The organism is Aestuariibaculum marinum (assembly GCF_014596975.1).
In the GTDB taxonomy this organism is placed as follows: domain Bacteria; phylum Bacteroidota; class Bacteroidia; order Flavobacteriales; family Flavobacteriaceae; genus Aestuariibaculum; species Aestuariibaculum marinum.
On the sequence record NZ_JACVXD010000008.1, the window covers coordinates 1 to 57671 of the forward strand.

A 57671-nucleotide genomic window follows, 5' to 3' on the forward strand; every position below is an offset into this window, starting at 1 on the left:
AAACCTCGTATCGCTATCTTTTTATGAACTTACCCTAGCAGCTTCGCCGCTAACGGGCTGCAAATATACCACCCTTTCTCTCTAACTAACAAACTTTTTTAAACCTTTTTTTTGAAGTTTTATTCCATAAGCTTATTTTCAATGAGTTACACTTATTTTATTTTTATCTCGAATGAACAAATGACATCAATTAAGCTTATATAGTATCACTTTTAAAAAACAAAACCACTGGTTAAAATAACTTAACCAACGGTTGTTTTATCTGTATTAAGGATTGAGCGATTTGTTTGAACTCTTTTTAGCAAACACCTTTGCTAAAAAAGTGAGTAGCGAAAGCCTGGTGGTTTATTACAATAAACCAAATACCACTACAAAAAGAAATTCCATACCACTCCAAAACGAATTGTAAAATCTCTATAAGGATTGTTTGGCGCCGAATAATAGTTGTAACCTGTGAACGCAGAATTGAAATGTTCCGCCTTCGCAAATATTCTGGTTTGACGAATTTTTAAATTGATAAAGAAATCCAGCATCGGAAAATCACCATACTCCGTATCGTTTTGAACATAAAATTCTGCCAATAACGGATTATACGCATTCATATAATACTTGGTAAAGTACTTTAAAGTTACCCCGGTCTGTAAAAAAAGTGCCTTGTCGAACATATGCGATGAAAAGTACAAGGTGTTTCGCGTTGTTAAATCCGGCACATTCATCACACCATCGGCATTTTCATTTTGATATAATATGGTATTGTTTAAAGCGAATTTCCCTAATCGGAATTCATTTTCAAACTTTACCCGTAAATAATTAATGGTTCCGCCATACTGAAACGGACGCACCTGAAGGGTAGCATCGTCCTGCGCAAAATACACATAATCTGTAATCGTAGAATAATCAACAGTCACATTAGCCAATTCTTTATACTTTAGCTGAAATGCCAATTGTTGCGTTTCTGTGTTACTAAAACTGTTTTGCCAGTTATAGTTTATATAATCACTTTGAAATAACAAGGTGTTAAAGTTAGGCGCCTTCGAACTATGATTAAGACTTGCTCTTACAAACACATCGTCGTTTAATTTAAATGATGCTTCTCCTTTAACATAGTTTCCATCGAAATCTCCAGAAACATTTAATCCTAACTCTCCCGATAAATCGAAACCTCTATATTGCTTGTGGTATTTACCTCCTGCAGCAAACACATCTCCTTTTAATCTATTTGTAATGGTCTGACCATTTAACACCACTAATTTATCGTAACCATAATTATAACTGGTATTACTAATATTAAATTGTAAATCTCCTATTATATTATTACTATAGTTTAAATGTAACTGATTATAAAAATTCTCCAGTGTATTTCGGTCTTTTAACCCACTGGCCACGAAAGCATCTCCAAAATAATCACTATTTGCCGATTGACTGTATTCATTATATTTATCTTCGAATGAAATGATATGCCCTAAGCTCAAATGGTTTTTATCTAAGGAATCATTTTTTTGAACAATATTGTATGCATGATCTAAATAAAAACGCTTTCCTTTTAACATGGTTTCAGCATTTTCAAAATTCACTTCGAAAATAGAACGATCTAAATGATCCTCTTCTCCTGTTTCAAAATACTCTACATTATCATCTCGAATTCCAGCATTTTCCTGATTGTAAATATCCTGCATTACAATATGAGCCTTAGCCACGTAACGTCCGTTCTTTGTTTGGTAATTAGTCGAAAATCTAAAGTTTCCTGTACTCGCCAAAATATGCTGATACTTCCCTAACGACCTTAATCCTTTGTAAGCAATAGACACATTGAGTTGTGGTGAGGTGTTAATCGAGAAAAACGAATCGGCTAACTGCCCTTGTTCGAAAGCAGTTTTAAAAAACAATTCGGTTAACGGAGTTGGCACTCGATAATAATAAATATCTTCAACCTCCATATAATTGAAGTGCTTACCCAACGCACCAAAACTTGGCATTAGCTTTGTATTCTGAAAATTATAAGTCAAACTATTATAGGTTTGCCCTAAATTTGAAAATGACATAACCTCAAAATCATCCTTACGCAAATAGTTAAATTTGTACTCCTTTCTTATACTTAGAGTAGTATCCACATAAGTTGTATCGTTATCATGTGAAATGATTAAATAATCGGTAATTTTAGCTAAATCCTTTAGAGATTGTTTTGTAGAATCTTTAACCTCAGCGATTCCAAGTTCTCGACTTAATCTACTCGGTTTTTTCTGAGCGAAAACCGCCTGAAACTGGAATAACAAAAAGCAAACAGAAGCTACTTTAATTGAATATATATGTTTACGTGTTTCTATACTATAAGATGTTTTTCGCATACGCAACGCTTTTTTTACTAACGCTGTTTTTGTTATACTCATTATTTTCATTCAATTTTTCGGAACAAAAGTAATTATTTGAACGTTAAGAGCAGGTAAATATTTTAAATAAACAAAGCCAACATAAATATGCCGGCTTTTGTTTTAAAATATTAATCACCTTAACTAATATAAGATGAAATAAAAATATTTATTTGAGTTAGTCTACAGCAAACATCATAATATTATCTTAAATAAACAAACAAACCCTTTAAAAATTTTCAAATAAATTAACAAAAATCACTGCTTTATTTTATTTATTTTTAAGAAACAAGACCATATCTTGCGATATTCTTAGAGCCAGCATCCATAAAACACATATTTTTAAATCCAAAAATCTCAGTCATTATACAAACAAATAGATTGAAAACACTCTAAATCTACCGATTATGTTTTAGCTTTGAACAGATTTTATTACCAGTATGCTATTATTAAACCATTCCGATTTTAATTTAGAATGTGGCACCGACGAGGCCGGTCGTGGCTGCCTTGCCGGGCCGGTTACGGCGGCGGCAGTAATTCTTCCTAAGCATTTTAAAAATACCATTCTTACCGATTCGAAACAGCTGAGTGAAAGTAAAAGAGATAAACTTAGACCTATAGTTGAAACCGAAGCCCTAAGCTTTGGGGTTTCTCATATTTTTCAAGAAGAAATTGACGAGATTAACATTCTTAATGCTTCTATTTTAGCTATGCATAAATCGATTGAACAACTCTCTCCTAACCCAGAATTTATAATTGTTGATGGCAATAAATTCAAACCTTTTAATGAAATTCCTTATGAAACCATTATTAAAGGTGACGGTAAGTATTTAAGCATTGCAGCTGCTTCTATCTTAGCAAAAACCTATCGCGATGAATACATGAATATCATTCATGAAGAGTACCCGATGTACAACTGGAAAAAAAACAAAGGCTACCCTACAAAAGAACATCGTGAAGCCATAAAGAAATACGGTATAACAAAGTACCATCGAAAATCGTTTAAATTGTTACCCGATCAATTAAAATTAGATCTTTAGCACATTATAATACACCCTTTTTACGCCTTATAAAATGAAAAATATGTAGGTTTGTATAAATTAATTCATCTATGAGATTTTTTTGTTTTTCCCTTCTACTGTTACTTACTTTTAGCTGTACAAACACCAAAACAAATCGCTTTCAGCCTATTGATTACATCCCCGAAAACACATCGGTTGTTTTAAAAACTTCCAATCTGGAAAGTTTAAAAAGCAGTATCAATAACAGCGATTTGCTTAAAAAATTCTCAAAAACAAAATCTTATACCAACCTAGAAAGTCAACTAGAACCTATTACGCTTTTAAAACCGAAAGGAGACCTACTGATATGTTTCTCTAAACCAGAAACAGACAGTCTGGAATATACTGTAATCACAAAATATGATAAACAACTGGTAAAAACCGATTCGCTCCCAAACTACCATGCAGAACAAGTAGTGAACAGCAAACAAAGCATTACAAAATCGACCTATAATAAAAGTACATTTTATAGTACAGTTATTGACAGTATGTTTATCGCTTCTTCATCTTTAAACATTATTGAAGCGGCTTTCAATAACAACATTACACAAAATGAAGAATTAGAAAAAATATACAACACCACTAGTAACGACCGTACGCTATCTGCATTATTAAAAGCTGACAACCCGGTTTTAAAGTCCTTTTTTATAGAAGATACTCTAGCTCTGAGTTCTTTTACCAATTATCTAGCGGTTGATATAGACGTAAGCCAAAATGAAATCTATATTAATGGTATCACCAAAGCCAATGATTCTACTAAAAGTTTAATCAATATTTTTAAAAATACCGTTGCACAGGAAAATCAAATTCAGAATATCACACCTTCCAATACCGACGGTTTTTTAAGTTTTACTTTTAGAAATTTCGAAAACCTAAAAACCAGTTTAAAGGCTTATAAGAAACAAGATTCTATCCCCACAAACACAGAGCTATTTAACAACACTGTTGAAGTTGGTGTGATTTATCAAGATAACGACCGTGCCATTGTTTTAAATTCTATCGATGTCATCGCTACTGAAGACGTCTTGATTAGTGAACAAAATATTATAGACACCTTTAGAGAAACTGAAATCTACAGTTTTTCTAAATCAGATATATTCAGTAATACATTTTCACCGTTAATTACATTTAACAACGCTACAAAATATTGCATTCTGGATAACTTTTTTGTGTTTGCCGATAGTATGGATTTTATACAAAGTATTATTACCAATTACCAGAACAAAACCACTTTAAACGAAAAAGATGTTTTTATACAGGCGAAAGAACAACTCGTTGATGCCTCGTCATTAATGTTGGTTGCAAACCCTGCCACTTTAAAACAAGTGGTTTCTAAAAATTTCAATGAAGACCTAAACATCAATGTAGACGACTATAACATTTCGGCGCTTCAATTTATTTACGACAATGACTTTTCACATGTAAATGGTATCATTAAAAAAGGAAAAGCACGCGCAGAAGAAAATGCAGTATCAGAAGAATTAAATATTAAGTTGGATAACGACATTTTAAATAGTCCGCAATTCGTTAAAAATCATATTACCGGAGAAAAAGAAATTGTTGTTCAAGACATTAAAAACAACTTATACCTAATTTCAAATAAGGGAAAAATCCTTTGGAAAAAACAACTTCAAGGTGCCGTTCTTGGCCATATTGAACAAATAGACATTTATAAAAACGGGAGACTTCAATTAACATTCGCTACGCCAAATCGTGTTTACATTATCGACCGAAATGGAAAAGATGTAAGTCCGTTCCCAATGAAATTCAAAGATAAAATCACCCAGCCATTAGCTGTTTTTGATTACGACAAAAACAAAAACTACAGGCTACTGGTTACACAAGGGAAACATGTTTTAATGTATAATGATGATGCCAAACTGGTTAAAGGGTTCACATTTAAGTCGGCTGACGATGCCATTATTACGACTCCAAAACATTTTAGAATAGGCACAAAAGATTATATCGTTCTGAAAACAACCGACAAACTATATATTCTGGATCGTACAGGTAAAACCAGAGTAAAACCCAAAACAAGTTATGCCTACTCTACCGAACCGGTGTTTGTTTACAATAACACGTTTACAACTACCGGCGTTAATGGCCATTTAATTTCAGTTGACACTAAAGGCAATGTAGCTTCCAAAAATTTAAACTTATCAGAAAAGCACACGTTAACCACATCGACCAAATCTTTAGTGGCGCAAAGTGAAAATAAGCTAACCATTAAAAGCAAAACCATAGAGTTAGATTACGGTAATTATACTGCTCCGGGGTTCTTTTATTTAAATGATAAAATCTACATTTCTATAACCGAGTTACAAACACATAAAATTTACCTTTTCGATAGTCAGGCGAAGTTATTACCTAACTTCCCGGTTTACGGAAATTCACCAATTGAGTTAGACAATATTAATAAAGACAGAAATTTAGAATTTGTAACCAAAGGAGAAAGCAACTCTATACTACTGTATCAATTAAATTAAGCTCTTTGCCAACAAAAAATTCAGCAAAAAACTATTTCAAGTTAAGGAAGTTTCAATAGTATTGCATCATTAATTCATAGCATCATGATTACACGAAAAAACGCTTCAATATCTAAATTCATTATTCATAAAGTTGGAAATAAGTTCAACAGCACAAAAAATGCTTTTTCAGAAAAATTAGTAGAATTTGATGAAGCCAGCTACGAATTAATGCTCCCTTTTTTGTTAAGACCTTTCGCAAGCGTGGTTCAAAGTTATCGTTTTAATCATCATGCTAATATTAGTCTTAATGAGATTAATTCATATTCAGCCCAAATATTCAGTGATGAAGACAACTTTATTGAAGTCTCAAAACACATTGTCACCCACTTATTTGAACAGTCGACTTCAGCAAATATTAAAACCGGGGACGTTTTGGTAGCCATGTTTGAAGGTATTGAATATAACGACATGACTACAAATGCGCTTGGTATTTTTAAAATTGAAAGCAAAGTAAATTTCTTCCAGACGTATTTAGAAAATAATAGTTATGATGTGTTGGTACAAAAAGGAATAAGTAGCAAAAAGGTTGATAAAGGTTGTTTGATTTTAAACCAAGGCGATGCCGAAGGCAATATTATATTAACGGTAGACAACAACAACTACGATGCGCAATACTGGATCAATCAGTTTTTAAATATAAAATATGCTGATGATGCCAACAACCACACCCAACAGTATATCGATTTATGTAAAGACTTTTCTGAAGAAATCTTAAAATCGACTTATGGTGCCCAGGAAAAAAACAACTTTTTAGCAAAAACAATCGACTTCTTTAAAGAAAATGAAGTGGTGAACGTCGAGCGTTTTAAAGATGAACTTTTTGAAGAAGACAAACACAAAAGCATGTTCGACGACTATAAAAAGACCTTTGAAACCGAACAAAACCTGGTACTTAGAAACCAGTTTGATGTTGCCGAGCGCGTAGTTACCAAGGAAAAGAAAAAAATTAAAACCGATATTAAACTCGATACCCACTTCTCTATTAAAGTAGATATTGATGCGCCTGATGCTTCAGAAGATTTTTTAGAACGCGGTTACGACGAAGAGAAAAAAATGCATTATTACAAAGTATTTTTTAACGAAGAGAGTTAATACAAAGTACTTTATGAATTTTAAAATACTTTCATTTTTTTATTAACTTGGAAGAATGAAAGATTCCGATAAGCAAAACGCCAAAAAAAAGAAATTTAATTACGAGCTAGAGCTCGCTAAACTCCACACCGAGCTGGTACACCTTCAGGAATGGGTGAAAAAACAAGGCTTAAAAGTCGTTATTGTTTTTGAAGGTCGTGATGCTTCGGGAAAAGGGGGTACCATAAAACGCTTTACCGAGCCTTTAAATCCGCGTGTTTGTAAAGTCGTTGCCTTAGGTGTTCCTACCGAAAAAGAAAAAACGCAGTGGTATTTTCAGCGTTATGTACAATATCTCCCTGCTGCAGGTGAAATTGTACTCTTCGATAGAAGTTGGTATAATCGTGCCGGAGTTGAAAAAGTTATGGGATTTTGTACCGAGGACGAATACAACGAATTTTTACGATCCTGCCCTGAATTTGAACGTATGCTGGTGCGTAGCGGAATCATACTTTTAAAATACTGGTTTTCGGTGAGCGATGCCGAACAGGAACGTCGTTTTAAAAACCGAATTTCAAACCCTTTAAAACACTGGAAATTTAGCCCGATGGATTTAGAATCCCGATCGCGCTGGTTAGAATATTCAAAAGCTAAAGATGTTATGTTTGCCCATACCGACACCAAACAAGTGCCTTGGTTTGTGGTTAATTCAGATAACAAAAAGAAAGCGCGACTTAATTGCATTAGTCATGTGTTAAGCCAGATTCCTTATAAACGTATGGAAATAGATCCTATCGAGTTACCAGAACTACCAGATTACAAAAGTTATGTGCGCCCACCAATGGATTACCAAACCTTTATTCCGGAGAAATACTAAACTGAAGGACACAAAACCCAATAAAAAAGCACCCAGTAGACACTGAGTGCTTTATATTATGTATCAAAACTGCTTTAAACCCCTCCTTTTAAAACATCTTGCCATTTTTTAAGTTCGTCCCACTCGCCTAGCTCGGCTAATTTCGCTTGTGCAGGCCAAGTACCTGTCATTCCTCGATGAGTTATAAATGCAGGACCGGCCTCAACCAACATATCTTCAAGAAAGCTTTTAGAAGTGCCAGATAATTGTCTGTAACTAATAATTCCCTTTTTATTCAATAAACCTTCAATTTTGGGACCAATACCCTCTACTTTAGTTAAATCCTGTTTTACACCAGATTCTGATGATGTACCTCCAAAAATTTGTTTGAGAAGCCAACCTATAATTAAACCTAAAACAAAGGCCGCTAGTAGCCATAAAAACCAAGACCAAAACACATCTGATCCATCACAAGCTGTAGTATTTATTTGTAATAATTTCATGATTCGTTATAATTGTTATGTTATTTTTCTATTCTGTTATATGTATTGCTACCCTTCTATTCATTTGTTTATTTTCGGGCGTATCATTAGGACGAAGTGGTTCTGATTCTCCCTTACTTTCAACGGTAATTTTACTTTCGTCTACTCCTAAACTGATTAAATGTGCTTTGTATTCATTAGCTCTTTTAAGTCCTAAATCTTCATTATACAATGAAGGTCCATCGCTATCGGTATGACCAATAATTAATATATTATCTCCCGATTCCTTTAAGAAAGAAGACAACTCATCAAAATACGCTAAAACAGTTTCATTAGTAACCTCTTTATCTGAATCATACTTGTAAAACACAAATGTTTTATCAAAATGCTCAATAATATCGTCGTTACGTATTACCCATTTATATTTTAACTCGTGCAACATATTAACTTTTGTTGCTTCACAATCACCTGCAAACCGCGCATCGGTAATGATATTTTCATCAGCCAATTCGGAAAACAACAGTTTTACTTTCTCGGCTCTATTGACACCTTCCTGTTCGGTTTCTGAATTAAAATAAGGACCAACCAATAACAGTTTCCTGTCTTTGGCTCCCTGAGTTAAAATTTCCTGTTTTTTCTCAGGCCATAAATCATTTGTGATGACCTCACCCGAGTTACAATCAAAAATTAAAGGGCCGTAACTAATTTCAGTTACAGGCTCCGGACAACATACTACAGTATCTTTATACCATCCCCAACTAAACCAAGCCAAAAGAAGGAAAAGAATAAAGAGTATGAACACTAATAGTTTTTTCATACTTATTAAGTTTTAAATACCTCAATGTATGAAAAAAAATCATAAAAATCTGATTTTCAAAGAAGTGAATTCTTAATAATATATAAGATTTAACACTCACATTACATTTCTATAATTACTGAATATCACTTTTATATTATTACTTTTAGCTTTTAAAACAGAATAATAAAAACGAAGATTTATTTAAATGAAAATTGACCGTTTTGTCCTGGCTATTATAGCAACTATAATCTTAGCCTATTTTTTTCCAGAATTAGGAAGTAAAGACAGTAACATTCCCTTAGATCTAATTGGAAGTATTGGAATTGCTTTCATTTTCTTTTTCTACGGATTAAAGCTAAGCCCTGAAAAAATAAAACACGGACTTAAAAACTGGAAACTACATGTTCTTATTCAACTAACCACTTTTTTACTTTTCCCTGTTTTAATTATTTTATTTAAAGGGTTTATTAAAGGAGAAGAAGGACAAATGCTTTGGTTATCGTTTTTGTTTTTGGCAGCTCTACCATCTACCGTATCGTCATCAGTCGTTATGGTTTCTATGGCAAAGGGTAATATTCCGGCAGCTATATTCAATGCAAGTATTTCAGGTTTAATTGGTATTGTAATTACACCATTATGGATGGGATTATTTTCAAAATTTGCAGCAACAGATTTTAACCTAGGTGAGATTTACATCAAACTTTTACTTGAAATTTTAGCGCCGGTTATCTTAGGAATTGTGCTTCAGAAATATGGTAAACGTTTTGTTCAAAAATACCAACACCAACTCCCTTTGTTTGACAAATCTGTTATCTTACTAATTATTTACAAAAGTTACGCACATTCCTTTGAGGACGGCGTTTTCAATTCACTTAATCTTTTAGATTTGTCGATGGTATTTACCGCAATACTTATTCTGTTTTTTGCGGTTTATTTTATAACCGGGTTTCTATCTGAAAAATTAGGCTTTAATAGCGAAGATAAAATTACAGCGCAATTTTGTGGCACGAAAAAATCATTAGTACACGGTACGGTATTTTCTAAAATATTATTCCCCAGCACTATGCCATTAGGATTAATACTATTACCTCTAATGCTATTTCATGCCTTACAGATATTTATCATTAGCATCATTGCTTCAAAATTAAGCAGACGCGCAGCCACTGTTTCAACTTAGATAAATTCCGCTTCAAAAAGCGATTTAAAATGTTTCAGAAGTTTTTCTTTTACTTCAGATTCATCAACATGATTAACTCCAAGTTCTACATTTAATGAGGTCACTGCTTTTCCGCGAATCCCACAAGGAATGATGTTATCGAAATACCCTAAATCGGCATTTACATTTAAAGCAAATCCGTGCATGGTAACCCAGCGACTGGCACGCACCCCCATAGCACATATTTTTCGCGCAAATGGTGTTCCTACATCCAACCATACTCCGGTTTCTCCTTCGCTTCGTTCGGCTTTTAAACCATACTCCTGCAGCGTTAGAATAATCATTTCTTCAAGAAACCGAAGGTATTTATGAATATCGGTAAAAAAGTTGTCTAAATCCAGAATGGGGTACCCTACAATTTGTCCCGGGCCATGATAGGTAATATCGCCACCTCGGTTAATTTTATAAAATGTAGCCCCTCTTTTAGATAATTCATCTTCACCTAATAACAGGTTTGAAAAATCACCACTTTTACCCAATGTATACACATGCGGATGCTCTACAAACAGAAAATAGTTATTCGTATCTTCATCGGTCTCCTCTCGTCTGTTCCTGATTTTGGAGTCTACAATACCTTTAAATAATTCCTCCTGGTAATCCCAGGTTTCTTTATAATCTTTTAATCCTAAATCCTGAAGTTGTATGCACTTATTCATAGACCACAAAATTAAGACAAATCGAAGAACAAAAGCACTTTATTATATGGTTTAACTAGTTTTTAGGATTATTCAAAATCACCAGTGCTGCAATAACTCCGGGAACCCACCCAAAAAAAGTTAGAATCAGAACAATTAAAATAGATCCGCAGCCTTTATCTAAAACAGCTAAGGGCGGACAAATGATAGACAGTAGTACTCTCCAGAAACTCATAGTTTTGATTTTTTTGTTTTTGATTGATGACTCTTATTTGACGCAAAAATATACCATTTGTTACACCCCTTGTTCGTGAATGCAATAAACTCCTTTGTTACATGGAAAACATCCCCTATGAGAACACCAAAAATTCACATATTATTACGTATGCTACCTTAAGGATTATGTTTATCTTTGTGCCTTTAAAAAATTATACTCAGCATTTTAGAATATGTCGCAATTATCAGAGCAAGAACTTGTACGTAGAGAAAAATTAGTAAAATTACGCGAATTAGGCGTTAATCCGTACCCAGCAGATTTATATCCTGTAACGCATACATCGAAACAGATTAAAGACCATTTTGAAGCTGACAAAAAGGTGGTTATTGCAGGTCGTTTAATGATGATTAAAGTACAGGGAAAAGCCAGTTTTGCCGAATTACAAGATGCCGAAGGAAAAATACAAGTGTATTTTAACCGTGATGAAATTTGCCCGGGCGAAGACAAAGAAAAATACAACGAGCTATTTAAAAAGCTTATCGACTTTGGAGACTTTGTTGGTATTGAAGGTGAATTATTCACAACCAAAGTAGGAGAAAAAACGGTTAAAGTAAAAGACTTCACCTTATTAAGTAAGGCCTTAAAACCACTACCATTACCAAAAGAAAAAGACGGTAAAGTATACGATGCATTTACAGATCCGGAACAACGTTACAGGCAACGTTATGCCGATTTAGTGGTTAATCCGAAGGTAAAAGACATCTTTATTAAACGTACCAAATTATTTAATGCCATGCGTTCGTTCTTTAACGACGCTGGTTATTTTGAAGTAGAAACGCCAGTATTGCAATCTATTCCCGGAGGTGCTGCTGCAAGACCCTTTGTAACGCACCATAACGCTTTAGATATTCCGTTATACATGCGTATTGCCAACGAGCTTTACTTAAAGCGTTTAATTGTTGGTGGTTTTGATGGCGTATATGAATTCTCGAAAAACTTCCGTAACGAAGGTATGGACCGCACCCACAACCCTGAGTTTACTGCTATGGAAATCTATGTATCTTACAAAGATTACAACTGGATGATGGATTTCTGTGAGCGTTTATTAGAGCATTGTGCTATGGCCGTTAACGGTTCTACCAAAGCTAAATTTGGAGAACACGAAATCGACTTTAAAGCACCATACGCCAGAGTCACTATGGCAGATTCTATCAAACATTTTACAGGCTTTGATATTACCGGAAAAACAGAAGCTGAAATTAGAGCAGCTGCTGAAGGTATGGGGATTGAAGTTGATGACACGATGGGTAAAGGAAAACTAATTGATGAAATCTTTGGTGAAAAATGTGAAGGCAACTACATTCAACCAACCTTTATTACAGATTACCCAAAAGAAATGAGTCCGTTATGTAAAGAACACCGCGACAATCCGGATTTAACCGAGCGTTTCGAATTAATGGTTTGTGGAAAAGAAATTGCAAATGCATATTCAGAATTAAACGACCCTATCGATCAGCGTGAACGTTTTGAGCACCAAATGGAATTAGCGAAGAAAGGTGACGATGAAGCCAATGGCGTTATTGACCACGACTTTTTACGTGCTTTAGAATACGGTATGCCTCCTACATCGGGTATGGGTATTGGTATGGACCGTTTAATTATGTTCTTGACCAACAACCAATCTATTCAGGAAGTGTTATTCTTCCCGCAAATGAGACCAGAGAAAAAGACAGTGGCATTAAGCGATAATGAGAAAGCTATTTTCGAAGTATTAAAAGCTAAAAAATCTCTACCATTGAATGTTCTTAAAGAAGAAAGTGGCTTAAGTAACAAAGCCTGGGATAAAGGTATAAAAGCTCTAACTAAGCATAAGTTAGCCAATGTCATTAAAACCGACAGCGATTTAATTGTCGAGCTCATTTCTTAAAACTTTTTTATATTAGAGCCTAATTAAAAACGAAATATAAAATCTGGTAACAGCTTATGATTAAAAAAATAAAAGTTGATTTAATTATAGCCGTTACCATTTTTTTTGTCCTTTCTTTAGCCAAACTCTATATCTACAAAGTATCTAAAGATGAATACGCTTCAGTTATTGATGAAGATATTCAAGACACTGGAGAACTCATCTCAAAAGAGTTTGAAAACATTATTCGCTCAGATATTGCCCGTTTAGAAAATTTAAAAAGTCGTCTGGAATTTACCAATGGTGAATATTTTGAGAACTGGGAACACGATGCCAATTTACTGCTTGAACAAAATACCTCTTTCAAATTTATTGAATGGATAGATAGCACGATGGTGATAAGGAAGATTTTCCCTTCTGAAGAAAATAGAAAAGCACTTAATCTTGATATCTCCACACTTGATTACCGTAGAGATGAATGGCTAAAACACGCCAAAAGCGGACTTACAAACATTACCCATTGGTTAGACCTTAAACAATCAGGAAAGGCATTTTTAGTAGACATCCCTGTTTATTTCGATAGCAAGTTTCAAGGAACGATTACAGCGGGTATGGATTTTAAATCTAATTTCGACCGGTTAGCCAATCACCTGGAAGACCAATATGTCATTGAGTTTTATGATAACAAAGGGTTTCCTTTTTATCAACTAAACAACTCAATAAAACTGAACAGTAAAGCCAATCCTGTTTATTCAAAACAATTAACAATCGATTCGGTAGACAACCAGAACTGGCAACTTAATATATACCCTTCTAAAAACCTTTTACTTGCAGAAGGGAATACTATAATCGATGTTGCATTTGTAGTTGGTATCTTTTTAGCCTTTATAGTATCGTCTTTAATCTTCTTCTATTTACAAGCTAAAAAAAGTAGTCGATTAGCACTTCAATCCAATGAAACGCTAACAAAGCTTAATCATACTTTAGAACAGGAAAAAAACAGAGCTAAAAAAGCATCGCAAGCAAAAACCGAATTCCTTTCGAATATGAGTCATGAAATTCGAACCCCATTGCATGCCATTATCGGTTTTATAGAATTACTTAAAAGCGACAACTTAACACCTACACACAAAGAGTATGTCGATTTAATGGATAAATCATCCAGCAACCTACTAAGCTTAGTTAACGATATTTTAGATTTTGATAAAATTGAATCTGGAAATACCGAACTGGAAGAACATACTTTCACACCTATAAATAAAATTAAAAAGCTTGTCGATGTAAATCAATTTCTATTTGTAAAAAAGAATCTATACTTAAACACCAATTTTAATAATATTGCCGGCGTTACCGTTATTGGAGACATGAACAAATTACTTCAAGTTGTTAACAACCTCCTTAAAAATGCTTTAAAATTCACAAAAACAGGCGGAGTAACTATTAACTATTCTGAAACGGTTATTAAAGAGCAACTAAAGCTCGTTATTAGTATTGAAGATACGGGCATTGGTATTCCAAAAGATAAACTTAACACCATTTTTAATCGATTTACTCAAATTGAAAACAGCATTAAAAAAGAACACGAAGGCAGTGGTCTTGGTTTGGCCATCTGCAAGAATCTTGTAGAAATGATGGGTGGTGATATTAGCGTTGAAAGCGAACATGATAAAGGCACAAAATTCACAGTATCCTTTATGTTTAACATCACTAAAGATATTGTGCCCAAGAACACATTAGATATAAAGAAAAGCATCAATACAGCCGATTTAAATGTTTTAATTGTTGATGACAATAACCTTAACATAATTGTCCTGAAAAAATTCCTTCAGGATTTGGGTATCCATGCCGATACAGCTAATAACGGTAAGATTGCTCTGGATTGTTTTAACGCTAAAAAATACCAGTTGATATTTATGGATATTCACATGCCGGAAATGGATGGCTGGGAAGCTACAAATTACATTCGTGAAGTTGATAAAGATGTGATTATTTTCGGCCTCTCTGCTAATGTAACTACCGAAGCCATTAACAAAGCCATTGAAAGCGGCATGAATAATTACTTAACAAAACCGTTTAAAAAGGAACGTTTATACAAACTATTACAGTTTCATTTTAATAACGAAACCCAATCTGTGTAATAGAAAAGTTTATACAATAAAAAAGCCCAGCAATTTTGAATTACTGGGCTTTCACAAACTAACCAACTAAACTTAATTTATTAACTAACTAATAACTTCAATATTAAAAAGTATGAATTTTTAATTTATGAGCATTACTTATTTCAAATAAACTACTCTGCAAAGATTCGGCTTTTTTCCGATGTGCTAAAGATATTTAGAAATGTTTAACACCAAAAAGTTCAATTTTATGGCTTCTTTAAGACAAAAATCCTGAACTGTTAAAATTTTTAAGAAAAAAGTGTCTTATCTACACTAAAAATTAATTTACAGGCAACATAAACTTAATATTAAAAGATAGATTCTTCCCTATATTTTTATAATATGCCAACAAAAACCGTTTTATATTTTACATTTTTCATATTCACTCATTCATGGGCACAACAAAATATGAATATCCTAAAAAACGGCATTGACACACCAAATACATTAAGCACTCATCATTTCGGTATTTTTAGTTCGAGAATTAGTCGAAATTTTCAAATTCATGTTCCCAAATCGACATCAATTAGCTTTAACGTTTCAAGTGGAAATGTATTTCATCCCTTTGTTGAAACCTACCTGCCAAAAAAACCTGAAGTTAGAAAAGCACAAAGCGAAGTGAAATGGCATGACCGTACCTTTTTCTTCTTAGATGAAGAAACCACGCCTGCCGATTATATGAATATTAAAGTCGATGCGGTAATTAAAGAATTCCGGTTTAATATCGACATCCCTTTAGCCGAACGTCATGAATTAGACCTTTCATTAAGGTCACATCTTATTTCTAACGGAAAATATCCGCTTTCCGTTTTAACAAGTGATGAATTTATAGAATGGACTCACAGCAATATTATAAGGAAAGAAGATCCCTATGGGCGACGCTACTACGGATTAAATCAAGGGAACATTGAATATTTAGACCGTAATGAAAATATCTTAGAGCTGCATAACGGTGATTTTATTTTTAATGGCATAGAATTCAATCATTATTATTACCCTAATTTTAAATTCAACAAGACTAAAAACATTTTCATCAATTTTGGAAGTCATTTAGGATGGAATACATCTAAATATAATAACGCTTTAGATATTGGTGCTTCAGTAAATGGCATAAAAACATTAACTTTAAAAAACAGCTACCTTCTTAATCTGGGACTGGGGTTTAATATTTTACGTAAAAACATTATCAATTTTAAAGATCCTATGGACTTCGGTAACAATCCTTTCTTAGGAACAGGTGAGGCCGACATAGAATTGACAAAATTCACCAAAAACAGGCATTATCATGCCTTTGGAGTTAACTACCAACTTCAAAGCCGATATAATAAAAAAGAAGAAGCTTCATACTATCAACTCATTGGAAAATGGCAAGAGATTCGAGGCGGTTGGCATCATGGCATATCCACGTTATACAAGACATTAACATATTGGACTTTCACCTATACCTACGCCTGGAAAACGGCTAAGCTTTCGGTTTATCTTAAAGAGGATTTTCTCGTAAATAACGCCGCAGATTTGCAAACGGGTATTAATTTCACCTTCCCGCTATCCCTTCACAACACCCCTAATTAAAACAGAATCAACTGTTAATAATCGTTAAAATTGAAATAGACATTAAACCTTTTTAATTTTTATTGGTCATAGATACAAATAAAACTATTAAACGATGAAAAAAATTATAGCTATCGCAATTGCTTTGATATCATTACAAGGCATTGCGCAAGAGAGAAGACAATTTGCAGATCGTATGGAGAGACCTCATAGAATGAACGACCTTACTCCAGAACAAGCCGCAACGCTTAGAACAAAAAAAATGACCTTACATTACGATTTAACAAAATCTCAGCAAGATGATATATACAAGTTGAACTTAGAAAATGCCAAGGCGAGAAAAGACATGATGGAGTCTATGAAAGCGAAAAAATCCAGTGGCGATTGGCAAAAACCCACAAGTGAGGAACGTTACAAAATGATGAATGACCGTTTGGACCATCAAATAGCTGTTAAAGCTAAAATGAAAATTATCTTAAATGAAGAGCAATTTTCTAAATGGGAAGACACTCAGGCTAAAATGAAACAAAGAGGTCAGAAAATGAAAAAAAACATGTCTCAAAGATCATTTGAAGGCAAAAGAAATAGAAAATAATATAGTTTAGTTAGTTTTTGACTATAGTTTGGTTGGTTAAAAGCGCGTTTCGTTTAGAAACGCGCTTTTTTTGTTGCTATAAAGTCTTAGCGACTTTATTTACAGCATTAATTGTGAAATCTAAATCTTCATAGGATAAAGCATCGGTTATAAACCAGGTTTCAAAAGCACTTGGAGCAATATAAACCCCTTCGTTTAATAACCCGTGGAAAAACTTCTTAAATGTATCATTATTTCCGTTAGCTGCCGTTGTAAAATCAACTACCTCAGCCTCATCAAAATGCACTGAAATCATAGATCCTACACGATTTATAGTATGAGTGATCTCATTATCAGTTAACACTTTTGCAATACCTTTATGTAAATATTCGGTTTTCTCTGCCAATCGGTTAAAAATTTCAGGCTCTGCATTTAGAGCTGTTAGCATCGCTAAACCTGCCGCCATAGCCAATGGATTTCCACTTAATGTTCCCGCTTGATAAACCGGCCCAAGCGGTGCCAAATGGTTCATAATTTCATTTCTGGCCGCAAAAGCCCCAACTGGCAAACCACCACCTATAACTTTTCCGAAGCACACGATATCGGCTTTTATTCCGAATAATTCCTGTGCGCCACCTTTTGCTAAACGGAATCCCGTCATGACCTCATCGAAAATCAATAAAATATTGTTTTCATCACAAACGGTTCTTAGTTTCTGTAAAAAGTCGTTTTGCGGTGGTACACACCCCATATTTCCGGCTACGGGTTCAATAATAATACAAGCAATTTCATCTGGATTAGCAGCTATTAACTCTTTTACATTATCGATATCATTGTAATTTGCTAATAAGGTATCTTTCGCTGTTCCTTGTGTTACGCCGGGACTATTTGGTGTCCCAAAGGTACTGGCACCACTTCCTGCCTGAATTAAAAACGAATCGCTATGCCCGTGGTAACAACCTGCAAATTTTATTATTTTATCCTTTCCTGTAAATCCGCGCGCCAGTCTAACAGCACTCATACAGGCTTCGGTACCCGAATTTACAAATCGTATTTTATCAATATTAGGCACCATAGAAACAGCTAATTCGGCAATTTCAGTTTCTATTTCGGTGGGCATTCCAAAAGAAGTTCCTTTTTTAGCTTTTTCAACAACAGCATCAACAACCGGTTGGTAAGCATGACCTAAAATCATAGGCCCCCAGGAGTTTATATAGTCTATAAGTTTATTACCATCTTCATCAAACAAATACGCACCTTTAGCTTCCTTTACAAAAATAGGAGTTCCTCCAACGCCTTTAAAGGCTCTTACCGGCGAGTTAACACCTCCAGGAATTACCTTTTCTGCTTCAGCAAATAATGCGCTACTGCGTTTATAAATCATATCTCTTTTATTATTTTAATTTGTTGAAATGATTAAATCCTGACCAATACTAATATTAGTACCGTTTAATCCATTTAATCTTTGAATATTTTGTACCGTAGTATTGTAGCGCCTAGAAATAGAATACAAAGTATCGCCTTTAATTACGGTGTGTATGGTATTATTATTTTGTTTTTCTTTTGAATAATCGATACGTTCATAAGCTGTTCCTAAAACTTCTTCATCGTATCTATGTAAATCGTATCGTTCTATTAAACTGATTAATTTATCCGGGTACTTTCTATCGGTAGCATAACCCGCTGCTTTTAGTCCGCGAGCCCATGCCTTGTAATCTCCCGGCTTTTGTTTAAATAAATCGGCATAACGCTTTCTTTCCGTTAAAAACAACGAATGATCTCTAAACGAATATTTAGCATCGACATATTTTCTAAAACATTCCTGATCTCTATCATCATCATGATAAATTCTGGCTCCCGTCCATTCGTGGCATTTAATTCCAAAATGATTATTTGCTTCTACTGATAATCGCCCGTTACCTGAACCCGACTCTAAAATACCCTGAGCTAAAGTAATACTCGCCGGAATGTTATAAAGTTGCATTTCTGTTTTTGCAATGTCTTTATAAGTATCAATGTATTTTTCTGTGGCGCTAGCATAAACCTTTGTTTCCGAGGGCTTAGTTTCAACCGGCCTTGTAGTCGTTTCACGCTCTCTTACCACAACACGCTCGGTAGATGGTTTTGTTCGTTTTGTTGTGGCCACTTTTTTGGTTTTACAACTTGTTAGAATAGCTAACAATCCTAATACAACCCAAAATTTATTCATTCTTTATATGTCTATTAATGGTAACTGCTTCTTTTTTAATATGGCATTCATCCCTGGAATACCTTGTAATCCTCCAGTATGAATCGCTAATATTTTTGCTCCTTCAGGAAAATACCCCTGCACTATTAAATCGTTAATACCAAACAACATCTTACCAGTATAAACAGGATCTAAAGGCACTTCATTTTGATTATAAAACCTGTTTATAAACTCTACTAATTCACGATTAACCTTGGCATAACCTCCAAAATGATAATCGGTTATTAACTTCCAATTCGTTTTCGATACAAATTTAATAATATCTTGTTGTAAAAAATCACCTTTTAAAACAGGAAATCCTAAAACTTGTTGACCGGGTTTTGAACAATTAATTAACCCAGAAATGGTTCCACCAGTACCTACCGCACAACAGATATAATCAAACACCTCATCTCCGTCTGTTAAAATTTCTTCACAACCTTTTACGGCTAAATCGTTGGTTCCGCCTTCAGGTACTAGATAAAAATCACCAAACGTTTCTTTTAACCTGTTAATAAATGCTTCCGAAGTTTTTTTTCGATAATCTTCACGACTCACAAACTCAAACTGCATACCACACGATTTGGCAAATTGTAATGTAGGGTTACTTTCAATTTTAGATGCTAATTCTTCCCCACGAATAACACCAATTGTTTTAAAACCAAAGAGCTGACCGGCCGAAGCCACTGCAGCAATATGATTTGAAAACGCCCCTCCAAATGTCAGCAGTGTCTTAACACCTAACTTATCGGCTTCAAGAATATTGTATTTCAGCTTTCGATATTTATTCCCGGAAACGAAATCATGAATTCGGTCTTCACGTTTAACAAACAGTTCGATTGCTGAATTATTAGGAAGATCAATTTTTTGATTTATGCTTTGATTTAACTGAAATATCATGACTGCGAAGATACTTTAAAAAACTCCAAAACCGGCGATGCGTTAGATAATCTAAATCGAATTCATTTGCAAAAGCTTCACGTTCAAATGAAATATTCCTGTAAGCTAAATACCAACTTTTATATTGAAATAATCTGATTACGAATTCAACACCATAAAAGAGATAAAAAAACACTACTAGCAACTCAAGCTGTTGCTTTAGATGAATTTGCTCATGATTAATAAAAACACAATTTGTTTTGAGTTGTTCATCATTTAAAATCACAAACGGGAACAAGGTAATTCCCGAATACCCCTTTGGAACCATATATTTTAAAACGATAATCATATTAACACCGAAGCATGAACTTTATCAAAAGTATTATAAATCTCATAAAATACAGTAATTTTGCCCATATGAAAAAGAGAATCCCCATTGAAGAAGGCGACTACTACTTAACCCCCGAAGGCTATCGTTGTTTCACAGAGCAATACCATTTAAAACGTGGTTATTGTTGTGAAAGTGGGTGCAGACATTGCCCTTATGGTTACAATACCAAAACCAACAAACAAGAGCACTAAACTACAACTCGTCAATTGGTACGATTATTGATGCTTTTTATAAAACTTAACTGACATCAAAGGTTGTGTTAAAACCTTTATTTGTTTAAATTATTCACGTTTAGTTTATTAAATTTACTATAACCATAAAAAAATTGCATCATGAAACAAGTACTTAAAATTGTTCCGTTTTTGGCTCTGCTCATAATTGTAACCTCCTGTAGCTCGATTAAAGTTGCTACCGATTACGATAAGCAGGCCAATTTTACAAACTATAAAACCTTTGCTTTTTATAAAACCGGTATTGATAAAGCCGAAATTAACGATTTAGATAAACGTCGTATTTTGCGAGCTATTGAAGCTGAACTTTTAGCTAAAGGTTTTACTAAATCTGAAAACCCTGATCTATTAGTTAGCCTGTTCACCAAATCCAGCCAACGTGTAGATGTTTACAATAATGCCTGGGGCTATGGAGCCTGGGGTTGGGGCGGCTGGGGTCCTTACGGTGCAGGTTTCGGTCCTGGTTGGGGCTGGGGTTGGAATCAGCCATCTGTTTCCACTTCTACAGAAGGCGTTTTATACATCGACTTAATAGATGCCTCCAAAAAAGAACTGGTTTGGCAAGGCATGGGAACCGGTTATCTCACCCAAAATATGGAAAAGAAAGAGGCCTTGATAAAAGAATTTGTAGCCGAAATTTTAGCCGAATATCCACCGGGACAAAAAAAATAATCCATTTCAAAAAGCAACTTATTTAAGTTGCTTTTTTTGTTTTATTTAACACCCTACCTTCCATCATGTTTTTCATAATTTGTATCTTGTAATTAACAACTAAAACTAAAAACATGACACCAAACAACATTGAATCTAACCCTATTTTAGATCGCTTACCCAGGCATCTCTTACAATATATAAAGCCGCAAAATTACGAACACTACTCTTCCATCGATCAGGCGGTGTGGCGTTATGTTATGCGTAAAAATGTAGACTTTTTAAGTGCCGTGGCTCACAACTCATATCTTGAAGGTTTAAAACAAACAGGAATTTCTATTGATAGTATTCCCAACATGTATGGGATGAATCGTATTTTAAAAAATATTGGCTGGGCTGCCGTTGCTGTAGATGGTTTTATTCCTCCCAATGCTTTTATGGAATTTCAAGCCTATAATGTACTGGTTATCGCCAGCGACATCAGACAATTAGAACATATTGAATACACTCCTGCGCCCGATATTATTCATGAAGGTGCTGGTCATGCCCCTATTATCGCCAACCCTGAATATGCTGAGTATTTACGTCGGTTTGGAGAAATAGGCTGCAAAGCCATTTCATCTGCTAAAGACTACGAATTATATGAAGCCGTTAGGCATTTATCTATAATTAAAGAAGCTCCTAATTCTTCAAAAGAAGTGATCCATCAAGCTGAAAAAAAAGTAGAAGACTTACAGCAAAATATGGGCGAGCCCAGCGAAATGGCTTTGATTAGAAACCTTCATTGGTGGACAGTTGAATACGGTTTAATAGGAAGTATTGAAAACCCCAAAATATATGGTGCGGGCTTATTATCGTCTATTGGAGAAAGTGCCTGGTGCATGACCGATGCCGTAAAAAAACTCCCCTACACTATTGAAGCCACGTATCAGGATTTTGATATTACCAAACCGCAACCGCAACTATACGTAACACCTAATTTTGCACATTTAAGTCTGGTATTAGAAACCTTTGCCAATACGATGGCTTTACGAAAAGGCGGACTGATGGGAATTAATAAATTAATAACATCAAAGGCTTTAGGAACCATAGAATTGAGCACCGGCATACAAATTTCAGGGGTATTTAGTGAGGTCATTGAAGACCAAGGTTTACCTATTTATGTACAAACCACCGGTCCATCGGCATTATCATACAGAGAAAAGGAATTAGTTGGCCATGGTACATTAACGCATAACAAGGGCTTTGGTTCTCCCATTGGTAAACTAAAAGGTATTAACCTGGCTATTGAAGACATGAGTCCGCGAGATTTAAGGGCTTACAATATTTTTGAAGAAGAAGCTGTAACACTTGAGTTTGAAGGCGACATTATAGTTTCGGGTGAAATCATTACCGGAAAACGTAATCTTCAAGGAAAAATAATAATGATAAGTTTTAAAAACTGTACAGTCACACATCACAGCAAAGTATTATTTAAACCCGAATGGGGCGTTTATGATATGGCAGTGGGGAAATCAGTGGTTTCAGCATTTTCCGGTCCTGCCGATTTAAACAGCTTCAATTTAATCACTCACAAGCCAACTTCTGAAACTATTCATATAAAAAAATCTAAGGAGCGATTGCAATTAGAAGCGCTTTATCAACAAGTAAGAGATTATAGAGACGGCAAAAACAAAACCATTTCACGAACCAAAGTTCTTGATGAACTTATTGAGCATTTCCCAACCGATTGGTTGTTACCAGTTGAACTTTATGAGTTAGCATTCAAAGGTGATGAGACGGTGTTGTGCAAATGCATATTGAATCATTTAGAACACATCAAACAGAATAAACCACAAGTAGGCAAACTGATTGATGATGGTCTAAAAATTATCAATTCTAAAGTAAACGTCTAATTATTTGAATCGTTGTAAGGTGTCTTTGGTGAACTTACTTAACACAAGGGTTCCGCTAATTTTAGCGCGTTCTTTAAGCAAAACATCCCAGTTTTCGGTCTGTTCCCAAAGCACTTTCTTCATTTGGCTTAAAGCTTCCGGATTATAACCCGCTAGTTTTTTGGCTAAAGTATCAACAGCTTCATCTAAAGCTGATATATCTTCAAACACTTCTGCGTATAGTCCGTTAGTTTTAGCCCATTCTGAAGTAAAAAAAGTTTCTGCATTTAATGTCATTTGCGACATCGCATTTAACCCTATTCGACGAGTTACCGCAGGCTCGATAACAAATGGCCCAATACCAATACTTAACTCACTCAACTTTACAGAAGCAAACTTGGTAGCAAAACAATAATCGGTTGCTGCTGCTAAGCCAACACCACCTCCAACAGCTTTACCTTGCACCCGTCCAATAATTAGTTTAGGTGATTTTCTCATCGCATTAATGACTTTAGCAAATCCGGAAAAAAATTGTTCTCCGGTTTCAGCATCTTCAATACTAATTAATTCATTAAAACTGGCGCCGGCACAAAAGGTTCGGTCGCCTCCACTTTTTAAAACCAATACTGAAATGGAATCATCATTTCCCGCATTGATAATGGTTTGCTCTAATTGAGACAACACATCGCTTGGCATAGCATTATGTTGCGGATGATAAAATTCGATATACCCTACCTGATCTTTTACCTCTATGGTTACGTAAGCTTGACTCATGTGTTTTTCTTTGCGGGATGAAGATACGTAAAAAACTAAAGTTTTAAATTTTTAAGCGCATCACTTTTAAGAATCGGAGTATTATCGTATTGCAATGTCCACCCCAAAGAATTAGTCAACATATAGAGCTTAGACAACTCACTTACCAATCGATTCTTTGCATTAGCTTTAATTTCAGAGGCTTCAATTTTTTTCTGTAATGATGTGTTTACAATATCCTTAATAGCATTATAGTCTTTAGCTTCAAAGGGATTAAAAAACCCAAATTGCACATCGTAATATTCGATATCTGGATATATTTTTATTTCTTCCTCAGGAATATTTAAAATAATAAGTGTTTTATGTTTCTCATCTATTTTAAACTCCAGTTTACTTAAATCGTAAGCCACCGTAACATCGGCATTCACAACAACCAGGGCCTTTTTTTCTGAAGTAAAATAATCCCCAAATATTTCTTTAGAATTTTTATAATTGTAAACTTCACTAAAGCGGCCTTCGGTAACCACCAGTTTACCCACATTTTTTATTTCCTTTTCAATAATGGCACTATGCTCCTTAAGCGTAATTTCCTCCTGACGCTTATCTTCACAATATTTAACAACTAATAAAACGAATAGAGTAATAAAAACTCCTAACAATATTTTTCGCATCCCCTAAAATTAAATATTATTTTAGAATTTAAAAGTGATGGATTACGAAATATTTGGACAAAAAAAAACACTAGTTGCTCCGACATATAGAGCCTAACTAATGTAATTTTGATTAATAGCAACACAAAGATAGAAATGTAATTTAGAAATTAGATTAAGTAAATATTATGCTTATTTTAATTTAAAATAAACTTCGCTTTGTTTGCTAGAAAACTAATAAAATTAAGTTTAAAAACATTTGTTTCCCTTCGACATAAAAAGCCTAACAAATGCTAAACTCAACTAATTCTAAACGGTTGTAAAATTATAAAGGTTACAGCTTACTGTTATTACCAATAGGTTATAAAAAAGTTATTCATTTATAAACATAAAAAAACATCAACCGCATAATCGAGTTTTCGAGCCCCGCAATTGATGTTTCTAATATGAATTGATTAATAGCCTAATAAAATTAACTCATTTTGATTAACAGATAGGAACTTTTCGATTAAGTGTTATAAAAAAAGTTAATCCGCAACACCTCGCAAATAACTGTATTCCAAATAACTACAACTAAAGCATCACCCTACAGGCATCGTAGGTTTATTACTATTAAACTTTAAAATTTTATATGATCAAACCTACTCTGAACCATTTCTTTTTTTTCATCTAGACGCTTCAAAAAGGTTTTATGTGCTTCGGAATCTGGATTAAAAGGTTTATGTTGCATGCCTTTTTGTATATCTCTCACCATTCCCATGGTTTCCTGCGCTTTATTCGAAATCCAAACACTGGAAAATTTCTCCCAGACATAATTAACAGCCAGCGCACTTGGGTGCAGCATATCATCGTTATAAAAGCGATAATCACGAAGTTCGTCCATCATAATCTCATAAGATGGAAAATAAAACACATCTTTCTTGTTTACCAATTGGTGGATTGCCGATATTAAATGCGATTTACTTCGCGTATTCTGCACATATCCATCCTTTATATGACGAACCGGAGAAACGGTAAATATGATAGTTGCTTTCGGGTTTGCTGCCTGAACCATTGTCTTAATAGATATCAACGACTCCCTAACCTCATCAGTCGTCAAGAGCACTTTATCAAATTGATTTTGAGGGACCTTATGGCAATTCGCCACAAAAGCTTCCGTTTCTTTAAAACGATATACCCAAGCAGTTCCTAAAGTAACTATAATATGCGTTGCCTGATGCATTCGCTCTTGTGTTCGATGGAGTGCTTCATTCAAGCTATCTAATAAATTCTCTTTTGAAGTATCACTCAATTTAGAATGCGCATCGAAACAATGCCATTGTTCATTATGAAATATTAAATCGGATTCTGTGTATTTCTTATTTTGAACTGCTCTACTGATTAAAGTTTCAATAGCCTTCGGATTAAATAAAATTCCAAATGGGTTTTGAAGACTTTTAAATTTAAAGTAATTGAACTTCTCTCCTATGTTTTCAACAAAACAGGACCCTAGCAACAACAAATTAGAATGATAATCAATAAGATTATCGGTTTGTTGCTTTAATGGTATTTCGGTTTGAAACTTCATATAAAAAAAGATTCCCGCTTGCACGGGAATATCTATTTATTAAGCGATAAAATCTTTTGCTTTTTCTAAGGCTTCTTGTATTCCTGCTGGATTTTTACCACCTGCAGTAGCAAAGAACGGTTGGCCTCCGCCTCCACCTTGAATGTACTTCCCTAACTCTCTAACCACTTGACCAGCATTTAAACCTTTATCGGCTACTAAGTTTTTAGAAATATAACAAGATAATAATGCTTTACCATCGTTTTCGGCTGCTAGTAACAAGAATAAATTATCAACTTCACCTCCAATTTCAAAAGCAACATCTTTAATTCCTGCTGCATCTAAATCTAACTGCTTTGCTAAAAACTGAACACCGTTAATTTCGGTTAATTCACTTTTAAGTTCACCTTTAACATTCTTAGCTTTGTCTTTTAATAAGGCTTCAATTTGTTTTTTAAGACCTGCATTTTCATCCTGTAAATTCTGTAAAGCTTTAACTGGTTCTTTAGCATTATTCAGTAGGGCTTTCATTTCGAAATACGCTTGGTTATTATCGAAATAAAACTCTTTAGCAGCATCGTGAGTTATCGCCTCTATACGACGAATACCAGCGGCTACAGCGCCTTCTGAAACAATCTTAAAATGCCAGATATCTGAAGTATTCTTAACGTGTGTTCCCCCACAAAGCTCTATCGATTGTCCAAAACGAATCGCTCGAACCGTATCGCCATATTTCTCTCCGAACAAACTCATAGCGCCTTCGGCAATCGCTTCTTCTTTTGGAATATTTCGTTTTTCTTCTAATGCCAATTTACCTTCAATACGCGCATTAACGAAGTTTTCAACATCACGTAATTCTTCATCGGTTAATTTCGCAAAATGAGAAAAATCGAAACGTAACGATTTACTTTGCACTGCACTACCTTTTTGCTCGACGTGAGTTCCTAAAATTTCACGTAATGCCTGATGCAACAAGTGCGTTGCCGAATGATTGGCTTCTGTACGAGCACGTTCTTCTTCATCTACAATCGCTTTAAACGCTCCGTTTACATCCTCAGGAAGTTCTTTTGCAAAATGAATGATGACGTTATTTTCTTTCTTTGTATCTAAAATATAAGTCACGTTACCGTTGGCTGCTTCAATATACCCCTTATCTCCAACTTGTCCACCTCCTTCTGGATAAAATGGAGTTAAATTGAACACCAACTGGTACATTTCACCATCCTTTTTTGAGACTACTTTTCTATATCGTGTAATTTTTACATTGGCCGTTAAGGTATCATAACCAACAAATTCTTCAACAGCATCATCATGCAAAATAGTCCAGTCGTCTGTGCTCATTTCACTTGCCGCACGCGAACGGTTCTTTTGTTTTTCAAGCTGTGCTTTAAACCCTGCTTCGTCTAACTTTAACCCCTTTTCATTTAAAATAAGGGCCGTTAAATCGATTGGAAAACCATAAGTATCGTATAATTCAAACGCTTTTTCTCCTGAAACAGCATAGCCTTTGGTTTCATCAACAATACGGTTTAATAACACCAACCCTTGCTCTAAGGTTCTTAAAAATGAATTTTCTTCCTCCTTAATAACGTTTTCAACAATTTGTTTTTGCGTTTTAATCTCTGGAAAAGCATGTCCCATTTTTTGAGATAACACTTCTACCAAACGGTAAATGAATGGTTCCTTTTTATCTAAGAATGTGAATCCGTAACGTACCGCGCGACGTAAAATTCTACGAATAACATAACCTGCTCCAGTGTTACTTGGTAACTGCCCATCGGCAATAGCAAAGGCTACAGCACGAACGTGATCTGAAATTACGCGAATCGCAATATCGGTTTTCTCGTCTTTACCATATTCTTTGTGTGTAATCGCTTCAATCTCTCTAATAATTGGCGTAAACACATCGGTATCGTAGTTAGATTGTTTACCTTGAAGCACCATACATAAACGCTCAAATCCCATACCGGTATCGATATGTTTATCCGGAAGACTTTCTAAACTTCCGTTCGCTTTCCGATTGTATTGCATAAATACCAAGTTCCAGATTTCAACCACCTGTGGGTGATCCATATTTACTAAATCTTTACCTGCAATCTTTGCCTTTTCTTCGGCCGAACGAATATCGACGTGAATCTCACTACATGGTCCGCAAGGTCCTTGATCACCCATTTCCCAGAAGTTATCCTTCTTGTTCCCCATTAGAATACGATCCTCTGGAACAAACTGTTTCCATAAATCATAGGCTTCGGTATCCATACCAAGGCCATCTTCCTTATCACCTTCAAAAACGGTTACGTATAAAATATCTTTATCTATACCGAATACTTCGGTTAGTAACTCCCAAGACCAAGCGATAGCTTCCTCTTTAAAGTAATCACCAAAACTCCAGTTTCCTAACATCTCAAACAACGTATGGTGATAGGTATCGTACCCCACTTCCTCTAAATCGTTATGTTTCCCTGAAACACGTAAACATTTTTGAGAATCGACTAAACGATTACTCTTAGGCACAGCATTTCCTAAAAAATACTCTTTAAAAGGCGCCATACCCGCATTAATAAACATTAGGGTTGGATCGTCTTTTAACACCATAGGTGCCGATGGTACAATTGTGTGCTTTTTATCTTCAAAAAAACTTAAAAACTTAGCTCGAATATCTTGTGACTTCATTTATATAAAATGGTTACTATGTTTATTAAATTACATTAATTACAAAACAAATTTTTATCTTTACTTCCTTGTTAAAATCAAACTTATAAAATCTACTTTACATTTGCTATTATTGGCTTTTACTTCTAATAATATTTCAAATGTTTAGTCGTTTGCTTTAAGAAAAAACAAATTTGAATTGCTTTTAATATAAAGTGCAAAAATAGAATAAATTAAGAAATGAGTAAGGTAAAATATTATTACGATTCAGAATCGTTATCTTATAAGAAAATAGAACGCAAAAAAAGGACGACTTTTAAGTACGCTTTTGTGTTTTTATTAGGCTCTGCTCTTTTTGGTTTTCTTTTTGTTTTTATCGCGAGTCAGTATATTCAGTCGCCTAAAGAGCGTGCTTTAAAACGTGAATTGCAAAATTCACAATTACAATTCGAATTATTAAACAAAAAAATGGCGGAAGCCGAAGCCGTTTTATCAGATATCGCTGAGCGTGACAATAATATCTATCGTGTTTATTTTGAAGCCAACCCGATTCCGGAAGAACAACGAAAAGCCGGATTTGGAGGGATTAACCGCTATAAAAATTTAGAAGGTTTCGATAATTCGAAACTGATTATAGAAAGCAACAAGCGTTTAGACATCTTACAAAAACAGATTGTTGTGCAATCGAAATCCCTTGATGAAATCACTAAACTCGCTGAAGAAAAAGAAAAATTACTAGCGGCTATTCCGGCGATTCAACCCGTAAGCAATAAAGACTTAACCCGTATGGCTTCTGGTTTTGGTATGCGATCAGATCCGTTTACCAAAGTTAGAAAAATGCACTGGGGCATGGATTTCACTGCGCCACGAGGCACTCCAATTTATGCCACTGGCGATGGTGTTGTGACGCGCGCCGATAACCGTTCCAGCGGATATGGGAACCACATTAGAATAGACCATGGTTATGGTTATGTTAGTTTGTATGCCCATTTGTACAAATACAACGTAAAGAAAAATCAAAAAGTGAAACGTGGTGACCTTATTGGTTTTGTTGGAAGCACCGGGCGCTCGCAAGCACCTCACTGTCATTATGAAATATTTAAAGACGGACAACGTATAAACCCTATTAATTTCTATTACGGAAGTTTAACAGCCGAAGAGTTTAACGAACTATTAGAACACGCCTCATTAGAAAACCAATCATTAGACTAATGCATATAGAACTACCCGAAAAACGTTATTACAGTATTGGCGAAGTTGCTAAAGCATTTAATGTAAACACCTCGTTAATTCGCTTTTGGGAAAAGGAATTTGATGCGCTAAAGCCTAAGAAAAATGCTAAAGGCAATCGAAAGTTCACGCCCGAAGACATAAAGAACTTAAAGCTTATTTACCATTTGGTAAAAGAACGCGGGTTTACACTTGAAGGCGCTAAAACGCATTTGAAAGAAGGAAAAAAGGATACCCTTTCAAATTTTGAAATTATAAGCAAACTAGAGGATGTTAAAAATCAACTTTTAAAGATTAAAGAGCATCTTTAAATATTCTTTTCCTTAAATAAAGTAACATTCTTTTAAAAGTTGCGTCTAACAATCGTTAATTAAAAACAGCTAAAATTTATATAATTATGAAAAAATGGTTACCGTGGATTATTGTAGCAATAATTGTTTTCGGATTATACTCTTGGGGTAAAGGCTTTAACAATACAGCTGTTACTCTAAACGAAAATGTTGGCGAAGCCTGGGGTAATGTACAAACCTCTTACCAACGCCGAAATGACCTAATCGGAAACTTAGTGAACACCGTTAAAGGTGCTGCCGATTTTGAACGCAAAACCCTTACCGATGTTATTGAAGCTCGTGCAAAAGCGACATCTATAAGTATCGACCCTAATAATATTACACCCGAGCAATTAGCTCAATACAATCAGGTGCAGGGTGGCTTAAGTGGTGCCTTAAAAAGTTTATTAGTAACAGTTGAACGTTACCCGGAATTAAAAGCGAATCAGAATTTCTTAAAGCTTCAGGACGAATTAACAAGCACTGAAAACACGATTCAAACAGCAAGAACACGTTATAACGAAGCTATCAAACCGTATAATGTACATATTAAAACCTTTCCGAATTCCTTATTAGCAGGTATATTGAACTTCGATAGCAAACCATATTTTGATGCTGAAGTTGGTGCTGAACAACCTGTAGATGTAGAATTCGATTTTAACTAAAAACACCATGTCTAAAGTAGAAGATTTCCTTACTGCAAGCGAAGAACAGGAAGTCGTAGATGCCATACGCAAAGCCGAACTAAAAACCTCTGGTGAAATTCGGGTACACCTCGAAAAGACATCAAAAGGCGATACTTATAAACGCGCTTTGGAAGTCTTTCATTTTTTAAAAATGGATAACACCAAAGAACAAAACGGCGTTTTAATTTATGTTGCCGTTGAAGATAAAGCGTTTGTGATTTGTGGCGACAAGGGTATCAACGATGTCGTTCCTAAAGATTTCTGGAATAGCACTAAGGATATTATTCAAACACATTTTAAAACTGGAAACTTTAAACAAGGTTTGGTTGACGGTATTTTAAAAGCAGGGAAAGAATTAGAAACACATTTTCCATGGCAACATGACGATGTAAACGAACTGTCGAACGACATTTCAAAAGGCTAAATAACATGCAATTTTTATCATCTTTAAACCATTTGAAAACGTCTTTCCTAACACTGGTATTGACCCTTTTTGTGTTTGGTATTGGTTTTGCCCAATTCGATATACCCGAAATACCTAAAGAGCAAACCAGTGTTTACGATTATGTTAATTTACTTTCTAACAGCGAAAAATCGAACTTAGAGCGTAAACTTATCAAATACTCTGACACCACTTCAACCCAAATTGTAGTCGCTATTGTTGCTTCTACAAATGGTGAAAACATTGGTTTGTTAACACCACGTTGGGCTCATAAATGGGGTATTGGTCAAGCCAAGGAAGATAATGGTGTATTTATTTTATTAGCTCGAGACAACCGTAAAATATGGATTTCTCCAGGCTACGGTGTTGAAGACCGCCTTACGGCTGGTATTGTTGGCGAAATAGTTAGAAACGTTATTATTCCTGAATTCAAATTAGGCGATTATTACCAAGGATTAAATAAAGGTACCGACGCTATTTTTGAAGTGCTTACCGGTGCTTACCAAGGTACGCGACAATCGACATCAAAAAAGGACAGTTCCTCAAAGTTCTTTTTCATTATAATCATCGTCATTTTTGTCATTATTGCGCTTTCTAAAAACAAACGTGGTGGTGGACGAAATGGACGTGGGGGCAACAGACACGGCGGTTTCGATATCTGGGATGCCATTATTTTAAGTAATATGGGGCGCGGCGGATTTGGCGGAAGCTCCGGCGGTGGATTTTCCGGTGGCGGCGGATTTGGTGGTGGTTTCGGCGGCGGCGGTTTCTCAGGAGGAGGCGCTGGCGGTAGCTGGTAATTAAGATTTCTGATTAATGAATTTCGGTTTTTTTAGAATTTCATTGATTAAAAATCGGCGTCAGTTTGAGTGGCAAATCTGTAATTTGTTGTATCGAAAACAGAGACCATTTTTATACGTAAAGATGTCTCGATACAATTCCTAACACATCGAAATCATTCGACGTGACGACTCAGACAAACAAATCGTTAATCCAAAAACAGTTTTCGTCACGTCGAGTGGGTTTTTCGATTAAAATGAGAAAAATGTGTATCGAGATGCCTTTTAATATCTTTTAACAGTATAATAGGTATTTCTAACTACAGGAATACCTGCCGTAGTAATTCCTTCTAAAGACACTTTTACTTTGGTTTCAATGCTACTATTTGTATAATTAACTGAAGCTTTACCCGTTTTATCTGGATGCACATAAGGATTCCAGTAAATGGTGTTTCTTATATCAGTCGGTCTGTTATTTGATTTTTCACTTTTTATAGTTGGCACATAAAACTTACGAGCTTTGTAAAAACCTTCTATTTCTTTTTTAACTGTTGAAATACCTTCTTTTTTAGCTTTGTTTCCTGTGTTTGGTTTGGTATAAATTGCAACGACACCATTTTTTCCGTCTATTCCAAAAAACAATGTTGCTTGCGCTTCAGTTATTATATCTATTTTTACAATATCATCAGGCTGAATATTATCAACGAAGTATGATTTTTCATCTGGATTAATTTGACGACCATCAACAATATAAATTTCACTTCCAGAAATATTAGGAAATTTTACCATAAGAAGCTCACCAATAGTACTAAATAAATGAACATCCTCATCTGCTACATAACTTTTGTCTGCAAATCCATAATTACCGTAATTAGCTACTATATCTTCTTTCTTATTAGCTGAAGCTATAATGGTAACTTCTTTTAAAACATTCTCTGGCTGCACACCAAATTCTACATACTTTTTATAAACATTTTCTATCACAGTATTATCCAAATCCGGTCTATTCCATTCACTTTTATATGAAACCTGGATTGGCACTTCTTCCAAAGAATCTATTAAAATCTCTCCTGAATACTTACCTTTCTCATTTCTTGAATTGAGTTGTATATTTGATTTACCTGAGAACATTAAATCCTTAAATTGAAACTGACCTAAAGAATCTGTTTTTGAGCTAAAAGCATTGAAGTTTTTATTATTCATTACAGCCAACGTCACATTATTATTCACCGATGGTTTATTACCTAATAATTGTTTTACCCGGCCAGATATCGTGAATCCTTTTTCTGCTTTAAACGTTATAGTATCATTCTGCATTGGTTGTGTTTTCCATAAAAAATCGCGCCAACCCTGAGTTAAAAGTACGTGATCTAAATGCTCTAAACGTTTTGAGTTTTCAGGATTAAAATAATAATTTGGGTGAAATACTTCTCCCCGAATATCAGATTCCATTAAAAAATAAGAACAAATAGTTGAACTATTATTTTTATCATCCTCTAAACCATTCATATCGGTAACGCTTAATGAAAAACTTCCCGATTGTGGCTCTCCTGATATTGTAGTTGAACTTATTGAAACCTCAACTTCTTCATTGGGTTGGTAAGATGATTTGTCTGTTGTTAATTCTACGCTTAAATCCTGCGCTTTTTCAATGTAAATAAGGCGTTCACTTTGAGGTTTGGATGTGTTATCGTAAAGTGTAATCTGGCTGATGCCTTCTGGTAATTTATCGCTTGGTATTTCAAAAGATGTAATGGTTTTACCGATGGTTTGTTCAACTTCCAAATATGGAATACTCTTAGAACTAAAAATTATCTTGATTTGCCTATTGGTATTAGCTGAAAGTGTTTCTTGGTTAGTGTTTACAGATACGATATTTCTTCCTTTAAAGCGCTTAAAACTTATTAAATAACCTTCTGTAAGCACTTTGGGTAATTCTACTAAAAGCTCTTCTCCTGTTTCTATTCTTGCTATGGCATAATACGCATTTCCTTGTAGCGGTATTATTTGTAATGTTCCCATACCGTCGTGAACACTTGAAAAGGAGGTTACTTTTTGGTGATTGGAATCATAAATATCACCTTCAACTTCTATAGGATTCCCATTTACATCGACAGCCTTAAAACCGATAACGCTTGCCACATTTTGCAATAGCGAACCACCTTCTGGGAAAAAATCAATGCTAAAAATATTCTGATTAGATTCTTCAACAACTGACTTAGAATCTAATTTTGTTCCTGTGATTTCAGTATTAAAATGACTCTGAAAAACATCGATAATTTCAATATTCTTTTTAAACACAAAATCGTCGCCGTAGTTTCTATTCCAATTGGTGTATGCTCGCAATTGATATACACCTGGTTTCACACCTATAGAATCTATAAGTTTAAAATCACCATGACCTAAACCCATTTCTAAATTGGTCTTGTGACGCGAAATAATTTTTGAATCGGGAGAGATTAGCTCAACATACAATATATTACTATTATCTGTAAGCGTATTGTTATTAGCATTAACATTATAAGCTTTGTACCATAAGTCTTCACCCAGAAAATAAGTTGTTCTATCCGTATGTAAATAAACCTTCTCTACAAATCGATTTTCAGTTTTGTTTTGTGAATAAAGAGTGACTACGCTGAAAAAAAAGAACAAGAAAGCCTTAAAGCATAATAACGTTTTTTTCAACGGTGAGGTTTTTAGTTGGATTTTCATTCTTTATAACGAAAGAATTTATTTACCAATATAAAAATAAAAACCGAACCAACTTACCTGCTCTGTCCCGTTATTATATTAAAAGCATATAACAGCAAAACTGTTATTGATAAGTTCTCGATATAAAATTCTATTGAATTTCACTCGAACTGAGAATTTGATTCAAAAAAAATCACCATAAATTAATATTGAATTTATGATGATTTTCTAATATTTTGATGCGTTGTTTTAACTACGCTTTATTTCGAATTAAAAGAAACCTCAGCCTCTAACAAACCTATTTCTTACGCATATACACGCTTACCGGAACCCCTGAAAAATCGAAGTGTTCGCGAAGTTTATTTTCTAAGAAGCGCTTGTAAGGGTCTTTAACATATTGTGGCAGATTACAGAAAAACGCAAATTGCGGTTGCGGTGTTGGTAACTGCATCACGTACTTAATTTTAACGAATTTACCCTTATATGCCGGTGGCGGATAATTCTCTATAAGCGGTAAAAAGATTTCGTTAAGTGTACTGGTTTTAATCTTTTTACTTCGGTTTTGGTAAACCTCAACAGCAGTTTCAATCGCTTTATAGATACGCTGTTTGGTCATTGCTGAAATGAATACAATTGGCACATCGGTAAAAGGCTCAATTTGTTTTCTAATGGCCTTCTCGTACTCTTTAGTCGACTTGTGATCCTTCTCTACCAAATCCCACTTATTCACTAAAATCACAATCCCCTTGCGGTTGCGTTCGGCTAACCAGAAAATGTTTTGTACTTGCCCGTCAAACCCACGAGTGGCATCTAACACTACCAAACAAACATCGGCGTGTTCTATAGCACGTACACTTCGCATTACCGAATAAAATTCTAAATCTTCCTTTACTTTAGACTTACGACGAATTCCTGCCGTATCGACTAAGTTAAATTCAAATCCGAATCGGTTATATTTTGTATCAATAGAATCGCGCGTCGTTCCTGCAATATCGGTAACGATATAACGATCCTCACCTATTAAAGCATTAATAAATGATGATTTTCCAGCGTTAGGACGACCAACTACTGCAAAACGAGGTAATTCGCTCTCAACAACTTCTTCTTTTTCTGGTAGAGCCGCAACAACAGCATCTAATAAATCACCGGTTCCGCTACCGTTAATTCCGGCAACCGTATAATAATCTCCTAAGCCTAAAGCATAAAACTCAACAGCATCTTCAGCACGTTTGGCATTATCTACTTTATTAACTACTAAAAACACAGGTTTTTTAACTCGGCGAAGAATATTGGCCACATCTTCATCCATACCTGTTACCCCCGACTCTACATCTACCATAAAGATAATCGCATCGGCTTCATCGATAGCCAATTCTACCTGTTTATCAATTTCAGCTTCAAAAATATCGTCACTACCAACAACATATCCACCGGTATCAATAAGAGAAAACTCCTTGCCGTTCCAATCGGTTTTTCCGTAATGTCTATCTCTTGTCACACCGCTTACGGCATCAACAATAGCTTCTCTACGTTGAATTAAGCGATTAAAAAACGTTGATTTACCAACATTTGGACGACCTACTATAGCTACAATATTGCTCATATTCTCTTATGATAAAGCAGTTTCACAACTGACTTGATTACTATTTAAATTTTTTGCAAAAATAGGAAATATACATTAGCTAATCTTCTTTTTTAGAAAAGATTAAAAATGTTTTCATTTTAAGTAAATATCGCTAATTTATACGAATAAAAACAGACAAACCATGTCTTCTGCCAACGACATTATTTTAAGGCCCAGATTTAAATTTGAAATGCCTGAAAACCATCACGTGCTTTTACAATTATTTAAAGACGCTAAAACCAACCAATCTGACTTTATAATTACCAACATAGACCATCATATATTTATAAAATACCCCAAGCACAAACAGCATTTTTGGTCGCCTCAACTGCATTTGGAAATTCATGAATTAACCGAAAAAACCTCTGAAATCAAAGGCTTGTTCGGACCTAACCCAACGGTATGGACCTTTTTTATGTTTGTTCATTTCTTTTTGGCAGGTGCTTTCATAGCTTTAAGTATCTGGGCCTACAGTAATTGGGTAATAAAAACAAGCATTTTCCCCCAGTTAAGTGGCATAGCAATTATTCTGGTAACCTGGGTAGGCCTTTATATTGCGGGAACCTTTGGAAAAATGGCAAGCAAAGATGATATGATTGCGCTTAAAAATTTTATGAATAATACCCTAACCCAAAACTATTTTTGATTATACCCGAAACGACGCAACTGGTTTTGATTGCTTCGCCAGTTTTTATTCACTTTCACATAAGTTTCCAAGTGAATTTGTTTTCCGAAGAAAGCTTCCAAATCCTTTCTGGCTTCAACACCAACGCGTTTTAATGCCGATCCTTTATGCCCGATAATAATGCCTTTTTGGGTATCTCGCTCTACCATAATTACGGCACGCACACGAATAATATCGTCTTCTTCTAAAAACTCTTCGGTTTCTATTTCTACAGCATAAGGAATTTCCTTTTTATAATGCAGAAGAATCTTTTCGCGAATGGTTTCGTTAATAAAGAAACGTTCTGGTTTGTCGGTTAGCTGGTCTTTAGGATAAAATGCGGGAGATTCCGGTAATAATTCAATAATACGGTTGAACACTTCCTGAACATTGAAACCTTCTAATGCTGAAATTGGAAAAATTTCTGCATTGGGAACTTTCTCCGCCCAAAGCTGTACTTGTCCTTCCAACTGCTCCTGATTAGAAGTATCAATTTTATTTAAAAGCAGTAATACCGGGGTTTTAGAGTTGGTAATTTTATTAAAGAAAGCTTCATCTTTTAATTCCTTCTCCCCGATTTCAACCATATACAATAGTACATCGGCATCTTCGAAAGCAGATTTTACGAAATCCATCATAGATTCCTGTAACTCATAAGCTGGTTTAATAATACCCGGCGTATCTGATAATACCACCTGAAAATCATCACCATTAACAATTCCTAAAATTCTATGACGTGTGGTTTGGGCTTTCGAAGTGATAATCGATAATTTTTCACCTACAAACGCATTCATTAATGTAGACTTACCCACATTAGGATTTCCTATAATATTTACAAAACCGGCTTTATGACTCATAACTACTCTTCATTTTCTTGCTGCAAATTTACAACCTTGATTTGTTAATTGTACTATTTACTAACAAATAAACTTCTATAAACGAAAAAAGCAGAAAATTTAATTTTCTGCTTTTTAATATCGTGATTGATCACTTTTAAATTACTTAACAATCTCTATTAATTCTACTTCGAAAATTAATGTAGAGAAAGGTTTGATTTTTGGTCCTTGTTGTCTGAAACCATAAGCTAAATCCTGCGGGATATAGAATTTATATTTAGAACCTACAGACATTAACTGTAAGCCTTCTGTCCATCCCGGAATTACCTGACCAACTCCAAACTGAGTAGGCTCTCCTCTATCTACAGAACTATCGAAAACGGTTCCATCGATTAAGGTACCGTGGTAGTGTACTTTTACTCTTGATGTTGCCGTTGGTTTTTCACCAGTTCCTTCTTCTAAAACTTCGTATTGTAAACCGCTATCGGTTACTTTTACACCATCTTTAGCTTTATTTTCTTCTAAGAATTTTTCACCTTCAGTTTTGTTTTCAGCGAATTTCTCCTCAGCTTGTTTTTTCATTTCCTCTTCCTGCTTCTTTCTGGCATCGGCCTGCTTCTTTTGGAAATATTGACTTAAAACCATTTGCACTTGGTCTTCTGATATTAACACATCTGAAGAATCAGATACATTCATAAACCCTTGCATAAAGATTTCTCTATCAATTTCTGAAGCATTAGAATTAATGTTACGGGCTACATCCATACCTATCGCATAACTTACAGAATCTACTTCTGTCTTTAACGCTTTATTAGGTACTCCACCATTTTGATTACAAGAAACCATTGCTAAACCAGCTGCCGCAACGCCTAAACATTTAATTAATTTCATTATATTATTTTTTATTAGTTTAAAAATTCGAAGGCTAAAGTAACAAATTTAATATCAGATACAGGATAGATTTTTACGATTTTTTAACGCTACAAGTGTTAAACATACCTTTTCTAAAAAACTTCAAACACTTTTAAAATACTTTTCAACCCTAAAAAAACAGTAATCGCCAAAATAGCCAACCCTAAAATGTTTTGTCTTGAACTGTTCTTATAAACCCCTAACACCGAAGTTCTGTTCATTACCCAGATTAAAAACCCTGCAACTACAGGTAATAGAATACCATTTGCCACCTGAGCAAATTTTATAATTTCAATAGATTTAATACCTAATGAAGATGAAACAATACCGAAAACTAAAATGAACATCCAGATACTCCTAAATCGGGTTGATTTCAAATGACTTGTCCACCCTAAACACCCGCAGGCCACATAAGCAGCCGCCAAAGGTGCTGTAATAGCACTGGTTATTCCAGCAGCAAAAAGCCCCATAGCTAAAAAGTATTTTGAAAATGCTCCAAATAAAGGCTCTAAACCTTTTGCTAAATCGGCTGCGTTATTAATATCTTGTGTTTGAATCGCTGCTGAAGACACAATCACACTCATAGACACCAAACCACCAAGGATTACCGCAACTACAGTATCCTTTCTTGCATACTTTAAATCGCCTTTATCATGCCATTTCTCTTTAACCAATGAGGCATGTAAAAACAAATTATAAGGCACCACCGTGGTTCCTATTAATCCTATAATCGTAAAAATACTTTCCTGTGGATACGTCGGCACAAAAGCTCCTTTTAAAACCTCCAGAAAATTAGGCTTGGTTAAAATAGCCGTAATAAAAAACGCTAAACTCATTAAAATAACCAAAGCTACCAACACGCGTTCAATGACTTTGTAGTTTCCGATATAAAGTAATATAAAGGCTAATAGCCCGATAAGCACACTGAATATATTAAAAGAAAACAATCCCACATCGATGGTTTGTTTCCCAAAAACGGCTTCAAGGCCTAAAACGCCGCCACTAATATTTCCGGCCTCATAAGCAGTATTACCAACCACGATGGCCGATAATATTAAAAATACCGCCAGACCTTTTATGACTGGCGATTTTATTTCTGCTCGTATGGTTTGTGCCAATCCTTTTTGAGTAATAATACCCAATCTGGATGACATTTCCTGAAGTACAATTGTCGCAATTACCGATAAAGACATGGCCCATAAAAGGGCATAGCCGAATTGAACACCTGCTAAAGTACACATGGTTACCGTACCGGGACCTATGAAAGCAGCTGCCACCAAGGGTCCAGGCCCAATATTTTTTAGCCAGTTTTTAATCATACCTCCTTAGTTTTCCATAGGTTTTGAACACGGTATAACGGATCGGTAGCCTGCAATAACTTATTTTTAAGAACCGGACTATAATTCGGATTTTCAGCTAAAAATTCTTGTAAAACCTTGTGAGCTTCCGGGGAGGTGTATGCTCCTATAGTTGCACTTAACCATGCTTTTGGAAAGAAAATATCTCCTGTTAGCTGTATTTCTTCCAACAAATCCAAACATAACTTTAAATGCTTTTGTCCTGATTGCTGACGCAACGGATGATGAATACAATCTAATGCATCTAATACCCAAGATTCTTTTTCTCGATTTTCCGGTTTTGCCAAAGATTTCATAAAGGCATCTCTTACGTTTTCATCATTAGATAATGCTGGAAGTATGAATTCGAAATTCTTTTTTCTATCGGAATTTGTAATTTGTTCGTGAGCCGTTTTCAAAATGTCATCAGCTTGTTCATGCTTAAATATAGCTAAAGCTGAAGCGATACTCGTGTAATCATTCTCGTTTAAATATACATTATCTAAGGTCATAGTTTTATTCCATACCTGATATAAAAAGTCCTTTCCGGTTTCAGAATACGCTACACTCTTATATAAATTGAAAATCGTTTTCTTAATACTTGGATCTAGATTTTCTTTTAAACGTTCTTGCAAAAAGCTTTCTAAAGGCTCAAGCATTAAATCACGCTCATCGGCAGTAAAATACTTCCAGAAAATACTTTTGATTTCTCCTGAAATTAAATTTATAATTAAATCTTCCTTTTCAACTTTAAGCCCATCCAACATCTCTTTGAATGCCAACATAGCAGTCACATTAACGCTTAACATATTCTCATATAAATTGATATATGCAAAACCACGAGCCACGTCATCTTTAATATTATAAATATGATGGTTTGAAAAATCTGTTGGAAAAACACCGTACCCTAAGCCGTTGTAATTATACACTACAGCTTCAGGCTTTGGCATTCCTGCTAAAGTCGTTAAAGAAATTTGCTTAGCATCTAAATTAACAGGCTCTAAATGTACAGAGTCTTTATACACCAAACCGATATTGAAAGCTTGTGTCCAAATGTTTTCTGTTCCATCTTCAGCATGCTGCATGACTTCGAAACGCTCTATTTTACCGTTGGTATCATAAACAATACTATCTGAAATCACAGGTCTTCCCGATTTATTAACCCAAACTTCACTCCATTGTTTTAAATCTATAGGTGTTTCGTTATCTAACAACTCTACCAAATCATTCCAAGTAGCGTTGCCGTTAGCATATGTTTTTATATAATTACGCATACCTTTTCGGAACGGCTCCTCTCCCATGATTACTTCCAATTGTCGCATCATAATCGGAGCTTTATGGTAGATGATATTTCCGTAAAGGGTTCCTGCGTTTTTTAAATTCCCAAGGTTTTGACGAATAGGTGTCGCGCCTTGCGTGCGGTCTTCGCTATAGGCTCTTGGATAATGCGAGGTTAAGAATTTTAAGTCGTGGTTGATATTTGGAAAAGACCCATTAACAGTTTTGTCGGCCATAAAATTAGCAAACACTTCTTTTAACCATACATCGTCAAACCATTTCATGGTTACCAAATCGCCAAACCACATATGTGCTGTTTCATGAGCAATTAGTCGGGCGCGATTTAATAAACGCTCTTGAGTGGTTGTTCCATCTAAAAACAACGATGATTCTTTATACTGAATAGCTCCGACATGTTCCATACCGCCATACTGAAATCCAGGAATCGTTGCATAATCCATCTTTTGAAACGGAAACGGGTATTGCGTATATTCTTCTAAAAAGTCAACTGCTTTTTGATGATGTTCAAAAATGGCATCTACACTGGCTGCTATCTTAGCCGAATCGTTTTCGCGATACAGTAGAGTCATTTCCATGTCCGCTGGTTTTTGAGACGTTTCATTAAACACCCCTGCTACAAATGAAAATAAATAAGTGCTCATTTTATCGGTCAGCCCATAAACGTGTTTGGTATAATTATTAACCGTTTCTTCAGACTCTAAAGCCCCTCCACATAACACCTTCCAGGTTGAAGGCGCCGTAATTTCTAATTTGTAATTTGCTTTTAAATCCGGTTGATCGAAACACGGAAATAAGGTACTAGCACGATCAGGAACTAAAAGCGTGTATAAATAATCGTCGTTACGATTTAGTGATACTTCACCTGCATCAAAAACAACAGACACTTCATTATGCCCCTTCTTTAAATAGTCCTGCGGAATAATTAAATGCTCTCTTTGATGATTTATTTTAATATTTTCTCCATTAACAGCAACCGATTTTAAATGCGATTTGTCTTCATTAAAATCTAAATACAAAGGATGTTCTAAATCGTTAACCTGAACACTTAAATTAAGGTTCGAAGCAATGGCGTTCTCACGTTCCAAAGGAATATTGAAAGTAAGATTATAAACAATATCAGAAACCTGCTTTTTTCTGTAGGTTGCAAGTTCGGATGAAATACCTTCGACTAATAATTGATTCTCTTCACTAGGTTTTGTATTACACGATACAACACAAACCAACATTAAAACAAGAAATAGGTTCCTCATGGATTTAATTTAGAATGATATACTTACAAAACAACCCCGTGGTTTTATCACGAGGTTGCTCTTTATTTATTAAAAATTACCTCAATATCAAAAATTGGTTTCATAACCACTGCTCTTGAATATCGAGTAAAAATAACTTTTTTAGACTTAATTAAGCTTCTTTAGCAGCTAAATAACGCTCAGCATCTAAGGCTGCCATACAACCCGTTCCGGCTGCTGTAATTGCCTGACGGTATACATGGTCGGCAGCATCACCACTTACAAACACTCCCGGAACATTGGTTTTTGCCGTTCCTGGTTTATTGATAATGTAGCCTGTTTCATCTAAGTCTAAATAACCTTTAAAGATATCGGTATTTGGTTTATGCCCGATAGCCACAAAGAATCCTGTTGCTGGAATCTCATGTTTCTCGTTAGTCTTATTGTTATAAACTCGAACTGCAGTTACCACTTGTCCGTCACCAATAACTTCATCGGTTTCTGTATTGAATAAAATCTCGATATTCTCGGTGTTAGCCACACGTTCTGCCATGATTTTAGACGCTCTAAATTCATCGCGTCTTACCAACATGGTTACTTTTTTACAAAGCTTGGATAAGTAGTGTGCTTCTTCACAAGCTGAATCTCCGGCACCTACAATCACCACTTCCTGGTTTCTGTAGAAGAAGCCATCACATACCGCACATGCCGATACACCACCACCTAACTTCAAATATTTTTGTTCAGATTCTAATCCTAAATATTTTGCTGATGCTCCAGTTGAAATAATTACGGTATCACAGTGAATTTCCTTTTCATCGTTTACCCATACTTTATGAACATTGCCTGATAAATCTACTTTTGTTACCCAGCCGTCACGAATATCAGCTTCAAAACGTTGCGCCTGTGCCTGTAACTCCATCATCATCTCTGGTCCTGTGATTCCTTGCGGATACCCTGGGAAGTTCTCCACTTCGTTCGTAGTTGTTAACTGACCGCCTGGTTGGGTCCCCTGGTATAATACCGGACTCATATTAGCTCGTGCTGCATAAATCGCCGCAGTGTAACCTGCTGGTCCCGATCCTATAATTAAGCACTTTACTCTTTCTATTGTATCTGACATAATCTTTTTCTAATTTGATAATTTAATTAAAACCAACCTTGTGTGATCTCTGCTTCAACTTCTTTGTTTCCGTTATGCACGAATTCGTTTTTAACAGCGTTATATGTATAATCGTTTTCCCAGGTTGCAAAGTTTTTAGCGACTTCTTCAATAGCATCACAAATGAATTCTACCTCGGCGTTTGTCATTGTTGGATGAACCGACATACGCACCCATCCCGGACGCTCAATCATACAACCTTCAAGAATTTTCTTCTCAATAGATTTAGATGTTGGCTGGTCTACGTTTAATAAATAGTGACCGTAGGTTCCTGCACAAGAACAACCCCCTCTGGTTTGCACACCAAAACGATCATTCAATAATTTCACTACTAAATTGTAGTGTGCATGCTCGATATAGAATGAAATCACCCCTAAACGATCGGTGTGATTTGGTGCCAAAATGGTTAGATTTTTAATGGCCGATAATCTTTTGAAGATAATATCGTTTAATTCATGCTCACGATCTAAGATGTTTTTCACACCCATTTTTTCTTTCAACTGAATAGACAGTGCTATCCTAATGGCTTGCAAGAAACCAGGCGTACCTCCATCTTCACGAGTTTCAATATCGTCTACATAATCATGATCTCCCCAAGGGTTTGTATAACTTACCGTTCCACCTCCCGGGTTATCAGGCACTAAGTTTTTATATAATTTTTTATTGAAAATTAGCACCCCAGAGGTACCAGGTCCTCCTAAGAATTTATGTGGAGAGAACGTAATAGCATCTAAATATTCATCCTCATCTTCTGGATGCATATTAATATCTACATATGGTGCAGAACACGCAAAATCAACAAAACACAATCCGTTATTTTGGTGCATGATTTTAGCCACTTTATGATACGGCGTTCTGATACCTGTTACGTTAGAACAACCTGTAATAGCTGCAATTTTAATAGGCGTTTCGCTATATTCCTGAACTAATTTTTCTAACGAGTTTAAACACGGTAAACCGTTTTCATCAGCTGGAATAACAACCACATTTGCGATAGTTTCTAACCATGAGGTTTGGTTTGAATGGTGCTCCATATGCGACACAAAAATGATTGGTCGCTTTTCATCAGGAATGGTAGTATGATCTTTTAAGTTTTCGTTTACTTTAATTCCTAAAATACGCTGAAACTTATTAATCGCTCCGGTCATACCAGAACCTTCAGTAATTAACACATCATCTTTCGATGCGTTAACGTGTTTTTTTATAATTTCTCTGGCATCGTGATAAGCGTGTGTCATTACACTACCTGTAATGGAAGTCTCTGTATGGGTGTTAGCCACATAAGGTCCCATTTCATTTAACACCTTTTCTTCAATCGGTCTGTATAGTCGTCCACTGGCAGTCCAGTCGGCGTAAATGATTTTTTTCTTACCATAAGGAGAAACAAAGTACTGATCTACCCCAACAACATTATTTCGAAATTGTTCGAAATATTTCTCTAATTCTGTTTCGGTATTAGGTTGTGATTTAAAAAATCTTTTTAGTGCATTCATGCGTAAAAATTTTATAAGAGAAGCCTCCATAAAGAAGGCTTTCAATTATATATCTAAAGTTTTAAATAAGTCAATTAATTTACTGCTTGATGGCCTTGGTGCATCGGCATCAACCACATTTCCGGCAGGATCGATAAGAATAAAACGAGGAATACCAGATACCATATAAGCTTTGGCAAAATCGTTATCCTCTTTGGCGAATAACTGAATTCCGGAAAGTTCCTTTTCTTTAACCATACGTTTCCAGGTGTCGTAAGCACTATTTCTATCCAGAGAAATACTAACAAAAGTAATATTCTTGTTATGGTATTCTTCTTCAACAGCTTTTAAATAAGGTATTTCCTGTTTACATGGTCCGCACCAGGTTGCCCAAAGGTCAATATAAACATACTTCCCTTTTAAATCATCAAGAGACATGTTTCCGCCAGCATAGTTTTCGTAATCTACAAATTTTGGAGACTCTTGCCCTTTTAAAGAGGACACCGCCAGCTTTTCCTGATACATACGGTTTAGGTCTTGTTTAATTCTATCAATCTCTGTTTTCTGACCGTTAACAAAGGTAGAATCTAAATGTTCAACCGTTTTCAATAAATCCTTAAAGGCTTTATCGTTGGCTTCAAGTTTTGCATTAAAAGCTGTTTTGTCTAAACTAAAAAGTTCATTATAATCGATTAATTCTTCTTTTAACAATCCTTTTTTAGCTAAGAAATTATTTGCCTCCGCTCCTTCTCCTTCATAAGCTATTGTCTCATCAAACGATTTGGTATTGACTTTAATATTTAAGTCGTATCCGTTTTGTAAATAAACAATAGCACGCTCCTTACCATCGTACAGCAAATAGCTACCGTTTTCAACTTTTAAAGTATCTGAAAAGGTTCCATCTGCATTTACTTTAATCGTTTTAATAATGCTTCGCTGAGCAACGCATAAAGAATCGGAATTTGGATTCGTTATTGTTCCTGAAAGCGTTACATAATCTTTCGGTTCCTTTTTACAAGCTACCAGAGCCAAAGCAAAAGTTAAGATATAGATTACTTTTTTCATGCTTGGTGTTTTAGATTATCTAGTTACCAAATTTTGAAATTCCTTCGTTTAACCAAGCTTTATACTCAGTTACATCTGGAGTATATCCAACAGGATCGATTAAGGTTTTTTCTTCATGATCCATGATAACATAGAACGGTTGAGAATTTGCCTTATATCTACTTGCCTGTAAGTCACTCCATCTATCACCGTAGTCTTTCATAAACTTCCCTGGTCTTGAGGCGTACTCCACTTTTAATTCTTCAGGAAGTTCCTTTTTATCGTCTACATAAAGTGATATTAAAACGACATCGTTCTTTAAAATATCTAAGATTTCTGGTTTTACCCAAACGTTGTTTTCCATTTTTCTACAGTTCACACAGGTGTATCCAGTAAAATCGATCATTACAGGTTTACCAACTTTTTTAGCATACGCTAGCCCCGTATCGTAATCGTGAAATGCCATAATGTTGTGAGGCGCCATTAAGTGTGCTCCTTCTGGAAGGGCTGCATGACTATCTGCTGAAGCTACGCCGCCACCTGCATTTTTATAACCTACACCATATGGCGATTCGCTATAGTTTGGTGGTGGAGGGAATGCACTGATTAAATTTAAAGGTGCGCCCCAAAGACCTGGAATCATATAGATTGTAAAGGTTAAAGTAATAAGACCTAAACCTAAACGCCCAACCGAAATATGTGTTAATGGTGAATCGTGCGGCAACTGAATTTTTCCGAATAAGTAAAATGCTAAAGCTCCAAAAACGGCAATCCAGATTGCGATAAATACTTCACGCTCTAAAACATGCCATTGCATAATATAATCGGCATTCGATAAGAATTTAAATGCTAAAGCTAATTCTAAGAATCCTAAAACTACTTTTACTGTATTTAACCATCCACCAGATTTTGGTAAAGAATTCAACCATCCTGGGAATGCTGCAAATAAAGCAAATGGTAAAGCAATAGCTAATGAGAAACCTAACATTCCAACGATTGGTGCAATACCTCCTTTTGATGCTGCTTCAACTAATAAAGTTCCAACAATTGGTCCTGTACAAGAAAATGATACAATCGCCAACGCTAATGCCATAAAGAAGATCCCTACTAAACCACCGCGGTCTGCCTGAGAATCTACTTTGTTAGCCCAAGAGTTAGGTAACATGATTTCGAAAGCTCCTAAGAACGATACAGCGAATACCACTAACAACACAAAGAATACAATGTTAAACCAAGGGTTTGCTGCTAAAGCATTCAATGCATCTGCACCAAAAATACCAGTTACTGCTGTACCTAATAAAACATAAATAACAATGATACAAATACCATAAATAATGGCATTCTTAATCCCTACCGCTTTATTTTTACTTTGCTTGGTAAAGAAACTTACCGTCATAGGAATCATTGGGAATACACAAGGCGTTAATAACGCCGCGAACCCTGATAAGAAGGCTAGAATAAAAATAGAAAGTAATCCTTTTTTGGACTCCGATTTCTCCGTATCTACGCCTTTTTCTGGAGCTACTGATTCGTGAGTTGTTTTAGCTTCAACAGGACTTACAGCAGCTGAAGAACTTTGAAAATTAAAAGTAAGTTCTACTTCTGTAGGCGGTAAACATCTTGTATCATCACAAACCATAAACTCAACAAACGCCAAAACAGATTTCACTTCCCCTTCGGTTTGTATACGTTGTTTAAAGGTTGCTTTCTTTTCGAAATATTTAATTTCCATTTCGAACACAGGATCTTGAATCGTGTGTCCTTCTTCTTCAGTTGTATTTCCTACAATAGTAAAGTTCCCTTCACTATCATCGTAGATAAATGATGTTGCTATTGGCCCATCGGCAGGAACATCTTGCGAATATAAGTGCCAACCTTTATCTATCGTTGCCGTAGCTACTAAATCGTATTCTGTATCTGATACTTTTTCAACGGCCGTTGACCATTTTACTGGTTCTAATATTTGCGCAAACGCAGCTGTAGATAACACTAGAGCTGCGCATACTAATAGAAATTTCTTCATCTTAGATTTTCAAAAAATTATTTTACGTTGAATACTAGGTCTACTTCTGTAGGAGGTAAACATCTGCTATCATCACAAACCATGAATTCAACTGTACCCTTAACTTCAAACGGTGTTTTACCTTTTACGCGAATACGTTGTTTAAAATCTGCTTTCTTCTCGAAATACGTAATTTCCATTTCGAATATAGGATCTTGAATAGTATGTCCTTCTCCTTCTGCTGTATTTCCTTTTTTAAGGTAATTTGCGTTTCCTTCGAAAGCGAAACTTGTTGGAATTGGTCCGTCTTCCGGAACATTTTGAGAGTATAAGTGCCATCCTGCATCTATAGTAGCTGTAGCTACTAATTCGTATTCTGTAGCTGATATTTTATTTACTGAAGTGCTCCATTTTACTGGCTCTAATATTTGTGCCTGACCAACAAATGCTGCTAATAGAGCGAAAAATAAAAATACTTTTTTCATGTGTATTACTTGTTAAGAATTAGTTTTATTGTTTTGGTTTAAATATGATTTCGTAAGACTTATTCCCCTTAAGGATTTTCTTAGCCATTTTTTGAATATCTTTTGCTGTCATGTTTTTAACAATGTCAACAAAATTCTTTGGATCGTTAATATTTTCATCATATCTGAAATATCTTGTAAGCATAGCCATATCGTACCCATTGTTGTCTTTTGACTGCTCGTTTTCTTTCAGATAATTTGTTCTTGTTTTGTTTAGGTCATCCTCACTAATCGTGCCATCTGCAATTTTTTGCAATTCTTCTTTCACGATTTCTACCAGACGATCTGCCATATCCGGGTTACAATCGAAGCTAAAGTTCACGTAAGCAGCAGATTTAGGTTCTCTTGAAAAACTAGCACCTGCTCTCGGGCTGTATGCCCCACCTTCAGATTCTCTTACCGTTTCAGTTACACGTAATTGTAACATATCTCCTAATACGTTTGTGTAAACCACATTTTTCTTAACATAAGGCATTTCCTTTTTGTAAACCACATTTACACTCGCTTTAGGGTCTTCCATAGCAATGTAAATATCTTTATCAATCGTATCGGAAATCCAATCTACTGAATTGTCTTTGTAAGTTTCTTTCGTATTTTGTGTTGGTAAACTAGCGATATATTTTTCCAAAAGAGGTTTTAACTGTTCTTCTTTAACATCTCCTACGATAAAGAACTCAAAATCTGACGCATCTGCAAATCTATCGGCGTAAATAGCTTTAATTTTATCGAACGACACATCATCAATATATTCCTGGTCAAAAATACGCTTTTTTGGATTATTTTTACCGTAAAGCGCGTAGGTAAGACTATCTTTCATTTTCTCACCGATATCATTACCTCTTCTCAACAAATAGTTATCCAGGTTACTTTTTAACACTTTATAAGCATTCTCATCGAAACGCGGTTTTACAAAATACAGGTGCACTAACTGTAACATGGTTTCTACATCTTTGGTATTTGAGCCACCTGAAACCGTTTCTGAAATATCGCCAAGACCAACGTTAACGCTAGCTGTTTTTCCTGCAAGTACCTTATTCAAATCGGTTGCTGAGAAATCGCCTAAACCAGACCTTCCTATTAAGCTAGTCACAAATCCAGCTGACGCCAAATCTTCATTATCCAATAGAGACTCACCACCATAACTAATAGCTTTTAACGCCACTCTATCTTTTTGCTTGTCAACAAACTTGTAATGTACTTTCACACCATTACTTAAAACAAACGTAGTCGCTCCAATTTCTTCTTCGTGAGATACCTGAGTTATAAATCCTGAAACAATATTTAAATCTGATACTAACGTCTTACCGTCTAAAGCTTCTGCATAAGGCTTAATTGTATCATCATTTTCCACAGAGGTTATAATTTGTCTTACCTCGGCTTCTGTAATATTATCTTGACCTTCAACACCTGTTACGTTAACATAGCGATTGTTTTTTGCGTATAAACGTTTTATAGTATTATGAACATCTTCTGGTGTAATTTTACTGAATAACTGCTTTGCTATCTCATATTCCTTTTCAATATCAGACATGGTTGAGTTAGACAAGTAATTGTTTTGAATCGTACTTTCAATGCTTTTATGACCTCTATCGTCTTTCTTAGCAATTTGATTTTGATAAGAATTATTGAAAATAGTAATGGCACGATCAATCTCAGATTGTGTATAACCAAACTTCACTGCTCTAATAACTTCAGTTAACACTTCTGTTAAAGCTTCCTTCTGTTGATTTGGCTTTGGGTAAATCCCCATACTAAAAACATTAGAGGTTCTTGATAAACCACTGTAACCAACTCTTCCTGATAAAAAGGTTGCTTCCGGTTTCTGTGACACCTCTCTAATTCTTGAAGAAAGGGCACTTATCGCCATACTCTCTAATAACGATTGTTTTAAATCGCCAACAGTTTCATCGGCTAAAGATTCTTTATGACGAATTCCGAATGAAATAGACGCTGACGATACTTCAGGGTCCATACCAAAGCTAAACATCATGTCTTCATTATCTGGTATATCTACTGTATAACGTTCTTTAGGATTATCTACTGCAGGAATCTTAGAAAACTTATCGATAATTTTTTGCTCAATTTCAGTAACATCAACATCACCAATTACTGCAATAGCCTGTAAATCGGTTCTATACCAGTCGTGGTAAAAATCGCGTAATGCTTTATATTCAAAACCCTCTACTACAGACATTAACCCAATAGGCATTCTATCTGCATACTTTGACTGGTTAAAAGTAACAGGCATAGACACCTCAAATAAACGCATTTGTCCGTTTTGACGGGTACGCCATTCTTCTTTAATTACACCACGTTCATTATCTATTTCCTCATCGGTAAGCAACAAGTAATTAGACCAATCTTGTAACACCGTTAAACAGGTATCGACCAAACCATCTTTAGTTGGAATATTGCTTAGGTTATAAACGGTCTCATCGAATGATGTGTAAGCATTAATATCTTTTCCAAAAACAGCTCCATGCTTTTGTAATGTGTTTAAAATACCTTTTCCAGGAAAGTGTTCGGTTCCGTTAAACGCCATATGCTCTAAGAAGTGAGCCAACCCGCGTTGATTTTCCTTTTCTAAAATTGAACCTACATTTTGAATAATATAGTAACTCGCTGCGTCTTTAACAACATCGGTACTTTTAATGTAATAAGTCATACCGTTTGGCAGGACTCCTTTTTTTATGCTTTGATCTACGGGTAAGGGCTGACTTAAATCTTGTGCACTAACACAAAAAACAGATGCCACTATTAGAACATACGATAAAACTGTTTTCATTTAATTTTGCGTTTATAACTGGTTAATTATTATTTATTTAAAAAAGTTCAATATTTGTTTTACTTTTATTAATAATACCTATCCCATATTATTAATAGAAATTTATATTCAATATTTACCTTACAATTTTAAACCAACCAAAACTAAAGCTTTGAATAGAAACTAAGATTAGTTTTAAGAAACTTTTAATAAAAGAGGGCTGTTTAAAACAGCCCTCTTTACCTTTCTTTCAATCTGTTTAAACGACTAACTCAAACAAAATTAAATATGAAAAACAAATGCCATCTTAGTTAATATCTACATTAATAAAGACGCAGAAATTTGTAAGGGTGTTGTTAATCTTTTGTTAATTTTAAAAAACTCTTCTCCAACAACTTAGCTTTTTTCAGGCTAAACAGCACTAAACTAAAACTATATCAACACCAATTAAGCTTTTAATCTTAACGACTAACACTTGTATGACGCATTTTTTTAATGTTACCCTTATTAAGAATATGTTAAATTTTATTTTTTTAATTTATCGAGGACTTTCTTAAAGATTCTTCAGCAAAAACAGACCATTTTATAGACTTAAACCTAAAAAGGACTAAAAAATTAAAAAAGGGTAACTCTAAAATGAGTTACCCTAAATACTTAAGAGAAAAAAAGAATATTATACTTTAAGATTTCACTACTTCCAACAATTTATGAATTGCCTCCTTATTTGAAGGCCTAGGCGCATCAAAATCTACTATATTTCCTTGCGGATCGATTAATATAAATCTTGGAATAGAATTAATATTATAAGCCAGAGCAAACTCAGATTTTGTAGCGTTTGGTGCCAATATCTGTACACCAGACATATTTTTGTCTTTTACCATTTTACTCCACTTTTCTTTATCGGATGGTTTATCGACAGACATGCTAACAAATACGATGTTCTCATCTTTATACTCCTTTTCAAGCTCTTCTAAATACGGTATCTGTGCCTTACATGGTGTACACCAAGTTGCCCACACATCTATAAACACATATTGTCCTTTAAAATCGGAAAGTGAGGTTTTAGACCCATCAATATTCTCGTAATCTTCAAATACAGGCGACACACTTCCTTTATCTAATTTTGTAGCAAAACTATGTTCCTTTTCATATTTTGAGGTGATGTTTTTAATATAACGTTCTACAAAAATATTTTCAGTTTTTATTTGTTCGTCAGTGATATTTTGATAAGAATTCAGAGCTGTATTTAATGCGCCTCTTAAAGTATTAACATGCTCTTCAAATTCAGCTTCATTAAAACGATACCAGGTTTTACTATTAAAGCCGACATCAGATGATAAAATTCTATATTTTTCGCTCTGATAGTTGTTGTAATCTGCAAGGTCCTTTGTAAACCTAACTGTGTTCATGAAATCTTCTGCATTGGCTTCAAAATGAATATTTGCTCCATTCTCGGCATACAAACGCGTCATAACTTTATCTTTATCTAGCAGTAATTGATAATTACTACTACCTCCTTTTACTTTAAAGCTATCTACAAAAGTACCATTCTCAGAAATTTTAATTTTCTTATTATCCCCACCCATAGAATACACAGTAATCACCTCTGATTTGGCATTGGTTATTTTTCCAGTTATCTCAACATAATCGGGGTGTGGTTGCTTTGCTTTGCAAGCAAACATTGCGCCTAAAGCCGTTAATAATGCTAAAGTTTTAATCTGTTTCATTACAATTTTATAGTTGTTTATTTTTTTCAAAAGTCTTTTTAAAATCAGAACCAAATTTATCCCATTCGTTAGTTGTAAATATTGGTTTAACCTGCTTTAATAAATTTTCAAATTCTTTTTGATTGTTTTCAGTTCCAAAATGTTTAGCCTTTACGTTAACCATACCCGACAAATAGTTTCTAACAGGAATTCGTCCGTAAGCTTTAGCCAATTTATCAGCATGACTTATAACATAGTCCACATACTCGCCACCGATTCTTAATCCTGTTATAATAACAAACGGAATTTCTGCATTCAAATCTTTTTGAGATTTCAAATAACTATCAACAACCTCAAAAGATACTTTTCTTTTATTTTTTAAATAAGCATCACTATAAAATTCAGGATAATCAATATTTAATGCTTTTGAATAGGATTTAAAGTCTTTTGTTTTAAATCTTTCCTTGGCCGCATTTAACAGACTTAACAACTCCTCAACTGATTTAAAACCAGAATTAACATCGATAGTATTGCCTTTAGAATCTAAAATCACAAATGAAGGAAAACCTGTAACACCATATTTTCTTGCCAATCGTTTACCTATATCTTCTTTAAAAATATCGGACTTAAAAGCAACAAAATCCTGATTTAAAAGCTGTGATACTTTTTCGTTTGGAAATATAGTTTTATCCATTTGGGCACAAGGAAAACAGCCTGTAAAGTATAAATCGACAAAAATGAGTTTGTTTTCAGTTTTCGCCTTCAATACTACATCTTCCCAAGATGCTTTATAAAAATTTGTTTGGGCAAAATTGACATACGGTAATATTATGACCGTAATTGAAACAATATGCTTAATAATGTTTTTCATTAATAATTAATTTAATGTAATTACTACAAATCTATTTAACCTTCTTGTTTAAAGCCTTAAACAACTTACTAATGCTTTGCAAAATCAAAAACAAACAATTAACTAACAATACTATATATAAATTTGTAGAGTGTAAAAAAGGGGATGACTTCAAAAAAAACCTTCCCCTTTATGATTTTAAATATTAATTCTTTGAAAAAACGATTAACGTTCTCTATAAGCTATACTCATAATTTTACCAAAACCAGTATAACTTTCTTCTAATATAATTTGTTCATTTACTGGAGGTACATCATAAAATTCTAAAGTTCCGTTTGCACCATCTTGTCCAGATGGATCGTAACTACAAACCATTAATTTATTTCTTAAATCGCTGTATTTATTGCTAAAATAGTTTTCAAACTTTATTAACGAAATTAGCTCAGAACCTTTGTCTATCATGGTTTTAGTTTGCTGAGTTGTAAAATCGTATTGGTAAACCTTACTACCTACAGCATAAAATAAATACCCATAATTAGGACTCACGGCATAAGATGTCGCTTTATCGAAATCTGGTGCAACAATTTCGCCGTAATGTCTTTGCTGTCCATTCCAGTTAACGAATACAGCTAAATAATCTTTATTATCTGAAGGATCATTTAAAACGGCAAACACAGTACCATTCCAAGTATTACCAAAATTATTACTTACCATAAATTTCAAATCCTTACCTGTTGTATAATCAAACTTTCTACTTGATTCTGGTGGATTAGGCATAACGGTTGTCATACCATAAAGCTGATCGTTTCTTACAAAACGTTTATTTGTATTATCGTAAAACACAGCATAGTTCCATACACGCTCAACAACAATCCAAGGACTCGCCTCGAAAAACTCATTATTAACATGGTTTACTCTTACCCCGTAGTATTTGTTCCACGGCCCATAATAATGATATATATTACCATCTTTTATAGTGTAAGCCCATAAAGAGTTAGAAGACCCTAAAGCATCAACCTCCAAATCTATAGGCTGATTTGTTACAAACTCATTCGCTATGTTATAAGATTCATTCCAGCTAAAGTTATTAGGTTCTAACTTAACCGTACCATTACCCGATGTAGACACATATATACCATAGAAACCTCTTACAATAGGCCCTGTATAAACAAAACCTGGTTCTCCGGTAAGCTCTAAACCAGACCCTTCCAATACATCATACAAAGGTGTATATTCGTCATTTAATTTAGAAAGCATATCTAACCTTGGGCCTGAATTATTATCTGTTAACATAACCCAACCTTCGTAAACAGCTGTTACAACATCTAAGCCACATGTGTATTGTGTTTCTACATTTGTTTCTAAATTTTTAACCGTATAGTAAATATCGTAAGCACCTGGGTTTAATGTAACACGTTCTGTTAAATTTTTCTCAGACGAGATAAAAAACACCCTATCTCCCCCTGTTCCTTGACTACGCTGTAAAGCTTCCCATTTATAGCTAAATTTATTAGATTGTTCGCCTTGAGTAAAACTTAATTCTGGAACAATATCAAAATAATCTAACTGTAAGTATTGATAATTTTCTTCAAGTCCAGTAATTGCAACTTCGTTTATTTCACGATAGTCATAATTCCCTTCATCTTCCATACAGGAAAACAAAGCTATTATCATTCCTAAAAGTATTAGGTTTTTAAGTTTTATATATTTTAACATAAGCCTATGTTTTTTAATTATTTTATTCTTTATTAATAAATTGCTGCACGAGGACCTAACACCATTGGTTCACCATCTTCTTCTAAAACAGGAGTTCCTCTTTGCTCTTGAATAATTAAATACTGTTTAAACACCGAAAGTTGTGCTGTAAATGTATAAGGGTCTGGTCTTTCTGTATTCCAATTAGGTACTGGTATGTTTAATACCTCTGCCCATAAATACAGTTTTTTATCCGAATAGGGGCCTAAGTATCTATCGTCCCAATATTGTGGTTGTGTTAAAATGTCTGACACTATTAATTGAAACTCTGTATAACTTACTAATCTTTCAACATTACTATGCATAGTATTTTCTAAGATATTATTGGTGAAATTCTCATTTTCATTTAATTTTAAATTAATAGAATACATTTCGTACTTCATATCGGCTGTTCTATATAAGGATACAGGAACAGTACCTACCACACTGTCTTTTGGTATTACTATTTTAGCTGGTAAACTAAAATGTGTACCCTCAATAGCTGTAGATATATCCATAACAGATACACTTACTTCTCTTGCAAATGCTTCAGGATAGCCCTGTACTTTAATAGGTATTTCAATTAATAACTCATTTACATCTGGTTGCTCGAATGCAAATGTTATATTAAGACTATCTCTATAGTTGGGGTCTGAAAATTGCGGATTTACACCCTCTACAGCCCATTTATAATAAATCGCATCATTTCCTTCGAAAGTCATTATATCATGTTTTCCACAAGACACTATGGTTAGTGCTAACAAAAAAGCGACTGCTATGTTTTTTAATATTTTTCTCATAATAACGATATTTAGTTAACGAAAGTCTGTTTCTGATAATGGTAAAGGAACAACATATTGTTGCTCACTCATTGTAATATAATCTGCAGAAGAGCCATCAGGGATTTCAGAAAAATTCTTCCTCTTATAATAGAAAAACATTTGTCCCTCTCCATAAAACTCTTTTTTATACTCTTTTAAGATTTCTGTTTCTACATCTGCAACACCAAGTTCAAGTAAAAAACCTTCACCTATACCTCTTTCTTTTCGTACAGTATTTAAGTATTCTAAAGCCATTTCAT

47 protein-coding genes (1 of these 47 running past the window's edge) are annotated in these 57671 nt (G+C 34.8%); 18 read left to right on the forward strand and 29 right to left on the reverse strand.

Annotated features, from left to right (window positions below; genetic code table 11):
- Positions 1–368: 368 nt before the first annotated feature.
- Positions 369–2387 carry a putative porin gene (locus ICJ85_RS12580; RefSeq protein ID WP_241739546.1) on the reverse strand — a complete coding sequence of 673 codons (2019 nt, stop codon included), beginning with the start codon at positions 2385–2387 and terminating at the stop codon, positions 369–371.
- A 419-nt stretch (positions 2388–2806) separates the two neighbouring features.
- Between ICJ85_RS12580 and ICJ85_RS12585 the strand changes: the two genes are divergently transcribed.
- The 4 genes from ICJ85_RS12585 to ppk2 all read left to right on the forward strand — a co-directional run bounded on the left by ICJ85_RS12585 (position 2807) and on the right by ppk2 (position 7903).
- On the forward strand, positions 2807–3406 hold the full coding sequence (locus tag ICJ85_RS12585; RefSeq protein ID WP_188224153.1) for a ribonuclease HII: 600 nt from the start codon (positions 2807–2809) through the stop codon (positions 3404–3406).
- 71 nt (positions 3407–3477) lie between these two features.
- Complete coding sequence (locus ICJ85_RS12590) at positions 3478–5913, forward strand: ribonuclease HII (protein ID WP_188224154.1); 2436 nt, start codon at positions 3478–3480, stop codon at positions 5911–5913.
- Between the two features lie 84 nt (positions 5914–5997).
- On the forward strand, positions 5998–7047 hold the full coding sequence (locus ICJ85_RS12595) for a nucleoid-associated protein (RefSeq protein ID WP_188224155.1): 1050 nt from the start codon (positions 5998–6000) through the stop codon (positions 7045–7047).
- A gap of 55 nt (positions 7048–7102) precedes the next feature.
- Complete coding sequence (ppk2, locus tag ICJ85_RS12600; RefSeq protein WP_188224156.1) at positions 7103–7903, forward strand: polyphosphate kinase 2; 801 nt, start codon at positions 7103–7105, stop codon at positions 7901–7903.
- A gap of 74 nt (positions 7904–7977) precedes the next feature.
- On the opposite strand, the gene ICJ85_RS12605 is transcribed toward ppk2, so the two are convergent.
- A complete protein-coding gene (locus ICJ85_RS12605; RefSeq protein WP_188224157.1) occupies positions 7978–8385 on the reverse strand; it encodes a hypothetical protein in 408 nt (135 codons plus the stop codon).
- Between the two features lie 28 nt (positions 8386–8413).
- The gene (locus tag ICJ85_RS12610; protein WP_188224158.1) at positions 8414–9181 is read right to left on the reverse strand and encodes an OmpA family protein; all 768 of its coding nucleotides are present in this window, start codon (positions 9179–9181) and stop codon (positions 8414–8416) included.
- Positions 9182–9368: 187 nt separating this feature from the next.
- Here ICJ85_RS12610 and ICJ85_RS12615 point away from each other — a divergent pair, with 187 nt between their 5' ends.
- Positions 9369–10340, forward strand: a complete 972-nt coding sequence (locus tag ICJ85_RS12615; RefSeq protein WP_188224159.1) for a bile acid:sodium symporter family protein — start codon at positions 9369–9371, stop codon at positions 10338–10340.
- Here the strand turns inward: ICJ85_RS12615 and lipB are convergent.
- The gene (lipB, locus tag ICJ85_RS12620; protein WP_188224160.1) at positions 10337–11035 is read right to left on the reverse strand and encodes a lipoyl(octanoyl) transferase LipB; all 699 of its coding nucleotides are present in this window, start codon (positions 11033–11035) and stop codon (positions 10337–10339) included. The two genes, ICJ85_RS12615 and lipB, sit on opposite strands and share 4 nt — an antisense overlap.
- Before the next feature lie 55 nt (positions 11036–11090).
- A complete protein-coding gene (locus ICJ85_RS12625; protein ID WP_188224161.1) occupies positions 11091–11249 on the reverse strand; it encodes a YqaE/Pmp3 family membrane protein in 159 nt (52 codons plus the stop codon).
- Between the two features lie 214 nt (positions 11250–11463).
- On the opposite strand from ICJ85_RS12625, the gene lysS reads away from it, so the two are divergent.
- The 4 genes from lysS to ICJ85_RS12645 all read left to right on the forward strand — a co-directional run bounded on the left by lysS (position 11464) and on the right by ICJ85_RS12645 (position 17442).
- Positions 11464–13158: a lysine--tRNA ligase gene (gene lysS / locus ICJ85_RS12630; protein WP_188224162.1), complete on the forward strand. Its 1695-nt coding sequence runs from the start codon at positions 11464–11466 to the stop codon at positions 13156–13158.
- A 56-nt stretch (positions 13159–13214) separates the two neighbouring features.
- A complete protein-coding gene (locus ICJ85_RS12635; protein ID WP_188224163.1) occupies positions 13215–15275 on the forward strand; it encodes an ATP-binding protein in 2061 nt (686 codons plus the stop codon).
- A gap of 429 nt (positions 15276–15704) precedes the next feature.
- Positions 15705–16868 carry a hypothetical protein gene (locus ICJ85_RS12640; RefSeq protein WP_188224164.1) on the forward strand — a complete coding sequence of 388 codons (1164 nt, stop codon included), beginning with the start codon at positions 15705–15707 and terminating at the stop codon, positions 16866–16868.
- Positions 16869–16962: 94 nt separating this feature from the next.
- Positions 16963–17442 carry a hypothetical protein gene (locus ICJ85_RS12645; RefSeq protein WP_188224165.1) on the forward strand — a complete coding sequence of 160 codons (480 nt, stop codon included), beginning with the start codon at positions 16963–16965 and terminating at the stop codon, positions 17440–17442.
- 76 nt (positions 17443–17518) lie between these two features.
- Here the strand turns inward: ICJ85_RS12645 and hemL are convergent, their stop codons facing one another.
- Genes hemL through ICJ85_RS12660 form a run of 3 tightly spaced genes read right to left on the reverse strand, consistent with a single transcriptional unit; the run spans position 17519 to position 20548 of the window.
- Complete coding sequence (hemL, locus tag ICJ85_RS12650; RefSeq protein ID WP_188224166.1) at positions 17519–18805, reverse strand: glutamate-1-semialdehyde 2,1-aminomutase; 1287 nt, start codon at positions 18803–18805, stop codon at positions 17519–17521.
- Positions 18806–18820: 15 nt separating this feature from the next.
- Positions 18821–19630 (reverse strand): glucosaminidase domain-containing protein, encoded by an 810-nt coding sequence (locus tag ICJ85_RS12655; protein WP_188224167.1) that lies wholly within the window; start codon positions 19628–19630, stop codon positions 18821–18823.
- Positions 19631–19633: 3 nt separating this feature from the next.
- Positions 19634–20548, reverse strand: coding sequence for a 1-aminocyclopropane-1-carboxylate deaminase/D-cysteine desulfhydrase (locus ICJ85_RS12660; RefSeq protein ID WP_188224168.1), 915 nt, complete (start codon positions 20546–20548; stop codon positions 19634–19636).
- Positions 20549–20944: 396 nt separating this feature from the next.
- On the opposite strand from ICJ85_RS12660, the gene ICJ85_RS12665 reads away from it, so the two are divergent.
- The 3 genes from ICJ85_RS12665 (at position 20945) to ICJ85_RS12675 (ending at position 23694) form a co-directional block, all read left to right on the forward strand.
- The gene (locus ICJ85_RS12665; RefSeq protein ID WP_188224169.1) at positions 20945–21109 is read left to right on the forward strand and encodes a DUF5522 domain-containing protein; all 165 of its coding nucleotides are present in this window, start codon (positions 20945–20947) and stop codon (positions 21107–21109) included.
- Positions 21110–21250: 141 nt separating this feature from the next.
- Positions 21251–21820, forward strand: coding sequence for a DUF4136 domain-containing protein (locus tag ICJ85_RS12670; protein ID WP_188224170.1), 570 nt, complete (start codon positions 21251–21253; stop codon positions 21818–21820).
- Between the two features lie 113 nt (positions 21821–21933).
- Positions 21934–23694, forward strand: a complete 1761-nt coding sequence (locus ICJ85_RS12675; RefSeq protein ID WP_188224171.1) for an aromatic amino acid hydroxylase — start codon at positions 21934–21936, stop codon at positions 23692–23694.
- On the opposite strand, the gene ICJ85_RS12680 is transcribed toward ICJ85_RS12675, so the two are convergent.
- The 4 genes from ICJ85_RS12680 to alaS all read right to left on the reverse strand — a co-directional run bounded on the left by ICJ85_RS12680 (position 23695) and on the right by alaS (position 29295).
- Positions 23695–24447 (reverse strand): enoyl-CoA hydratase/isomerase family protein, encoded by a 753-nt coding sequence (locus ICJ85_RS12680; RefSeq protein WP_188224172.1) that lies wholly within the window; start codon positions 24445–24447, stop codon positions 23695–23697.
- A 35-nt stretch (positions 24448–24482) separates the two neighbouring features.
- The gene (locus ICJ85_RS12685) at positions 24483–25097 is read right to left on the reverse strand and encodes a DUF4230 domain-containing protein (protein WP_188224173.1); all 615 of its coding nucleotides are present in this window, start codon (positions 25095–25097) and stop codon (positions 24483–24485) included.
- A gap of 598 nt (positions 25098–25695) precedes the next feature.
- On the reverse strand, positions 25696–26643 hold the full coding sequence (locus ICJ85_RS12690; RefSeq protein ID WP_188224174.1) for a GSCFA domain-containing protein: 948 nt from the start codon (positions 26641–26643) through the stop codon (positions 25696–25698).
- Between the two features lie 39 nt (positions 26644–26682).
- Positions 26683–29295, reverse strand: coding sequence for an alanine--tRNA ligase (gene alaS / locus ICJ85_RS12695; protein ID WP_188224175.1), 2613 nt, complete (start codon positions 29293–29295; stop codon positions 26683–26685).
- A 219-nt stretch (positions 29296–29514) separates the two neighbouring features.
- Here alaS and ICJ85_RS12700 point away from each other — a divergent pair, with 219 nt between their 5' ends.
- The 5 genes from ICJ85_RS12700 (at position 29515) to ICJ85_RS12720 (ending at position 32761) form a co-directional block, all read left to right on the forward strand.
- On the forward strand, positions 29515–30486 hold the full coding sequence (locus tag ICJ85_RS12700) for a M23 family metallopeptidase (protein ID WP_188224176.1): 972 nt from the start codon (positions 29515–29517) through the stop codon (positions 30484–30486).
- On the forward strand, positions 30486–30815 hold the full coding sequence (locus ICJ85_RS12705; RefSeq protein ID WP_188224177.1) for a MerR family transcriptional regulator: 330 nt from the start codon (positions 30486–30488) through the stop codon (positions 30813–30815). The genes ICJ85_RS12700 and ICJ85_RS12705 overlap by 1 nt, the downstream gene beginning before the upstream one ends.
- An 86-nt stretch (positions 30816–30901) precedes the next feature.
- Positions 30902–31498: a LemA family protein gene (locus ICJ85_RS12710; protein WP_188224178.1), complete on the forward strand. Its 597-nt coding sequence runs from the start codon at positions 30902–30904 to the stop codon at positions 31496–31498.
- A 7-nt stretch (positions 31499–31505) separates the two neighbouring features.
- Positions 31506–31943, forward strand: a complete 438-nt coding sequence (locus ICJ85_RS12715; RefSeq protein ID WP_188224179.1) for a TPM domain-containing protein — start codon at positions 31506–31508, stop codon at positions 31941–31943.
- Positions 31944–31948: 5 nt separating this feature from the next.
- Positions 31949–32761, forward strand: a complete 813-nt coding sequence (locus tag ICJ85_RS12720; RefSeq protein ID WP_188224180.1) for a TPM domain-containing protein — start codon at positions 31949–31951, stop codon at positions 32759–32761.
- Between the two features lie 264 nt (positions 32762–33025).
- Here ICJ85_RS12720 and ICJ85_RS12725 read toward each other — a convergent pair whose 3' ends face one another.
- The gene (locus tag ICJ85_RS12725) at positions 33026–35425 is read right to left on the reverse strand and encodes an alpha-2-macroglobulin family protein (protein ID WP_188224181.1); all 2400 of its coding nucleotides are present in this window, start codon (positions 35423–35425) and stop codon (positions 33026–33028) included.
- 304 nt (positions 35426–35729) lie between these two features.
- A complete protein-coding gene (der, locus tag ICJ85_RS12730) occupies positions 35730–37034 on the reverse strand; it encodes a ribosome biogenesis GTPase Der (protein WP_188224182.1) in 1305 nt (434 codons plus the stop codon).
- 163 nt (positions 37035–37197) lie between these two features.
- On the opposite strand from der, the gene ICJ85_RS12735 reads away from it, so the two are divergent.
- Positions 37198–37701, forward strand: coding sequence for a GTP-binding protein (locus ICJ85_RS12735; protein ID WP_188224183.1), 504 nt, complete (start codon positions 37198–37200; stop codon positions 37699–37701).
- Here the strand turns inward: ICJ85_RS12735 and era are convergent.
- The 15 genes from era to ICJ85_RS12810 all read right to left on the reverse strand — a co-directional run.
- Positions 37692–38576: a GTPase Era gene (era, locus tag ICJ85_RS12740; RefSeq protein ID WP_188224184.1), complete on the reverse strand. Its 885-nt coding sequence runs from the start codon at positions 38574–38576 to the stop codon at positions 37692–37694. The genes ICJ85_RS12735 and era overlap by 10 nt on opposite strands.
- A 141-nt stretch (positions 38577–38717) precedes the next feature.
- Positions 38718–39446, reverse strand: coding sequence for an FKBP-type peptidyl-prolyl cis-trans isomerase (locus ICJ85_RS12745; protein WP_188224185.1), 729 nt, complete (start codon positions 39444–39446; stop codon positions 38718–38720).
- 113 nt (positions 39447–39559) lie between these two features.
- Positions 39560–40786 carry an Nramp family divalent metal transporter gene (locus tag ICJ85_RS12750; RefSeq protein WP_188224186.1) on the reverse strand — a complete coding sequence of 409 codons (1227 nt, stop codon included), beginning with the start codon at positions 40784–40786 and terminating at the stop codon, positions 39560–39562.
- Positions 40783–43353, reverse strand: coding sequence for a M1 family metallopeptidase (locus ICJ85_RS12755; protein ID WP_188224187.1), 2571 nt, complete (start codon positions 43351–43353; stop codon positions 40783–40785). Before ICJ85_RS12755 ends, ICJ85_RS12750 begins: the two co-directional genes overlap by 4 nt.
- A 151-nt stretch (positions 43354–43504) precedes the next feature.
- Positions 43505–44455 (reverse strand): thioredoxin-disulfide reductase, encoded by a 951-nt coding sequence (gene trxB, locus ICJ85_RS12760; protein WP_188224188.1) that lies wholly within the window; start codon positions 44453–44455, stop codon positions 43505–43507.
- 26 nt (positions 44456–44481) lie between these two features.
- A complete protein-coding gene (locus tag ICJ85_RS12765) occupies positions 44482–45987 on the reverse strand; it encodes an aminotransferase class V-fold PLP-dependent enzyme (protein ID WP_188224189.1) in 1506 nt (501 codons plus the stop codon).
- A gap of 45 nt (positions 45988–46032) precedes the next feature.
- Positions 46033–47031 (reverse strand): redoxin family protein, encoded by a 999-nt coding sequence (locus ICJ85_RS12770; RefSeq protein WP_188224190.1) that lies wholly within the window; start codon positions 47029–47031, stop codon positions 46033–46035.
- A 19-nt stretch (positions 47032–47050) separates the two neighbouring features.
- Positions 47051–49033: a protein-disulfide reductase DsbD family protein gene (locus ICJ85_RS12775; RefSeq protein ID WP_188224191.1), complete on the reverse strand. Its 1983-nt coding sequence runs from the start codon at positions 49031–49033 to the stop codon at positions 47051–47053.
- A gap of 17 nt (positions 49034–49050) precedes the next feature.
- The gene (locus tag ICJ85_RS12780) at positions 49051–49497 is read right to left on the reverse strand and encodes a protein-disulfide reductase DsbD domain-containing protein (RefSeq protein ID WP_188224192.1); all 447 of its coding nucleotides are present in this window, start codon (positions 49495–49497) and stop codon (positions 49051–49053) included.
- Between the two features lie 25 nt (positions 49498–49522).
- A complete protein-coding gene (locus ICJ85_RS12785) occupies positions 49523–52321 on the reverse strand; it encodes a M16 family metallopeptidase (protein ID WP_188224193.1) in 2799 nt (932 codons plus the stop codon).
- A 659-nt stretch (positions 52322–52980) separates the two neighbouring features.
- A complete protein-coding gene (locus ICJ85_RS12790; protein ID WP_188224194.1) occupies positions 52981–54027 on the reverse strand; it encodes a TlpA disulfide reductase family protein in 1047 nt (348 codons plus the stop codon).
- A 7-nt stretch (positions 54028–54034) separates the two neighbouring features.
- Entirely contained in the window at positions 54035–54877 is an 843-nt protein-coding gene (locus ICJ85_RS12795) for a thioredoxin family protein (protein WP_188224195.1), read from the reverse strand.
- A gap of 204 nt (positions 54878–55081) precedes the next feature.
- The gene (locus tag ICJ85_RS12800; protein ID WP_188224196.1) at positions 55082–56572 is read right to left on the reverse strand and encodes a PKD-like family lipoprotein; all 1491 of its coding nucleotides are present in this window, start codon (positions 56570–56572) and stop codon (positions 55082–55084) included.
- A gap of 32 nt (positions 56573–56604) precedes the next feature.
- Positions 56605–57390: a DUF4843 domain-containing protein gene (locus ICJ85_RS12805; protein WP_188224197.1), complete on the reverse strand. Its 786-nt coding sequence runs from the start codon at positions 57388–57390 to the stop codon at positions 56605–56607.
- 15 nt (positions 57391–57405) lie between these two features.
- A protein-coding gene (locus ICJ85_RS12810; protein ID WP_188224198.1) for a RagB/SusD family nutrient uptake outer membrane protein crosses the window boundary here: on the reverse strand, positions 57406–57671 show its 3' end. It continues 1183 nt past the right edge of the window; the window shows 266 of its 1449 coding nt (coding positions 1184–1449); the start codon falls outside the window, past its right edge; the stop codon is at positions 57406–57408.

Excerpts from the sequence above, each read along its gene's own strand:
- ICJ85_RS12775 (WP_188224191.1), bottom strand. The coding sequence starts at position 49,033 with ATGAAGAAATTTCTATTAGTATGCGCAGCTCTAGTGTTATCTACAGCT.
- ICJ85_RS12595 (WP_188224155.1), top strand. The coding sequence starts at position 5,998 with ATGATTACACGAAAAAACGCTTCAATATCTAAATTCATTATTCATAAA.
- ICJ85_RS12640 (WP_188224164.1), top strand. The coding sequence starts at position 15,705 with ATGAATATCCTAAAAAACGGCATTGACACACCAAATACATTAAGCACT.
- ICJ85_RS12615 (WP_188224159.1), top strand. The coding sequence starts at position 9,369 with ATGAAAATTGACCGTTTTGTCCTGGCTATTATAGCAACTATAATCTTA.
- ICJ85_RS12795 (WP_188224195.1), bottom strand. The coding sequence starts at position 54,877 with ATGAAAAACATTATTAAGCATATTGTTTCAATTACGGTCATAATATTA.
- ICJ85_RS12765 (WP_188224189.1), bottom strand. The coding sequence starts at position 45,987 with ATGAATGCACTAAAAAGATTTTTTAAATCACAACCTAATACCGAAACA.
- ICJ85_RS12750 (WP_188224186.1), bottom strand. The coding sequence starts at position 40,786 with ATGATTAAAAACTGGCTAAAAAATATTGGGCCTGGACCCTTGGTGGCA.
- ICJ85_RS12735 (WP_188224183.1), top strand. The coding sequence starts at position 37,198 with ATGTCTTCTGCCAACGACATTATTTTAAGGCCCAGATTTAAATTTGAA.
- ICJ85_RS12745 (WP_188224185.1), bottom strand. The coding sequence starts at position 39,446 with ATGAAATTAATTAAATGTTTAGGCGTTGCGGCAGCTGGTTTAGCAATG.
- ICJ85_RS12585 (WP_188224153.1), top strand. The coding sequence starts at position 2,807 with ATGCTATTATTAAACCATTCCGATTTTAATTTAGAATGTGGCACCGAC.
- ICJ85_RS12780 (WP_188224192.1), bottom strand. The coding sequence starts at position 49,497 with ATGAAAAAAGTATTTTTATTTTTCGCTCTATTAGCAGCATTTGTTGGT.
- alaS (WP_188224175.1), bottom strand. The coding sequence starts at position 29,295 with ATGAAGTCACAAGATATTCGAGCTAAGTTTTTAAGTTTTTTTGAAGAT.
- ICJ85_RS12710 (WP_188224178.1), top strand. The coding sequence starts at position 30,902 with ATGAAAAAATGGTTACCGTGGATTATTGTAGCAATAATTGTTTTCGGA.
- ICJ85_RS12700 (WP_188224176.1), top strand. The coding sequence starts at position 29,515 with ATGAGTAAGGTAAAATATTATTACGATTCAGAATCGTTATCTTATAAG.
- ICJ85_RS12785 (WP_188224193.1), bottom strand. The coding sequence starts at position 52,321 with ATGAAAACAGTTTTATCGTATGTTCTAATAGTGGCATCTGTTTTTTGT.
- ICJ85_RS12805 (WP_188224197.1), bottom strand. The coding sequence starts at position 57,390 with ATGAGAAAAATATTAAAAAACATAGCAGTCGCTTTTTTGTTAGCACTA.
- hemL (WP_188224166.1), bottom strand. The coding sequence starts at position 18,805 with ATGATTTATAAACGCAGTAGCGCATTATTTGCTGAAGCAGAAAAGGTA.
- ICJ85_RS12625 (WP_188224161.1), bottom strand. The coding sequence starts at position 11,249 with ATGAGTTTCTGGAGAGTACTACTGTCTATCATTTGTCCGCCCTTAGCT.
- ICJ85_RS12590 (WP_188224154.1), top strand. The coding sequence starts at position 3,478 with ATGAGATTTTTTTGTTTTTCCCTTCTACTGTTACTTACTTTTAGCTGT.
- ICJ85_RS12610 (WP_188224158.1), bottom strand. The coding sequence starts at position 9,181 with ATGAAAAAACTATTAGTGTTCATACTCTTTATTCTTTTCCTTCTTTTG.
- ICJ85_RS12605 (WP_188224157.1), bottom strand. The coding sequence starts at position 8,385 with ATGAAATTATTACAAATAAATACTACAGCTTGTGATGGATCAGATGTG.
- ICJ85_RS12685 (WP_188224173.1), bottom strand. The coding sequence starts at position 25,097 with ATGCGAAAAATATTGTTAGGAGTTTTTATTACTCTATTCGTTTTATTA.
- ICJ85_RS12670 (WP_188224170.1), top strand. The coding sequence starts at position 21,251 with ATGAAACAAGTACTTAAAATTGTTCCGTTTTTGGCTCTGCTCATAATT.
- era (WP_188224184.1), bottom strand. The coding sequence starts at position 38,576 with ATGAGTCATAAAGCCGGTTTTGTAAATATTATAGGAAATCCTAATGTG.
- ICJ85_RS12645 (WP_188224165.1), top strand. The coding sequence starts at position 16,963 with ATGAAAAAAATTATAGCTATCGCAATTGCTTTGATATCATTACAAGGC.
- ICJ85_RS12690 (WP_188224174.1), bottom strand. The coding sequence starts at position 26,643 with ATGAAGTTTCAAACCGAAATACCATTAAAGCAACAAACCGATAATCTT.
- trxB (WP_188224188.1), bottom strand. The coding sequence starts at position 44,455 with ATGTCAGATACAATAGAAAGAGTAAAGTGCTTAATTATAGGATCGGGA.
- ICJ85_RS12715 (WP_188224179.1), top strand. The coding sequence starts at position 31,506 with ATGTCTAAAGTAGAAGATTTCCTTACTGCAAGCGAAGAACAGGAAGTC.
- ICJ85_RS12665 (WP_188224169.1), top strand. The coding sequence starts at position 20,945 with ATGAAAAAGAGAATCCCCATTGAAGAAGGCGACTACTACTTAACCCCC.
- lysS (WP_188224162.1), top strand. The coding sequence starts at position 11,464 with ATGTCGCAATTATCAGAGCAAGAACTTGTACGTAGAGAAAAATTAGTA.
- ICJ85_RS12770 (WP_188224190.1), bottom strand. The coding sequence starts at position 47,031 with ATGAAAAAAGTAATCTATATCTTAACTTTTGCTTTGGCTCTGGTAGCT.
- der (WP_188224182.1), bottom strand. The coding sequence starts at position 37,034 with ATGAGCAATATTGTAGCTATAGTAGGTCGTCCAAATGTTGGTAAATCA.
- ICJ85_RS12680 (WP_188224172.1), bottom strand. The coding sequence starts at position 24,447 with ATGAGTCAAGCTTACGTAACCATAGAGGTAAAAGATCAGGTAGGGTAT.
- ICJ85_RS12635 (WP_188224163.1), top strand. The coding sequence starts at position 13,215 with ATGATTAAAAAAATAAAAGTTGATTTAATTATAGCCGTTACCATTTTT.
- ppk2 (WP_188224156.1), top strand. The coding sequence starts at position 7,103 with ATGAAAGATTCCGATAAGCAAAACGCCAAAAAAAAGAAATTTAATTAC.
- ICJ85_RS12675 (WP_188224171.1), top strand. The coding sequence starts at position 21,934 with ATGACACCAAACAACATTGAATCTAACCCTATTTTAGATCGCTTACCC.
- ICJ85_RS12755 (WP_188224187.1), bottom strand. The coding sequence starts at position 43,353 with ATGAGGAACCTATTTCTTGTTTTAATGTTGGTTTGTGTTGTATCGTGT.
- ICJ85_RS12655 (WP_188224167.1), bottom strand. The coding sequence starts at position 19,630 with ATGAATAAATTTTGGGTTGTATTAGGATTGTTAGCTATTCTAACAAGT.
- ICJ85_RS12580 (WP_241739546.1), bottom strand. The coding sequence starts at position 2,387 with ATGAGTATAACAAAAACAGCGTTAGTAAAAAAAGCGTTGCGTATGCGA.
- ICJ85_RS12790 (WP_188224194.1), bottom strand. The coding sequence starts at position 54,027 with ATGAAACAGATTAAAACTTTAGCATTATTAACGGCTTTAGGCGCAATG.
- ICJ85_RS12660 (WP_188224168.1), bottom strand. The coding sequence starts at position 20,548 with ATGATATTTCAGTTAAATCAAAGCATAAATCAAAAAATTGATCTTCCT.
- ICJ85_RS12705 (WP_188224177.1), top strand. The coding sequence starts at position 30,486 with ATGCATATAGAACTACCCGAAAAACGTTATTACAGTATTGGCGAAGTT.
- ICJ85_RS12720 (WP_188224180.1), top strand. The coding sequence starts at position 31,949 with ATGCAATTTTTATCATCTTTAAACCATTTGAAAACGTCTTTCCTAACA.
- ICJ85_RS12800 (WP_188224196.1), bottom strand. The coding sequence starts at position 56,572 with ATGTTAAAATATATAAAACTTAAAAACCTAATACTTTTAGGAATGATA.
- lipB (WP_188224160.1), bottom strand. The coding sequence starts at position 11,035 with ATGAATAAGTGCATACAACTTCAGGATTTAGGATTAAAAGATTATAAA.